Source organism: Flavobacterium salilacus subsp. salilacus (assembly GCF_004634195.1).
Taxonomy (GTDB): Bacteria; Bacteroidota; Bacteroidia; order Flavobacteriales; family Flavobacteriaceae; genus Flavobacterium; species Flavobacterium salilacus.
The window spans coordinates 1-57671 of the sequence record NZ_SKBP01000012.1 but is presented as its reverse complement, the minus strand read 5'-3'; the positions used below and the strand labels follow the sequence as shown (position 1 = coordinate 57671).

Here is a 57671-nt window from a genome sequence, read left to right as displayed (position 1 = left end):
TTGTTTGTGGTTACGGTAAAGTTTCCGGCTTCGCCTGCTACTTTCATTACCTTTTCTTTATCAATTTGGGTTACGTGCGGGTATGCCTGCGTTAAGTGCTCCAGGCTCTCCTCCATCAGCTCTTTTCCTAATTTTCCCTGTGGTATGCCATAGGCATTATTAAAAACAGCATCTTGCAAAGCCGATGCTTTCTGGTGGGTAAATATTCCTGTCTTTTTGCCTTCGGCATAAGGTTTGGCGTGTGCAGATCCGAGTACAAGGGCACAAGATACCCCCGAGACACCACCGCCTATAATAAGTACATCAAACATAAATAAATGTTATTGTTTTGTTTTATCTTCAATACTCTTAGCCATCTTAAAGATGATAAGTATGCATACAGCACACAGAGAAGCTATAATCCCGATAAGGGCTATCAGGCTGTTGCCTTGCAGGGGGTTGCTAAAATCGATGAGCGTAATATTGAAAATAATGAGCCCCAATGCTATGGCAATAAGGGTGTAAATAAAAATTTTCATTGTGGTTTTAAATTAAATTATAGAATATCTATAAAATATGTAAATATCTACCTGGTATTTAGTACAAAAGTACTAAAAAGAGTTATTATATGAATAATTGTTTAACATTAGCAGCAAATAATTTAACAGCTATTGCAAGGAGTATAACCCCAAATACCTTTCGTATCACACCCAGCCCGTTTACTCCCAGTGCTTTCTCTATTTTTGCTGACGACTTCAGTACAATAAAAACCACTATTACATTGATAATGATAGCAGTTATGATGTTTATTTTGGCATACTCTGCCCGTAACGATAATATCGTGGTCATGGTACCTGCCCCCGCAATAAGCGGAAATGCAATGGGTACTATAGATGCCGTGCTGGGGTTATCATCTTTATAGAGGCGTATGCCCAGTATCATCTCTAAGGCTAAGAAAAATAATACAAACGAACCGGCTACGGCAAACGAACTCGCATCAATACCAATAAGCTTTAAAATCTCCTCACCCACAAACAAAAAGGCAATCATAATAACCATAGCTACTATTGATGCTTTTTCTGATTGTATGTGTCCCAGTCGGTTACGTAAATCTACTATTATAGGTATGCTTCCCACAATATCTATAACAGCAAACAGTACCATACTTACCGTAAAAACTTCTTTCCAGTCGAATGCCATAGTCCAAGTATTATTTCTTTAAAGCTGCAAAATTACCTCATATATCAATCAATACAACCAAAAGGGCTTTAAATTTTTAAGAGAAGGGATATAGTATATTTTATATGTTCCGTTTCGCTATCTTTGCGCGATGTTTCAATTGGGTAAAACAATAGTGTCTGAAGACATACTGGAAAAAGATTTTGTATGCAACCTTTCGGCTTGCAAAGGTGCTTGTTGTGTAGATGGCGATGCGGGCGCACCGCTTAGCGAAGAAGAAACCAAGATACTGGAAGAAATATATCCAAAAGTAAAACCATTTTTGCGAAAAGAGGGTATTGCAACCATAGAAGCCAAAGGAGTTTGGGTAAAAGGCACTGACGGTGACCTTGAAACCCCGCTTATTGATAATAAAGATTGTGCCTACGTAATTTTTGATGGCAAAACCGCCCTGTGCGGTATAGAACAAGCATACAATCAGGGCCTGATAGATTGGAAAAAACCCGTTTCCTGCCATTTATATCCCGTTCGGGTAAAAGATTTCACAGAATTTGCAGCCGTTAATTATGACCGTTGGGATATATGCAACGATGCCTGCGCACTGGGTAAAGAACTCGAAGTGCCGATATATAAATTTGTGAAAGAAGCCCTTATCCGCCGCTTTGGGCTGGACTGGTATGCCGAACTCGAAAAAGTGGCTGCCGAGCTTAAAGAACAACCCGTAAAAAAGCGACGTTAACCCCTGTAAAATATACTGTTTACGCCGGGTTTTTATTTTATTTTTTTGTAAATTTATACTTTGCAACAATCTATTATTCAGATTGTTGTAACTTTCTTTTAATGTTAGGTTAATATTAAGCGGTTGTTAAAAACTATTACCGATTGTGAATAAGTTTGCCTTTCATTTTCTAATACAAATGCCAATCTTTGTATCTCCCTATTAGCACAAAAATTCATTTTCATAATACGATAAAAGTCAAAATAATATGTCTGCAACAGAGCCAATCTTACAGGAAAACAAAAACAGGTTTGTAATATTCCCCATAAAACACCACGATATTTGGGACTGGTATAAAAAAATGGAAGCCAGTTTTTGGACGGCTGAGGAAATAGACCTGCACCAGGACCTGAACGACTGGAACAACAAGCTGAGTGATGAGGAAAAATATTTTATAAAACACATCCTTGCCTTTTTTGCAGCTTCTGACGGTATTGTGAACGAAAACCTTGCAGAGAACTTTGTAAATGAGGTACAGTATGCCGAAGCAAAATTCTTTTACGGTTTCCAAATTATGATGGAAAACATCCATAGCGAAACCTACTCGCTGCTTATAGATACCTATGTAAAAGATGAGGCAGAGAAAGACGATTTGTTTAATGCCATAGAAGTGTTTCCTGCCATTATGAAAAAAGCGGACTGGGCATTAAAATGGATAGAGAGCGACTCTTTTGCCGAAAGGCTTATTGCCTTTGCTGCGGTAGAGGGTATATTCTTCTCAGGTGCATTCTGTTCTATATTTTGGTTAAAGAAACGCGGGCTTATGCCGGGACTTACTTTCTCTAACGAATTAATTTCGAGAGATGAAGGCGTACATTGCGATTTTGCAGTACACCTGCACAACCACCACTTAGTAAACAAAGTGCCGAAAGAAAGGATACGAGAGATATTGATAGATGCGCTGAATATTGAGAGAGAATTTATAACCGAGTCGCTTCCTGTAAGCCTTATCGGTATGAATGCTACCTTAATGACGCAGTATCTTGAGTTTGTAACCGACAGGCTTTTGGTAGAATTGGGTTGCGAGCGTGAGTTTAACTCAGGAAATCCATTCGATTTTATGGATATGATATCCTTACAAGGAAAAACAAACTTCTTTGAAAAAAGAGTTTCAGAATATCAAAAAGCGGGCGTTATTAATAAGGATACCGATTCGCAAAAAATCAGTTTTGACGCTGATTTTTAATACAACCAGTTTTTTGCAAATGCTGAGGCATTTGCTATTATTAACCTAAAAATATTGCCCTATGTATGTAGTAAAAAGAGACGGACGCAGAGAGCCGGTAATGTTCGATAAAATAACCGACAGAGTAAGAATACTGTGCTATGAGCTTAGCGACCTTGTAGATCCGGTAAAAGTAGCCATGCGTGTTATAGAAGGGTTGTATGATGGTGTTACCACTTATGAGCTGGATAACCTTGCGGCAGAAATTGCTGCGGCAATGACAGTTACTCACCCTGATTATGCACAACTTGCAGCCCGTATATCAGTATCCAACCTGCATAAAAATACCAAGAAATCATTTTCGGAAACCATGTCCGATATGTACCATTATGTAAACCCCAGAACAGGGCAAAAATCGCCTTTGCTTTCCGATGAGGTTTACGAAGCCATTATGGCAAATGCCGAAGTTTTAGATTCGAGCATTATATACAACAGGGACTTTAATTACGATTACTTTGGTTTTAAAACACTGGAGCGTTCCTATTTGCTGAAAATAAACGGTAAAATTGTAGAGCGCCCGCAGCATATGCTAATGCGTGTATCAGTAGGAATACACCTCAATGATATAGATGCCGTTTTGGAAACGTATGAGTTAATGTCTAAAAAATTCTTTACGCATGCCACGCCTACGCTCTTCAACTCAGGCACGCCAAAACCGCAAATGTCGTCATGCTTCCTGCTTACCATGAAAGATGACAGTATAGACGGAATATATGACACGCTGAAAAACACCGCAAAAATATCACAATCAGCCGGAGGTATCGGTTTATCTATACACAACGTCAGGGCTACAGGTTCATACATTCGGGGTACAAACGGTACATCGAACGGTATTGTACCCATGCTGCGCGTGTTTAACGATACCGCCCGTTATGTTGACCAAGGCGGAGGTAAGCGTAAAGGCAGCTTTGCTATATATATAGAGCCATGGCATGCCGATATTTTCGAGTTCCTGGAGTTAAGAAAAAATCACGGTAAAGAAGAAATGCGTGCGCGCGATTTGTTCCTTGCCATGTGGATGCCCGATATGTTTATGAAGCGTGTACAGGAAGATGGCGAGTGGACGCTGATGTGCCCTAACGAATGCCCCGGACTGTGCGATGTGCATAGCGAAGAGTTTGACGCATTGTACCTGAAATATGAAGCAGAGAAAAAAGGCAGAAAAACCATAAAGGCACGCGAGCTTTGGGAAAAAATACTGGAGTCGCAAATAGAAACAGGATTGCCGTATATGCTGTATAAAGATGCAGCCAACAGAAAATCGAACCAAAAGAACTTAGGCACCATACGCTCGTCTAACCTTTGTACGGAGATTATAGAATATACAGCACCGGATGAGGTGGCGGTATGTAACCTTGCCTCTATATCATTACCCATGTTTGTAGAAGAAGGTGAGTTTAACCACCAGTATCTGCACGATGTTACTAAGCGTATAACGCGTAACCTTAACAGGGTTATCGACAGGAATTATTATCCGATAGAGGAAGCCCGTAATTCTAACATGCGTCACCGTCCCGTAGGGCTTGGTGTGCAGGGGCTTGCCGACGCGCTTATATTAATGCGACTTCCGTTTACCGGCGATGAAGCCAAGAAAGTAAATCAGGAAATATTCGAAACCATATACTTTGCAGCCGTTACCGCCTCTATGGAACTTGCCAAAGAAGAAGGACCTTACTCAACGTTTGAAGGCTCGCCCATATCACAGGGCGAATTCCAGTACAACCTTTGGGGCTTAAAAGATGAAGATCTTAGCGGACGCTGGGACTGGGCATCACTTCGTAAAGAGGTTATGGAGCACGGTGTGAGGAACTCGCTGCTTATGGCACCAATGCCAACAGCATCTACCTCGCAAATATTAGGGAACAACGAAGCATTCGAGCCTTATACGTCTAACATCTATACAAGAAGGGTGCTTTCGGGTGAGTTTATTGTGGTAAACAAACACCTGCTTCACGACTTGGTACGACTTGGTATATGGAACGACAAACTGAAACAGGAAATAATGCGTGCCAACGGTTCGGTACAAAGCATAGAAGGTATCCCGCAGGATATAAAAGAGTTGTACAAAACCGTATGGGAAATGAGTATGAAAGACATCATCGATATGTCGCGCCAAAGAGGTTATTTTATAGACCAGTCGCAGTCGCTTAACCTGTTTATGGAAAATGCAACATTCAGCAAATTAACATCGATGCACTTTTATGCGTGGCAAAGCGGATTAAAAACCGGTATGTATTACCTGAGAACCAAAAGCGCGGTAGATGCTATTAAATTTACCCTGAACAACGATAAGAAAGCAGAGGCAGTTCCCGAAGCAGTAGTAGCTGAGGCACAGCCAATAGCAACCTCTGAGTTTAAGGCAATGCTGGAGCGCGCCAAAAACTCCGATCCTGAGGATTGTGAAATGTGCGGTTCTTAAAAATTGAAAAATACAATACTATAGCAGTATATAATAAGGGGCGGTAGTGTATCGCTCCTTATTCAGTTAAACATTATTCATTACAGCTACAATGGAATATCAAGACAATACAGTATATGTAGAAGATGATATGCTTGCTCCGGCAGGCAAACGTTTTGCCAATTATTTAATAGACTTTGCAGCACAATATCTCGTAGGGCTTTTGATAGGCTTGTTTGCCTCGTTAATTTATTTATTATTCGGAATGAATGGTTTTGTAACTTGGATATCAGAAATGAACCCTATTCAGGAACTGTTACTGAGCATAGGGATACAAATATTGTATTACGGCATTTTTGAAACCACCTCTTCCCGCACGCTTGGTAAACTTATAACAGGAACCAAAGTGGTGTGCTATGATGGTACTAAACCTGATGCCGGAACCATAGGGATAAGAACATTATGCCGGTTTATACCCTTTGAAGTATTTTCTTTTTTAGGAACTAATGCGAGAGGATGGCACGACAGCCTTAGTAAAACCTATGTGGTAGATGTAAAGAAATATGAAGCGGCAGTAGAATTAAAAAAATCATTTAACGAAATAGGCAATGAAGAAGTGCTTTAACAGACTTAAATAAACAATATGGCAAAAGAGAAAAAACCCGTTTATACGGGAGTGATAGCACAGGATGAAGAGGGTAACTACTTTTGCGGTGCTTACCTGTTAGATTATCAAAAAGTGGCTTCGGCTTTTAAACCGGGCGACGAGATAACCATAAAATCAGTTATCGAAAACCCGAGTGATAAAAGCTATGAGCAATACCCCATGAAATCGAAAGATTTTGCATTGGCAAACAAGAAAAAGTGGGTTAAGGATGATACTCAAACCTCCGAACCCGAAGAAAATTAGAATATAAAACCATCTACCAAAAATGATGCAATGGGAACAGTTACTGTCGTTAAAAAGGCAGGGCGATACAAGCAAACGTTTACGAAAAGAGCAGGACGATACCCGTTTGGGTTTTGAGGTAGATTATGACCGTATTATATTCTCGTCGGCATTTCGCAGCCTGCAAGATAAAACACAGGTAATACCCCTCTCTAAAACCGATTTTGTGCATACGCGCCTTACCCACAGCCTTGAAGTTTCGGTAGTGGGGCGTTCGCTGGGAAGGCTGGTAGGCAAAAAAATTATCGAAAAGCATCCTTACCTTCAGGATATACATGGTTTCCATATGAACGATTTTGGAGCTATAGTGGCTGCTGCTGCTTTGGCACACGATATTGGCAACCCACCCTTCGGGCATTCGGGAGAGAAAGCCATAGGAGAATATTTTAAAATAGGTAAAGGACAGCAATACAAAGAATTGCTTACCGATAAGGAATGGCAGGATTTGGTAGATTTTGAAGGTAATGCCAACGGCTTTAACCTGCTCACGGCATCGCGCCCCGGTATAGAAGGCGGTTTGCGATTATCGTATGCTACTTTGGGGGCTTTTATGAAATATCCTAAAGAATCGTTGCCTAAAAAGCCAACGGCTAATATTGCCGATAAAAAATATGGTTTTTTTCAGAGTGATAAAGAAGCCTTTACGGATGTGGCAAAAGAGCTGGGGCTTATTCCCAATAAAACAGGTGATGCTATAGGTTTTGAACGCCATCCGCTGGCTTACTTGGTAGAGGCTGCCGATGATATTTGCTATACCATTATCGATTTTGAAGATGGTATTAACCTTGGCGTTATATCCGAAGATTTTGCTCTGGAATATCTTATAAAGCTGGTTAAAGATAATGTATTGGTAGAAAAATATAAAAGCCTTACTACTAAGGAGGACAGGGTGAGCTACCTGCGCGCGTTGGCTATCAGCAGCCTGATAAACGATGCTGTAAAAGTATTTCTTGATAACGAGGAGAAAATACTTGCGGGCAAATACCCGCATGCGTTAACCGATCAAGGTAAATATACCGCCCAAATGCGCGATATTATTAATATCAGTATAAAAAACATCTACCAAAGCCGTGAGGTGGTGGAGAAAGAAGTAATAGGCTACCGTATTATCAACACGTTGCTCGATACGTTTTGTAACGCCTATAACAATAAGTTTGAGGGTAAGGAAAGTAACTACGACAAGCTGATACTGAAAATGTTGCCCGAAAAATTTGTTGCTGATAAAATGAACTTGTATGGCAGGCTGCTGCACATAAGCCATTTTGTATCGACACTAACCGACGGTAAGGCACTACTGCTCTACAATACCATAACAGGAGTAAAATAGATAGTTGGATTAGTTAGATATTCAAACTATCTAACTAATCCAACTATCTAAGTAATCGAATCTTCCAAATTTCCAATAATCTAAAAACTATAGGTTACTCCCACACCCAGCATTTGCTTTAGCTGTAGTTTAGGTCCTACTTTTACAGGCTCGCCATTTACTTCTTCGGTGGCTTTTATATCATCGTCATAAATAATATGTGCGCCAATATTGGCTTTTACATATTCGTTTACCGTCATATCCAACGACCACTGCCAGTCAATATCAATATTGCCAAAGTTATTAATGTAGTCAGTATAAAAACTAATACGATGGTCTAAGTTGATGTTTTTAAATACTTTACGCTTTATACTGTTAGTTACCAATATACCCAGCTCAGTACGCGATTTTTTACCCTCTGTAATCAGGTTCCCTTCCTCATCATATACAGCAGGATCTACCCCAAAAGCACCTTGGTTGGCAAGTGTTTGGTTTAATACCAGTGTTGTTTTATTGGTAAGGGGCGAAAAATAAGCATTTAGCCCTATGTCTTTACGGATGTACTCGCTACCCACCCCAAGAAAAATATAAGCAGGAGCAAAAGGCGCTGAAATTTCATCGGTGGTGTTAGGGTAGGCATAACCGTTGGCAAACTGCGTGTTAAAGTTAAACTTGGCACTATAATACCAATTCGATATAGTATCTTTTCGATAACCGAAAGTAGAAGTAAACTGTACTTGGTCGTCCGTTTTTCTTACCTCCTGTCCTTCCTGGCTGTTAAACCCGTATCGCAACAGCAATTCGTTATCCCAGTTAAGATTACCTTTGTGATAATTACGGGCAAATTCAGCCTTACTTAATATAGTAACCGAATTATTACCCCCCACACTCCAGTTTACAAATGCAATTTCCGATATATCAAGCCCTACTACGTTCTTCCTTTCCCAATACGTAATAGAGTCGGGCAGGGTAGTAACAATAACTTGCGACTGTATATTTTGTATAAATGCAAATAGCAGTAACACTGCAAAGCAGGCTTTAAATTTCATTCAATGTGTGATTTGTAATAGATGCGGTGCAAAAATCGTTAATTTCAGTAAGTTGAAAAAATTTCTTTTAAGCTTTTAACGTCAATGCCACAGTATTGTTGTAGTTGCGATGTAGTGCCGTGCTGTATAAAAACATCAGGAATCCCCAAAATCCTCACACTTCCTTTATATTCAGTACTTAATGCAAAGGCTGCAACAGCACTCCCGAATCCTCCGGTAATACAACCGTTCTCAACAGTAATAACAGTTTCGTGGGTATTGAATATATCTTGCAACGCTTTTTCATCCAAAGGTTTTATAAACCCAAAATGATAGTGCGAAAATTGTCCTGAATCATCTGTTTCGGCAAGTGCTTTGCTCACATTATTGCCTATCGTTCCGGTAGTAAGTACTGCCGCCCGTGAACCTTTTTTCAGTTGAACAGCTTTACCTGTTTCAATTTTTTCAAAAGGCAGTTGCCAGTTAGTACTCTCGCTCCTGCCACGCGGGTAACGAATGGCTATCGGGTGGGGTAGCCCCAGTTGTGCGGTATAGAGTATATTGCGTAGTTCCCGCTCGTTTAGCGGAGCAAAAACAATCATATTAGGAATGCAGTTCAGGTAGGCAATATCAAAAACCCCGTGGTGTGTTGCGCCGTCTTCGCCTACCAGTCCGGCACGGTCAAGGCAAAAAATAACAGGCAGGTTTTGCAAAGCTACATCATGTATAACCTGGTCATAAGCGCGTTGCAAAAACGTAGAATAGATATTACAAAATACCGTCATGCCCTGTGTAGCCATACCCGCAGCAAGGGTAACGGCGTGTTGTTCGGCAATGCCTACATCAAAAGCCCTTTCGGGGAAAGCCTCCATCATAAACTTCATCGAGCTGCCAGATGGCATGGCGGGGGTTATGCCTATGATTTTCTCGTTTTGCTGTGCCAACTCAACCAAAGTAAGCCCGAAAACATCCTGATATTTAGGAGGCAGGTTTTCGTCCGATTTCGGTAATATCTCGCCCGTTGCTTTGTCAAATTTACCCGGTGCATGGTATTTTACCTGGTCTTCTTCCGCCTGTTTCAGTCCTTTGCCCTTTGTGGTAATAATATGCAGGAATTTAGGGCCTTTTATGGCTTTAAGTCGTTCCAGTTCTTTTATAAGTGCATTAATGTCATGCCCGTCAACAGGACCGGTATAGTCAAAATTAAGCGACTTAATCATGTTGTTTTGTCTTGGGTTGCGCCCTTCTTTCACTTCGGTAAGATAGTTCTTAAGCGCACCCACACTCGGGTCTATACCTATGGCATTGTCATTGAGTATAACCAATAAATTTGCATCCGTAACGCCGGCATGGTTCAATCCTTCAAATGCCATACCCGATGCAATACTGGCATCGCCAATCACCGCAATGTGGTTTCTTTCGGTATCACCTTGCAACTTAGAGGCTATTGCCATGCCCAAAGCTGCCGAAATTGAGGTGGAAGAATGCCCTGTGCCAAAAGTGTCAAACACACTTTCGCTGCGCTTCGGGAAACCGCTTATACCGCCCCATTGCCGATTGGTATCAAATTTATCTTTACGACCTGTAAGTATCTTGTGCCCGTATGCCTGATGTCCCACATCCCAAACCAGTAAATCACTTGGAGTGTTAAAAATATAGTGTAAGGCAATGGTAAGTTCTACTACGCCCAGGCTCGCACCCAAATGCCCTTCTTTAACCGAAACAATATCAATAATAAAATCGCGCAGTTCAACAGCCAGTTGCGGTAACTGTTCGGGGCTTAGTTTGCGTAAGTCTTCGGGGGAGTTTATCTGTGCTAAAAGTGTACTTGTCATTGGGTTGTTTTCAAAAAACAAATTTACAATATTAATTAAGGATTATTGTTGTATATTCCGATGGTCTAAAATGTATTCATACTTACTTTAAGTTGATATGAAAAAAATAATAGTATTACTACTCCTTCTTTTTGTAGTTTTTTCCTGTGGTTTTTCCGAAGAGAAAAAAGAAAAGCATCAACAAAATATCATATCGCAAGAGGGTAATGAATATATGCCTTTAATTTCAGATACATTAAAAGTTAGAGAAGAAAAATTGCCTCTGCCGATTGATACAGCTTCTTTAGGAAATTTTTGGAGCAATTTTAAGAAAAACCTGAAAGATAATAATAAAAATGAGGTGATTGAAGTTTTCAATTTTCCTATAAGAGCGATACACCCGGTTATATTTAAGTATGCTCATGATTGCGATACCCTTGCCTACATTCAAAATGAAGAAAAATACATAGACTTTGATATAACTCAGGATAATATCTTGCAATATTATGATTTTGTATTTACCAAAGAGCTGAAACAGGTTGTAGCTCAAACCTCTTTAGATGATTTGCTTACTAAGGGATATGGCAATACAGTAGCTCCGAGTGTAAGTTATACATTCTTCCCAAAAGAATATGATATAAAAGTTAACTGCCCTAATGACCATAACTTACAGTTTTATATTTCATATAAAGAGGATAATTGGAGCATTAGTGTAGGCGGGCTGTAAAATACAATATTTACATTTGAGTTATTTATTGCAGAGGTGTTATAATAGTATCACCCTGAATGTGGCTGTCTTCTTTTTTAGGTGAAAAGTCAAGGGCAACTTTACCCATTGTATTTTGAGGTAACTGTTTTATTTTTTGAGTTTTAATACTATCAGGTTCAAAAACTACTTCACCTGTTAAGGGAGCAGGAGTGCAGGGTTCTACAGCTACTGCTCCTGTAAGGTGTATTTGTGGGCGTGGAGTTAAAACAACTTTTCCCTCAACTCCGACGTCAGATACGCTATCAATATCCTCAACAGTTGATGTCGTTTCTTCTTCCTCAATAACCACATTTTCAATTTTTTGTTTGTTTCCAGCTTCATCAGCACAACTCAACAAGGTAGTACCCATAGTGAAAAGTAATGCCAGCAGGAATATTTTATGGAACTGTGTTTGCGAATATAAAACCTGTGCCGGAATAGTTATGGTAATGCGCTGTAACTGCGAGGTGCGGAAGTGCCCGCAAACACTTTTCCCTTTTTGGACAATGAGGTAACTTTTTATTTCAACATCCGTCATTTCAGAAAAATCAATCACAGTTTTACTGCAATTAGCACAAAACCTGCCTTTATCGTCAGGCGTCATGGTGTTCCAATCCTCATGGCAAGGCTTGGGAACCGAAATTTTATAAGTATTCATAATGTAGCGGATTGGGTTACATTAGTATAACGTTTAATTTATTGATATTCGTATTTTTGTCTCGATGGAAAACATTTTTACCGACGAATATTTTATGAAGAAAGCCTTACAGGAGGCACAAACCGCTTTTGAAAAAGATGAAATTCCTGTAGGCGCTGTTATAGTAATCAATGATAAGGTTATAGCCCGCACGCACAACCTTACAGAACTTTTACATGACGTGACCGCCCATGCCGAAATGCAGGCAATCACTTCGGCAGCAAACTTTTTGGGCGGTAAATACCTCATGGGCTGTACGCTGTATGTAACCCTCGAGCCTTGCCAGATGTGCGCAGGGGCGTTATACTGGAGTCAGATTTCTAAAATTGTTTTTGGCGCTTCGGACGAACATCGCGGGTACAGGGCTATGGGCACAAAACTGCACCCAAAAACCCAAGTAGTACACGGCATACTGGCAGAAGAATGCGGTATGCTGGTAAAAGAGTTTTTCAGCAAAAAGAGGGGGTAATTAAAAATGTATGCTGATTATCTGCATTAAAAAATTAATCATAAATTTAGTACAATATTTTCATGCTGCTTTTGTTATCTTGTTAAGCGTAAAACAATAGTTGCCAACTTATTAAACCTTCCGATTATGAAAAGCCTTAAACTGCTGCTGTGCTTTGCAGTATCACTGCTCGTTATATCCTGTTCTGATAAATCAGGAGAAGACTTTGACTCCGACCCGTCATTATATACTGAATATATTACCAGCTATACTTCGGGGTTAATTTCTACAAAAGCAGATATTCAGGTAGGGCTTACTTTTGCTAACGACGATTGGCACGCAGATAAAGAGTTGGATGACGACTATTTCAGCATTTCCCCAAGTGTTGACGGTAAAGTACTTTTGGTGGGGAGTAACACCATAGCTTTTCGCCCTGACGAAAGGCTGGAAGAGAACACAGAATATCGCATAACACTGCACCTCTCTAAAATAACCGATGTGCCTAAAGAACTGAAAGACTTTAACTTTAGGGTAAAAACACTGGAGCAGGATTTTATGGTTACTACGCTCGACCTGCAATCGTACAGTAAAGACTTCCAGTACCTGAACGGTGTGCTGAAAACCAGTGATTTTATGGATGCCCTAACGGCAAAAAAACTGGTAAGGGCAGAGCAGGAAGGCAGGCAGCTACCCATTAGGTTTGATATGAAAAAGGGCGAGGCAACAGAGTTCTTTTTTGTAATAGACAGTATAGAACGCAAAATAGACGACAGCAAAATAAAAATACACTGGAACGGCGAAGCCATTGGCATAGAAAAAGCAGGCGTAGAAGAGTTTGAAATTCCCGGTAAAAACAACTTTAAGGTAATCAGTATGGATATCGGTCCCGATGATAACCAGTCGTTATTCATTAATTTTTCCGATCCTTTACGCAAAGAGCAAAATTTTGACGGACTTGTAGCGGTCGAGGGAGCCAATAACCTCAAGTATGCCGTAGATGGTAACCTGCTGAAAGTGTTTTTTGAAGAACCGCTTACAGGAACACGTTTGGTTGAAGTATTTCAGGGAATAGAAGGCATTGACGGTTTTAAAACAAAGGCGACACACTCTGCCAAGATACTTTTTGAGCAAATGAAGCCCGAAGTGCAGTTCCTGAAAAGCGGAACAATATTACCAACATCCAGCAACCTGAAAATCAATTTTCAGGCAGTTAACCTAAAAGCAGTCGATGTAAAAGTATATCGCATCTATCAAAATAACGTATTACAATTTTTACAGGATAATGACATAAACGGAGCATACAACCTGCGAAAAGTAGCCCTGCCCATAGCCAAAAAGAAAATTATACTGAACAATGATAAAATGGCCAATTACAGCCGTTGGAATCCGTATGCGCTCGATCTGTCCTCACTAATAACCCCCGAACCGGGAGCCATATACCGGGTAGAACTATCCATAAGGAAATCGTACTCGTTATACCGTTGCGGGTCAGGAAGCGATGAAGATGAAACCGAAGAGGAAGAAGATGAGAATGAAGACTCCGAGTTTTATTCAAACTTTGATAACGAATACTATGATTATTACGACTATGACTACAATTACAACTGGAGCGAACGTGAAGACCCTTGTAGCAAGTCCTATTTTTATAATAAAAAAATAGCCACCAATGTACTGGCGAGCGACTTAGGCGTTATTGCCAAAGGAGGAGAAAACAACAATTACTTCTTTGCGGTAAGCAGCATTACCACCGCGCAGCCTGTGAGTGGAGCAAAAATAGAAGTCTATAACTTTCAGCAACAAAAAATAGCTTCGGCAGATACCGATAGCGAGGGTACGGCGACCCTGTCTTTAGACAAAAGAGCCTTTTTTGCCATTGTTAAAAAAGATAATAATACCACTTACGTGAAAATGGCAGACGGTAACTCGCTCTCGGTAAGTAATTATGATGTAGATGGTACACGCCTGCAAAAAGGGCTCAAAGGCTATGTATATGGCGAGCGGGGTGTATGGCGTCCGGGCGATACGCTTTTTATCGGTTTTATACTGAATGACAAAGCAGCCAAGCTACCGCCTTCGCATCCTATAAAATTAAAACTAAGCGATCCTAACGGTAAGCTGGTACATCAGGCAGTACAAACCTATGATGAAAACAATCACTATAAATTTATAGTCCCCACCGAAGCCAATGCCCCAACGGGTAACTGGGAAGCCGTAGTATCGGTAGGAGGAGCGAAGTTCTATAAGCGTATAAAGATAGAAACCATAAAGCCCAACAGGCTAAAAATAAAAAACGGCTTTGACGGTAAAGTGCTTTCGGCTCACGAATCCAACACCGCAACTCTTCGGGTAAATTGGCTGCACGGCGCAGTGGCAAAAGACCTGAAAGTAGAAATGCAGGCAAAGTTCATGAAAGATGCAACCTCTTTTAAAGGCTACTCTAACTATGTTTTTGACGACCCTGCACAAACATTCAGCACCGAAGAAGTAAACATCTATTCCGGTAAAGTAGATGCCAACGGTAAAGCAACCGTAACGCTGAAACCATCGTTACAATCCAGCGCACCCGGTATGCTAAAGGCAGCTATTATTACCAAAGCCTACGAAAAAGGAGGCGACTTTAGTACCGATGTTATTACGGCATCCTACTCGCCCTATAAAAGCTATGTGGGCGTAAAAATGCCTGAACCGAACAAATATGGTATAATTGAAACAGGAAAAAACAACCGTTTTGATATTGTTGCACTTACCGAAAACGGCAAATCAAAACCCTACCGAAAAGTAGATGTAAGGGTATATAAAGTAACATGGCGCTGGTGGTGGGATGCCACCCATAACGATGTGTCATCATACAATTCGGCACTATCTAATACACCCTATTATTCTAAAACCGTAACTACTGATGCTAAAGGTAAAGCATCGTTTACACTAAATGTACCCGAAAACGACTGGGGGCGTTATTTAGTGCGCGTAACCGATGTAGAAAGCGGGCACTCGGCAGGAGAAACCATATATATGGACTGGTCATACTGGTCAGGACGTACAAAAAGTGGGGGCGGAGAAGAAGCTGCCATGCTGGTATTTGCTACCGATAAAGAAAAATATTCGGTTGGTGAAAAAGCAGTGGTGTCATTCCCATCCGGCGAAGGAGGGCGCGCGTTGGTGTCTGTGGAAAATGGGTCGGAAGTAGTGGCAACCTATTGGGCAAATACCGCCAAAGGAGAAACAAAGGTAGAAGTACCCATAACCGCAAAAATGGCTCCGAATGTGTATGTAAATGTTACGCTGTTACAACCTCACGCCACTACTAAAAACGATGCGCCCATACGCATGTATGGTATTGTACCCATAGAGGTAGTCGATAAAAACACGATTCTCGAACCGCAAATAAACATGCCTTCGGTATTAAAACCGGAGCAGAAAGCCACGATAAAAGTAAGTGAGAAATCAGGTAAGGCAATGACTTATACCGTAGCCATTGTAGATGATGGCTTGCTCGACCTTACCCGATATAAAACCCCCAATGCATGGGATGCATTTTATGCCAAAGAAGCACTCGGTATAAAAACATGGGATATATACGATGATGTAATAGGGGCGTATGGCGGCAAAGTAAACCAAGTATTCAGCATAGGTGGTGACGAAGACCTTGGCGGCGGTAAAGCTAAAAAAGCAAACCGCTTTAAGCCTGTGGTTATCTACCTGGGTCCTTATACCCTTAAAAAAGGCGAAACCCGCAGCCATAGTATAACCCTGCCAAAATACATAGGTTCAGTACGTACTATGGTAGTGGCAGCCAATGAAGATAATAGTGCCTATGGCAGTGCCGAGAAAACAACGCCGGTACGCAGCCCCTTAATGCTGTTGGCATCGCTTCCGCGAAAAATTACGCCGGGCGAAAAAGTGACGCTTCCCGTTACGCTTTTCGCGATGGAAGACAAAATTAAAAACGTAACGCTACAGGTAAAAACTAATAATGGCTTAAAAGTAGTGGGCAGTGCCTTACAAACCATATCATTTGATCGCCCGGATGAGAAGATAGCTTATTTTGACCTCGAAGTAGGTAATGTAACAGGTATTGGCAAAGTAACCGTTACGACACAGTCAGGTAGCGAAAAAGCAAGCTATGAGGTAGAGTTGGATATAACCAACCCGAACCCCGTTACCCAAAACTTTAAAGAAATGGTATTAGAACCCGGAGCTTCCGGCACAATTAGTTGGGAAGCCTTTGGCGTACCGGGCAGTAACAAAGCAAGGCTGGAGGTATCGTCATTCCCCTCTATCGACTTTAACCGCAGGCTGGATTACCTTATACAATATCCCCACGGCTGCCTGGAACAAACCACTTCCAGCGCGTTCCCGCAGTTGTATTTAAACGATATAGCTGATATTGATGATAAAAGGAAAAAAGACATACAGCGCAATGTGTCGGCAGCGATACAAAAACTGGCAAGTTACCAAATAGGGAACGGCGGTTTTGCCTACTGGTCAGGAAATACACATCCTGACGATTGGGGTTCCAGTTATGTGGGGCATTTCTTTATCGAAGCAGAGAAAAAAGGCTATAAACTGCCGTTAAATGCTAAAAAACAATGGCTGGACTATCAGAAGAAAGCAGCACGACACTGGCGTTACGATAGTTATTACCATAACGATTTTGCGCAGGCATACCGCCTTTATACATTGGCACTGGCAGGCTCGCCCGATTTATCTTCAATGAACAGGCTTCGCGAAACACAAGGTATCTCTAACGACTCCAAATTACGACTGGCAGCAGCTTATGCCCTTGCAGGGCAAAAAAGTGCAGGCTTGGCATTGCTCAACCAAAGCAGTCTTGATATAAATACACAAGGGCACCGTTATTACTATTACGGTTCACCCGAACGTAACAGAGCTATGGCTTTGGAAACCCTTATTCTGCTTGGGCAAAAAGAGAGAGCTTTCCGCATTGCCAATCAGCTTGCAGAGAAAATGTCGTCGCGCGAATGGATGAGTACCCAAACAACAGCGTACTGCCTGTATTCAATGTCGAAATTTGCAAAATCAAACGGATCGAAAGGACTCGATGTAGCCTACACAGCCAAAGGTAAAACACAGGTAATAAAAACCGACAAAACGTTTGCCGACAGGGTATTGCAGGTGTCCAATGATAATACCGTTGCCATACGCAATAACAAGCAGGGCACACTGTATATAAAAGTAGTATATAGCGGCATACTGCCTGTGGGGCAGGAGCAGGAAGAAAACCGGGGGCTGAGTACTGCCATCGTTTTTAAAGACAGGGGAGGCAGTGTTATCAACCCGTCACAGTTGGCACAGGGAACGGAGTTTGTTGCTGAGGTAACCGTACTAAACCAAAAAGGCGAATATGTAGAGAATATCGCGCTTACGCAGATAATCCCTTCAGGATGGGAAATTGTAAATACCCGCTTTACCGATTTTGGTGCTTTTGCCGAGAATAATGCCGATTATATCGACATCAGGGACGACAGAGCCAATTTCTACTTCCCATTAAAAGCTAACGAAAGCAAAAAATTCAGAATACTGCTTAATGCCAGTTATATGGGCAGTTATTACCTGCCGGGCGTACAGTGTGAGGCAATGTATGATAATGACTTCCTTTCGCGTACCAAAGGACAGTGGGTAAAAGTGGTTAAGGAGTAAATTACAAGGGCTGTTTCGAAAGTGTCATTCTGAACGCAATGTAATGGAGTGAAGAATCTTTATCATCTGGTAAATAACAGATTCTTCCTTCGTCAGAATGACAAAAGTGTTTATTCAATCAATTTTGAAACAGCTTCTATAAACTTTTAATCTTCAATATGAAGATACTACGCTGGATAAAAAAGAACAAGATAAAATCGGTTATCATACTTGCATTGCTGGTGTGGTATTATTGCTGTCTGCCCAAACAGCTTTTTAATAATCCGTATGCAACGGTTATAGAAAGCCGTGAGGGCGAACTGTTGGGTGCACGTATTGCCAAAGACGGGCAATGGCGTTTTCCTGCGCAGGACAGTGTGCCTTATAAATTCAGGAAGTGTATTGTTTATTTTGAAGACCGGCATTTTTATAAACATCCCGGTTTTAATCCCGTTTCTATTATAAATGCCATACGGCAAAATTATAAAGCAGGTAAGGTAGTGCGGGGCGGTAGTACGCTTACGCAGCAGGTAATACGCCTTTCCCGCGAAGGGAAAAAACGCAGTTACTTCGAAAAACTGATAGAACTGATACTCGCTACCCGTTTGGAATTTCGCGAAACTAAAGATGATATATTAGGGCTGTATGCTGCCCATGCACCCTATGGCGGTAATGTGGTAGGGCTGGAAATGGCTTCGTGGCGGTACTTTGGCGTACAACCCCATCAACTTTCGTGGGCAGAGTCAGCTACACTGGCGGTATTGCCTAATGCTCCTGCATTGATATATCCGGGTAGGAATCAGGATGATTTACGCGATAAGCGCAACAGGCTGCTCAAAAAATTATATACCGAAAAAGTAATTGATAAAACCACTTACGAATTATCATTAGAGGAAGAACTACCCCAAAAACCGTTCGACTTGCCCGAAACTGCACCGCATCTATTACAAAACATTGCAAAATCGCAGGAGGGACATCGTATAACAACTACCGTAAACAGTGTGTTACAACAGCGCGTAAACCAAATAGCAAAACAGTACTATAACGAATACAGGCAAACCGAAATATACAACCTTGCCATACTGGTGGTAGATGTACAAACCCATGATGTTATTGCCTATGTGGGCAATGCACCTACGGATAAATTCCACCAAAAAGATGTAGATATTATACCCGCTCCGCGCAGTACGGGCAGCATACTAAAACCCTTGCTGTTTGCCAGTATGCTTGATGCGGGCGAATTGTTGCCCAATACCCTGATAGCCGATGTGCCTACGCAAATATCGGGCTATACCCCTAAGAATTATAACATGAGCTACGACGGTGCTGTGCCGGCACAAAAGGCGTTATCGCGTTCGCTGAACATACCGTCAGTACTCATGTTACAGGATTTTGGCGTATATCGTTTTTACGAACAGTTACAGCATTTTAAACTACGCGATGTTAACCGGCACCCGAACCATTACGGATTATCGCTCATTTTGGGTGGTGCCGAGTCCAACCTGTGGGATTTATGCCGAACCTATGCAGGACTTACGGGTACGCTGAACCATTTTACTACGCATGATGCAAAATACCGTAAAAATGAATTTGCGGAACTGAACTGGGATAATAAAGTGAAGCGAAACTTTGGTAAGGAAACCTTTAATAAACCCCAGCTTTGCGCAGGGGCTATATGGCTTACTTATAACGCTATGAAAGAAGTAAACCGCCCCGAAGGCGATGAGGCATGGCGTTTTTATGACTCCTCGCTTGAAATTGCATGGAAAACAGGCACGAGCTTTGGCGGTCGCGATGCCTGGGCTATCGGTACAAGTCCGCGCTATGTGGTAGGGGTGTGGGTAGGCAATGCCTCAGGAGAGGGCAGACCGTCGCTTACGGGTGTTGGGAGTGCTGCTCCTGTGCTGTTTGATGTATTTAACCTGCTGCCCCGTCAGCCTTGGTTTAAAGCACCGCTTAACGATTTGGAAGAAGCCGATATTTGTAAGCAAAGCGGCCACCTTGCAGGGGAGCATTGCCCCACAGTAAAGCAATGGATACCCGTTAGCGGGAAAAATACGGAGGTATGTCCCTATCATACAGTGGTTAACCTTGATGCTACGGAGCAGTATCGTGTAAACAGCAGTTGCGAGAGCGTAAACAGTATGGTAACGAAATCGTGGTTTGTACTGCCTCCTGTTATGGAGTGGTATTACAAAAAGCAACATATTGATTATGTCACCTTACCGCCTTTTCGCAGTGATTGTACCGGAACTATGAGTAACACCATGGGCTTTATTTACCCGAAAGACAACGGTAAAATATACTTAACTAAAGATTTTAGCGGTAAGCTGCAACCTTTTGTGCTAAAAGCAGCACATACTAACCCTGATGCAAGAGTGTTTTGGTATTTGAATGACAAGTATTTGGGTATGACACAAACGTTTCATGAAATGCCTGTAGAAGCCAAAACGGGACAATATTATATTACCATTACCGATGAGGGTGGTAACGAACTTAACAGGCACATAGAAATTGTATCGCAGTAGTTTATTCGGTTACAACAGTTTCTTTTTTAGCAAAAGCCCTTTTGTTGAAAGCGATTAATATCCCTACCCCTATGGATATAGCAGCATCGGCTACATTGAATATGGCATTAAAGAATGAAAATTCCTGACCGCCCCAAAAAGGTAGCCAAGAGGGTAATGTACCGCGCCATATCGGGAAATAAAACATATCGACTACTTTGCCGTATAAAAGTTTTCCGTAGGGTTCGTCAGCAAATAATGTAGCTACTTGCCCATGACTGTGATCGAAAATAACCCCATAAAAAACAGAGTCGATAATATTACCGAAAGCCCCTGCCAGTATCAGTGCGATGGGAACAATAAGATAGGCAGAGTATTTTTTCTTTACCGAATCATGCAGCCACCAGCCTATGCCTGCTACGGCAGCTATCCTGAAAAGGGTAAGAAAAAGCTTGCCATACATACCGGGAATTTCCGCGCCCCAAGCCATACCCTCATTTTCTATAAAATGTATCCTGAACCAGTCTTGCTCTAAAACAGTAAAAGACTCGTCAAGTTTCATAGTAGTCTTTACTATTATTTTAGATATCTGGTCTATCAATAATACAATTACAGCAATTAAGTAGGCTTTCTTTAACGACATTATAAAAATTTTACCCGCAAAAATAAGTGAAATTATTAAATAATGTCTCTCTGTTTGTGGCTAATCCGCAATTATTGTATGGGTTGTAATGAAAAAGCCGCTTATAAAGCGGCTTTTTTTATTTATTATCGTTGCATGTTCTTGGCTTCGATGCTCATAGTAGCATGTGGCACAAGTTTCAGCCTGTCTTTATTAATAAGTTTTCCGGTAACCTTGCATACCCCGTAGGTTTTGTTTTCGATACGGATAAGTGCATTTTTAAGGTCGCGGATAAATTTTTCCTGACGGATGGCAAGTTGTGAATTTGCTTCTTTACTCATCGTTTCGCTGCCTTCTTCAAAAGCCTTAAATGTTGGCGATGTATCATCAGTACCATTATTAAGGTCGTTCATATATGCGCTGCGGATAAGATCCAAATCAGCTTTAGCTTTTTCTATTTTTTTTGTAATCAATTCTTTGAACTCTGCTAAGTCAGCATCAGAGTATCGTATTTGCTCATCTACCATATTCCAATTTATTTTGAAATTAATACTAAGGTTTTTATATCATCAAATTCTATTTCTGTTCCGTTTGCAATTTCATTTTTAAATATAAGCTCTTCCGTAAGCGTTTCCGATTTTATGTAGTCCTCATTTGCAGTTACCGCACTTTCCAGTGTTTCGTCTGACTGAAGGAATACTTTTATTTTATCGGTTACTTCAAACCCTGAATCTTTTCTCAGGTTCTGTATCCTGTTTACCAGCTCGCGGGCTATACCTTCCTTCCTCAATTCTTCGGTTATGGTAATATCCAGTGCTACCGTTATTCCGTTGGCATTGGCTACCAGTAAACCTTCTATATCCTGCGAAGAAATCTCTACATCTTCAGATGTTAAAGTAATACTTTTTCCTGAAATTTCAATGGTTACGCTTCCCGTTTTGTCTATCATGGCAATCTGTTCCTGCGAGAAATTTTGTATCTCTTTGGAAACCAACCCCATATCTTTCCCGAAACGGGGTCCTAATGCTTTAAAATTAGGCTTAATCTGTTTTACCAAAACGCCCGAAGCGTCATCCAGCAATTCTATTTCTTTTACGTTTACCTCTGCTTTTATCAGTTCTGAAACGGCTTCAATTTCGGCTTTCTGCTTTGCGTCAAGTACCGGAATCATTACCTTTTGCAGTGGTTGGCGCACTTTTATCATTTCCTTTTTGCGCAGTGACAATACTAATGATGATATAGTTTGTGCTTTCTCCATTCTGCTTTCCAGCGATTTATCAACAAAGTTATCATCATGCTGCGGAAATTCCGCCAAATGTACGCTCTCAAAACTTTCTGACTGTGAAGCCTGTGTTAAATCTTTATAAAGCCTGTCCATAAAAAACGGGGCTATGGGGGCTCCCAGTTTTGCCACCGCTACAAGGCAGGTATATAGTGTTTGGTAGGCTGCAATTTTATCTTCGGCATATTCGCCTTTCCAAAAACGACGACGGCATAGCCTTACATACCAGTTGCTCAGGTTTTCCTGTACAAAGTCGGATATTGCCCTTGCTGCTTTGGTTGGCTCATAGTCGGCATAATAGCTATCTACATTTTTTATAAGCGTGTTCAGCTCGCTCAATATCCATCGGTCTATCTCCGGCCTGTCAGTAAGCGGAATTTCCGGTTCACTGTAAGTAAATTCGTCAATATTAGCATATAACGCAAAGAATGAGTAGGTATTATACAGCGTTCCGAAGAATTTTCTTCTCACTTCGGCTACACCTTCTATGTCAAACTTCAGGTTATCCCATGGGTTGGCATTGGCTATCATGTACCAGCGGGTAGCATCGGGGCCGTATTCGGCAAGCGTGGTAAACGGATCTACGGCGTTGCCCAGCCTTTTACTCATCTTTTGTCCGTTCTTGTCCAGTACAAGCCCGTTACTCACTACGTTTTTATAGGCTACTTCGCCAAATACCAATGTGCCTATGGCGTGCAGTGTGTAGAACCAACCACGGGTTTGGTCAACCCCTTCGGCGATAAAGTCCGCAGGGAAAGCGGTATGGTTGTCTATCAGTTCCTTATTTTCAAAAGGGTAGTGCCATTGTGCGTATGGCATTGCGCCACTGTCAAACCACACGTCTATCAGGTCGGCTTCGCGCTTCATGGGTTTACCGTTTGGCGATACCAAAGTAATAGCATCTACTACATTTTTGTGCAGGTCAACAAGGTTGTAATTTTCCTCGCTCATATTGCCTGCTTCAAATCCTTTAAACGGATTTTCGGTCATTATACCTGCAGCTATGGCTTTTTCTATCTCGTTGCATAGCTCTTCTACCGAGCCTATCATCATTTCTTCGGTTTTGTCTTCCGTACGCCATATGGGTAACGGAATACCCCAGTAGCGCGAGCGCGATAAGTTCCAGTCGTTGGCATTTTTCAGCCAGTTGCCAAAACGTCCTTCTCCTGTTGCTTTTGGCTTCCAGTTGATAGTTTCGTTAAGGTCGAACATTTTATCTTTAACATCGGTTATTTTAATAAACCAACTGTCAAGCGGATAATATAATAGCGGTTCATCCGTACGCCACGAGTGTGGGTAACTGTGCACGTATTTTTCTACTTTAAAGGCTTTGTTTTCCTCTTTCAGTCGGATGGCTATCTCAACATCCACCGATTTTTCAGGAGCTTCGTCTTTATCGTAATATTCGTTCTTTACATATTTACCGCTAAGGTCGCCCATTCCTTCAATGAAACGTCCTTGCATATCTACCAACGGAACAGGTGTTCCGTTAGCATCCAGTACCAGCATTGGCGGTACTTCGGGTTGTGCTTCTTTGGCTACTTTGGCATCATCCGCACCAAAGGTAGGCGCGGTATGTACTATACCGGTACCATCTTCGGTAGTAACAAAGTCGCCTGATATTATGCGGAAAGCATTTTCTGGATTTTGATACGGTAGTTTATAGGGTAATAACTGCTCATAGCGGATGCCTACTAAATCGGCTCCCTTAGCTTCGGCTAATATTTTAAACGGGATATTTTTATTTGTATGATTAACTTTTTTCTCAATTAGTAAATCAAGTTCTTTTTCATAAAGAAAGTTTAATTGGTTATTTAAAACCTCTTTCAAATTACCTACCCTTTTGTTTGCGCCAACGATGTTAATAATTAAATCATATTGATCATGGTCTATGTTTTTACCAAGTATCAATTCGATTCTTCTTTTTCTACCTTCATAATTGAGTATATCCTCATTGTCAAAATTACTATTACAATTTTCAGTGTAATAATGATCTATATCATCAGAAGTAATTTTATCTGCAACTTTAAAATATCCTTTTCCAAATTGTTTACCAACAAGGTTTTTAGCCAATACTACATTGATAGGTTCAAAAGTATATTGGTTAAAGGTTTTTACTAATACATAATCTATTTTTGGTCCTACGGTAAGGGCAGTATTACTTGGCAGCGTCCAAGGGGTGGTTGTCCATGCCATAAGAGCCCCTTCCAACTCCCCCGAAGGGGGAGAGTAGTTGAATGCTTTTGACAGCGTATTCTCTCCTGTGTTCAGGGCTCTAAACTGAGCTACTATGGTAGTGTCGGTTACATCGCGGTAAGCGCCGGGCTGGTTTACCTCGTGTGAGCTTAACCCTGTACCCGCTTTTGGCGAATAGGGTTGTATGGTGTAGCCTTTATAAATAAGTCCTTTGTCGTATATCTGTTTTAGCAACCACCATACCGTTTCCATGTATTTGGGTTTGTAGGTAATATACGGGTCTTCCATATCTACCCAATAGCCCATTTTTTCGGTAAGGTCGTTCCACACGTCAGTATAGCGCATTACAGTGCGTTTACACGCTTCGTTATATTCTTCTACTGATATTTTTGTACCGATGTCCTCCTTGGTAATGCCGAGTTCTTTTTCCGTACCCAGTTCTACAGGCAGTCCGTGGGTATCCCATCCTGCTTTACGCTTTACCTGAAAGCCTTTTTGGGTTTGGTAACGGCAAAAAATATCTTTAATGGCACGTGCCATAACGTGGTGTATTCCCGGTAGTCCGTTGGCACTTGGCGGTCCTTCGTAAAATACATATTGTGGTTTACCCTCGCGAGTAGTTACACTTTTTTCAAAAACGTTTTCTTTCTTCCAGAATTCCAGTACTTCGCCTGCTACGTTTGGCAGGTCAAGTCCTTTATATTCAGTAAACTTCTTACTCATTTTAGTCCTTATAATAATCAATTTGCGAAAGTAAGGATTTTTTTTATGTAATGGTAGTTATTGCTGTATATAGGGCAGATTTAAGGATTTGGTAAGAATAGAGGCAAATTTTTTCAAATGCAAAGCCCATCTAAAAAACTAAACAGGCTTTTTACTATAAGTATAAAAAGTGTTATTATAGCGTTTGGTCGTCTATAGCGGCATCAGGAGCATTTTTCTTTACCGACTCTATCCCATTATCACGTGCTGCAACACTTGCATACATTTGGCTGGTACCAATTATAAGACCATTGGCTGCTCTTAGGTTAAAGAAAGGTTTTCCGTTTGAAGATTCATTACGGTCGAAATTAGAGTCGTCTTGAGAGTTAGTCCTTACCGATTCAATCCCGTTTTGGCAACCTGCTTTAGAGGCATACCCTTGGCTGGTAAGAATTATTTCTCCGTTAGCTGCTTTAAGGTTAAACTGATAGTCATCATTTACTCTTCTCAAAATTTCAAATTTGCCCATAATAGGATGTTTTGTGATTAATAAATGCTAATATAATAATTTATGAGGTATGAGTAGTGTTTTTAATTCTTATTTAATCCTCTTTTCTCTGCTTCTTCTTCAAAGAGTATTCTGCTTTTTCTGGTGGCTCTTCTTCCTTTATTATAACGCGAATTTTCTTCATCAACTATAAGATTATCAATTACAAACTTAATCTCGGCGTCAGTTAATTCTGTAGGGTTTCGAAAAAATAAATCATCATTAAACTGTTTCTCTATAATTATTTCATTTTCCAATTGATTAATGCGTTGTTTGGGTATATCAATAATTATATTATCTATTATTTCATGTAAAGTACTGCTTAAGATTTCTCTATTGAGAATTTTTAGGTAATCTTCTACAATTCTTTTCTCTACAAATATTTTACCTCCTCCTGCCCAATGACGGTCAGTCATATCTTTCTTTACGCCTGATATCCAATATTCTTCACCTGTTTCAATATCAAAATAATTAGCATAAATACCGGTTCCGGCTAACGACTGAAAAGCTTTCCCGTTAAAGTATATTGTTCTGCCCGATTTTGAAAAAGAAACTAAACCTATCCATGCTGAACCATTATCATTAAAACCGGTTTTTAGTTCTATATATTTAATTTGTGGTTTCATTACAACTCCCTTTTTGATATCATGTAAACATAACAATATTAATAATTTTATTAAAACAAAAAAACCGCCCCAACATCAGTCAGGGCGGTTTTTGTTATTCTGTCGCGATAGCATTTCCTTTGCTATCATAAAAGCGGTATTCTAAATACGTGTAAGCGTCACGAGGTATTACTTTTACCCATTTTTTATGTTCAAAAAACCATTTTGAACGTATGGACGGGAAGCCCTTAGTAAGGTATGCGGCAACAAAAGGGTGTGCATTCAGCACTATCTTTTTGTTACTCTTTATAATTCTTTCAAGGTCGGCCGTTATTCTGTCAATCACAAGTATAGGAGCTTCAATTTCCCCATTTTCATTATTGGGGTCTTCCTCTCGTGTTTTGATGTTTACTTCAGGCCGTACGCGCTGTCGGGTAATTTGAACAAGTCCAAATTTACTCGGAGGCAGGATCTTGTGTTTTGCCTTATCGTCGCTCATTTCTTCTCTTAAAAAGTCGTAGAGCTTCTTCCTGTTGTCGGGGTTAGACATATCTATAAAATCAATTACGATAATGCCACCCATATCCCTTAGTCGTAGCTGCCTTGCAATCTCTGCGGCGGCTATAAGGTTTACTTCCAGAGCGGTGCCTTCTTGGTTTAGAGCTTTGTTTGACCGATTACCACTGTTCACGTCAACAACGTGCAGGGCTTCGGTGTGCTCTATAATAAGATAAGCCCCTTTGCTCATAGAAACGGTTTTGCCAAATGAGGTTTTTATTTGCCTTTCAATGTTATATTTTTCAAAAAGAGGCAACTCTCTGCTTTGGTAGAGTTTTACGATATTGGCTTTTTGGGGAGCTATCTCCTGCAGATAGTCCTTAGTTTGGTAAAACAGGTCCTCATCATCTACATATATACCGGTAAAGGTATCGTTAAAAACATCACGCAGTATGGAGGAAGCTTTGTTAACTTCGCCCAGTACTTTGCTGGGATGATGCGCACCGGGAATACGTTTGCACAAAGCAGTCCATTTGTCCAGCAGGTTTTGCAGGTCTTTGTCCAGTTCGGCTACTTTTTTATCCTCGGCTACTGTTCTTACAATAACGCCAAAGCCTTTGGGTTTGATTGATTGCACCAAACGCTTCAGGCGGTCTTTCTCATCTTTAGAATCTATTTTCTGTGAAATCGAAATCCTGTCAGAAAACGGTACGAGTACTACATATCTGCCGGCCAGCGAAAGCTCAGAGCTTATGCGGGGTCCTTTTGTAGATATAGGCTCTTTTACCACCTGAACAAGAATTGACTGATTGGCGTTGAGTACATCGGTAATCACACCATCTTTATCAATCTCTTTTTCGAAAGGAAAATTTTTAAGTGAGAAATCTTTTATTTTACCTGCGCTTACAAGTTTTATGAATTTCATTAGGGAGGGTAGGTTAGGACCTAAATCATGATAATGTAAAAAGGCATCTTTCTCGAAGCCTACGTTTACAAAAGCAGCATTAAGCCCTGCTACAGGTTTTCTGATTTTGGCAATAAAAATATCGCCTACAGAGAACTTGTTTTTATCTTCCTTTTCCTTATGTAATTCTATTAGTTTTCCATCTTTTAATAAGGCAAAATCTACGGCTTCAGAACCAGATTGAATAATTAGTTCTTTGTTCACACTGTACATTTTTATCCGCTATAGGGTTTATTGGTTTCGTGTTTTGAGTTTTGCATTTGCGCAACCCGCAACCCGCAACCCTTAACCGGTATGCAGATGGATTAAACAATTATTTACAGGTAGTTAATACCCGGCGGATGTTTTTTTAAGACTTTTAGAGGAGAGATAAAAGATGACAGAATCGTTATATTACCTAAATTCTATTATCTCATATCTATTATCTTGTTGTCTTTACATCCATTTTCAATGAACTTTGTTTTAAAAAAGAAAAAGTAGTTTAAACTACTTTTTCTTTTTGTGACGGTTAGCTCTCGCTCTTTTTTTTCTTTTGTGAGTAGCTACCTTATGTCTTTTTCTTTTTTTCCCACTTGGCATAGTGTCTAAGGGTTTAGGTTAATAAATGAGTTCTGTTACTTTACTTCAGTATTCGTTTTTACACCGTCAACAAATATTTTTGCAGGTTTAAATGCAGGTATGTTGTGTGCAGGTATTTTAATTGTAGTGTTCTTGGAGATATTTCTTCCTGTTTTTTCAGCACGGGTTTTGATTATAAAACTGCCAAAACCTCTCAAATAAACATTATCACCGGTTTCCAAAGAGTTTTTAACTTCTTCCATAAAAGACTCTACTGTTGCTTGCACATCTCCCTTTTCAAGTCCAAGTTTTTCAGAGATTTTTGCTACGATGTCTGCTTTCGTCATTTTCTTTATTAAATTTATATTTGTATGTATTTTTTTCGAGTGTGCAAATATAGGAATTAAATAAACAATATTTCAACGTTAACGCATTAAAATTTAATAACATAAACTTTTAAATTTGCTAACTCATTCACAACAATGGAATTTTCTAAGCTCTTAATACAATGGTATTTACAAAATAAGCGCGATTTGCCATGGCGCAAAAATGCCCGTCCGTACCCCGTGTGGCTCTCCGAAATAATGCTCCAGCAGACGCGTGTGGCACAGGGAATGCCTTACTTTTTCAAGTTCATGGAAGCCTTTCCTACCATAGTGCATCTTGCCAATGCACCCGAGGAGCAAGTGTTGAAGTTGTGGCAGGGGCTGGGCTATTACTCGCGGGCGCGCAACCTGCACGCTACGGCCAAGTATATTGCTTATGAGCTTGACGGTAAATTTCCTGACAGCTATAAAGAGTTGGTAAAATTAAAAGGTGTGGGCGAATATACTGCTGCGGCAATAGCCTCTATATGTTACGGCGAACCTGTACCTGTGGTAGATGGCAATGTATATAGAGTGCTCTCGCGCTACTTTGGTATCGAAACCGATATATCGTCCTCATCAGCTAAAGCTGAATTCAGGGCGATAGCAGCACAACATTTGCCAAAAGATAAAGCGTCAGAGTTTAATCAGGCAATGATGGAGTTTGGCGCACTGCAATGTGTACCCAAAAGCCCTGATTGTGCCTGCTGCGTGTTTGCTTCCGGCTGTGTTGCCTACAACACGGGTAAAGTAACCTACTTGCCCGTAAAACTAAAGAAAACCAAAGTAACCAACCGTTACTTTAATTACATAGTGGTAAACGATTTGCAGGGTGGTAGTATTATTAACAAACGTTTAGGTAAAGGCATCTGGCATAACCTGTATGAGTTTCCTTTAATAGAAACAGAGACAGCAGTACCCGAAGAAGAAATGAGCATGATAATTAATGATTATAAAGGTTTGGGCTTTGCCCCCCAAAACATAACCCTTTTGCAAGATACCGTTATACACAAGCTGTCGCACCAGCACCTGCACATCCGCTTTTGGGAAGCGACAACAAATACCATTGTAGAAAAGGCAATAGAACGTGACAGTATAAAGCAATATCCGTTCCCTATTGTTGTTCATAATTTTATAGAGAAGCATTGGGATTGATGCTAAATTTTACTATTTTTGAGTAAATACTTAAACTGAAGTTATGAACGGAACGTTGAACAAAGTGATGCTTATAGGGCATTTGGGCGATGATGTAAAGATGCATTATTTTGACGGAGGAAACTGCATAGGGCGTTTTCCGTTGGCTACCAACGAGGTTTATGTGAATAAGCAAACTAACGAAAGGGTAACCTCTACCGAGTGGCATAATATAGTGGTGCGCAATAAAGCTGCCGAAATATGCGAAAAATACCTGAGTAAAGGCGATAAGATATATGTAGAAGGACGCATAAAGTCAAGACAATGGCAGGGCGAAGACGGTGTGGCGCGATATACTACCGAAATACAGGCCACTGAATTTACCTTTCTTACTACCAAAAAAGAATTTGATACCAACAAGCAACAACAAGCAGCCGCGCCACAGGCAAGCCAACCCGCTAAGCCCGCAGATACTGATTATAATGTAAATGTGCCGGAACCGGATGACGATTTGCCATTTTAATTGTTTAACTAAAACCTAAACCCTTGGACCCCGACCCCTCCAGTATAGTATTATATGATTATAACCTTATTATAGGTTGCGCCGGGATTATATTCCTTTTATTTTGTTCTGCATTTATATCCGGTACAGAGGTAGCTGTTTTTTTACTCTCGCCGGAGGATATCAATATGATAAGCAACAAAAACCCTAAAAAAGGGAAAATGTTGGTATCGCTGCTGGAAAAGCCTAAAAAACTGCTTGCCACAATTGTTATAACCAATACCTTTATAAATATTGCCATCATCATACTGTTCTTTCAGTTTGCCGAGAGCCTTTTTTATGGGATACCCTCGCCATACCTTAAGTTTGGAGTAGAAGTTGCGGTTATAACATTTTCAATACTCCTTTTTGGCGAAGTAGTACCTAAAGTATATGCTACCCGAAACAACCGTACTTTTTCATCGCGGGTTGCCTACTTGTTATACATACTCAACAAGTTGTTATCGCCCATAAGCATACCTATGAGGGAGGTTACACTGGCGCTGCATAAAAAATTTAATGTGCAGTCATCAGGTCTGTCCGTAGGTCAACTTTCGCAGGCTTTAGAGCTTACCGATTATGGTGATGCTACTGCCGAAGAACAAAAAATACTGGAGGGTATAGTAACCTTTGGTAATACGGATGTACGGCAGGTAATGAGCCCCCGTATCGATATTTTTGCGTTGGATGTCGAGGAAACTTTTGCAGAGATATTTCCTAAAATAGTGGAAAGCGGTTTTTCGCGCATACCCATTTATCAGGAAAATATCGACAATATAAAAGGAGTTTTGTTTATTAAAGACCTTATACCTTATATTGATACAGAAGATTTTGAATGGCAATCACTCGTGAGGCAAGCCTTTTTTGTGCCTGAAAATAAAAAACTGGATAACCTGCTCAAAGAATTTCAGGGTATGAAAAACCACCTTGCCATAGTGGTAGATGAATATGGCGGTACATCGGGGCTTATATCATTAGAAGATATACTCGAAGAGATAGTAGGAGATATAAGTGATGAGTTTGACGACGAGGATATTATCTATTCGCAAATTGATGAAAAAAATTATCTGTTTGACGGTAAAATAAGCCTTAAAGATTTTTATCGTATTACGGATGTGGAGGAAGATGTTTTTGAAGAGTCGAAAGGCGAAGCCGAAACCCTTGCAGGCTTTATTCTCGAAATATCGGGCAACTTTCCTAAAAAAGCACAAAAAATTACCTTTAATGGCAATATATTTACCATCGAATCGGTTGATAAGAGAAGAATAAAGCAAATAAAGGTTACACTACAATAAATGAGGAGTATAAAAATACTAACGGCAATAGCTATTGCAACAACTTTTTGCATATTGCTTACATCGTGCAATGATGAAGCAGTGCCTAAACCTAAAGCCTACCTGAGGCTGGACTACCCTATAGAGGATTATGTGGTATATGAAGGCAAATGCCCTTTCAGTTTTGCCTTTAACTCGCAATCGATACTTGAAAGTAAGGGGAATTGTAACTTTACGTTGCAGTATCCTAAAATGAAGGCTACCATATACCTAACCTATAAACCTGTTTCGGGTAACATAGAAGCATTGTTGCGCGATGCACAAAAACTTACTTATGAACACGTTATCAGAGCCGATGCCATACAGGAACAACCCTTTGCCAATGCCATGAATAATGTTTATGGTATGTTTTATCAAGTGGGGGGCAATGCTGCTACCAACGCTCAGTTTTATGTTACTGACAGTACCGATCATTTTTTAACAGGTTCGATGTATTTTTATACCCGCCCCAACTATGATTCGCTAATGCCGGCTACTGCCTATATTAAAGAAGATATGCGGAATATTATGGAAACTGTTAAGTGGAAGTAGAACTTCTATGTTGATATAAATCAAAAGGTGCTGTCTCAAAAGTGTCATTCTGAACGCAATGTAATGGAGTGAAGAATCTCAATTATTTGATAAATAAGCGATTCTTCCTTCGTCAGAATGACAAAAATGCTTGTTTAAACACTTTTGAGACAACCCCTGTATTACTTAAATTTAAGGTTTACACTCACAATATCAGAACTTAATCCGTTTGACCTTGAGTAATGCCCGTATCTTATTTCTATCATATTAAAGTATTTCATACCCAAAACACCGTTAACAGGGGTGAAGTGCAACCCAACCCCCATAAAGTTGCTATCAAAGTCTGACAGGTCGTAATTACTGGTATAAAACTCGTTGGCTGCCGTGTGTTGCTCAAAGGCTTTAAAATATTTAATTGCGGTTTGCTGATAATACCTGTAAAAAGGGCTTATAGAAAAGAAAGGTGATATTTTAACAGGCACTTCTATATTAGCCGTATGCGAGTTTAAATCCCAATCATCAGTATAATAACGGTAGTAGGCACGTATAATAATATTATCGCCTAAAAAGTAATTTGCGCGTACTGCCATAGGGAATTTCAGGCGACTGTCGGGCAGTTCTTCCTGATGTACCGTGCCATCGTTAAAATAGACCCTGTGAAAGGGCAAGGACAAATAACCTTGTTGCGAAACAATATCTGCCTGTACCAGTACCTGAAAGTTTTGGTTTATTACCTGCGAATAGCTTAATGAGCCTACATAAGTATTACGCCCTTCTGTTCCTGATTCTTTAGTGCCGGGCACGCCCCTCAATTCAACAGGAGCTATCATTTTTACTTGGTCAATATAAGCCTGAAAGCGAGCTGTAAACTCTCCGTTACGGTCTTTTGTTTGCTTCGAATAACTTATGTTTCCCCCAAAAGACTGATAATCATATTCTGTTGAAGATGAAACGCCTATTCCCAAAGCATTGCCCTTAGCTTCGTTTTCTCTTACATAGTTAAGTGATGGGTAAACACGTATATCGGCAGATGATGCTGAGGAATTTGCCTGAAGGTCAACCCTGTCAGATGATGCCGAACTATAATAGTCAACACCTACCTCTACATCAAAATTATGCTTAATGTTATTCTCTCCGTACTTAACGAGTTTTACATCAATAGTGTTGGAGATATCCGTAAGCTCCTGCGAGCCTATACCCCCGGTTACGGATGCGTTATTGCCATCCTGACCGTAATAGCTGGAAACTAAGTTTATTTCTTCAATGTTTAATTTCTTGGCTTTATAGGTTGTAGAATCGGTTTCTGTGCGGTTTTGCGCACAAAGCCGCATTATGCCCAGCAGGGCAAATCCTGTAATAAATATACGCCTCATGTGTTTACTGTATTAGTATTTAATTGCATCCGCATCCGCCACCGCTTTTACCGGCATTCGCCCCTGATGCTCCCTCTCTGTAAGACTGGAAGCTCAATTCTGTCTTTTCAGTTTTTCGGTTAGACAGTGCCATTTCAGAGTCGTTAATTTTGTTTTTCTGGTATTCTTTTATGGGAGAGCATGAAATGAAAAACACACTCGCCATGACACCTAATAATAAGTACTTCATCTTCTTTAATTTAAATTTATCTGTTTGGAGGTAAACAGATTGTTATTATCATCTATAATAATACAGTGTAGGTGGGGTATCTGGTTTACTAAATACAATCCTGCTTTTATACCCATAACGGCAATAGGGGTAGCCATAGCGTCGGCAAACTCTGCATTTTCACTTATTACTGTTACACTTTTTATACCCGCAATCGGTAAACCCGTTTTAGGGTCAATAGTATGCGAATACTTTTTTCCGTCTATCATAACATACTTTTCATAATTCCCTGAGGTAGCCACAGCTTTACCGGATATATCTAAATAAGAAAATATGCGTTCCGGGTTTTCCGGGTTTGATATTCCTATTCGCCAAGGTTTTCCTGTAGGCTGCATTCCCCATGCGGTAAGGTCGCCACTCGCATTTATTATGCCGCTGGTTACATTGTTTTGGGTAAGCAGTCTTTTAGCCATTTCTGCAGCGTAGCCTTTACCAATCCCCCCGAAGCCTATCCGCATTCCCTTTTCTTTCAGGAAAACAGTACACTTTTCAGGATTCAGGATTATGTTATTGTAGTTTATTAAATGTACACTCTTTAAAGCCTGCTCTTTGGTGGGCAATGTTTTCATTGACTTATCAAAATTCCAGAGCCTTTTATCAATACCGCCATAACTGATATCAAATGCGCCCTGTGTTATTTTTGATATGTTTATGCTTCGCGCTATTAAGTCATACACTTCTTTATTTACAGTAACAGGCTGTATGCCTGCATTGTCATTTATCAGGCTGGTTTGGCTGTCTTCGCTGTAAGTAGTCAGCAGTTTTTCAATCCTCTTTATTTCATTTACAGCAGTATCAATATAGTTCATGCCCTTTGTTTCACTCTCTGCAACAATAGTAATGGTAAAATTATTACCCATTAGTTTTAATGATTTTGAGTAATCCTGCATGTGCTTTTGTGTCCGGTTTTTATGATAAGGGTTATTTGTATTGTCGGCAAATGCCTTCAACTTCTTTCACCCATCCATCAACTGATGCTGTGGGTTTTCCCTGCCATTCTTTTAGTACTTTTCCATTGGCATCTATTAGCACGGTAAAAGGGAAATAGCCTTTTTTGTTATACATTTCTGCTACGGCTTCATTCTTTTTAACTTGTTCGGGTGCAAGCTGGTTTTTCTTTTTTCTCGGAAAGTCAGCATTTACCAGTACTAAATTCTTTTCAGCCATTTTTTTAAAGGCATCATTTTCAAAATATTCTCTTTTGGTTACTATGCACGGAGCGCACCAGTCAGAACCCGAAAAGTTTAATAGTATAAGCTTGTGTTCATTCTTTGCAGTTTTTTTTGCTGCATCAAAATCAGTACCCCATTGCAAAGGGAGCAATGCGATAAAAAGGATTGCTAAAAATTTCATATTATTCTGTGTGTATTTATTTTGTTTAAGCTTAGTAACGTATAAAGTTACTCATAAAGTATTATGGAAAGTATGCTTGCAGTTAATATTAATTTAGACTGATTCAGCACTCAAAAAAGGGGGTAAACAAAAAGCAGCCATTTGGCTGCTTTTTGTTCTGTATTACTGTAAAATAAAATACTAAAGGTTTCCGCTTTTAGCTTTTTCGTCATGGCATGATTTTTTGCCTTCGCCGGAGCAACATCCTTTTTTATCGCCACTTTTATCTTCAGAGCAAGATTTTGCTTTTTTAGCTTTCTTAGCTTTTTTGGCATCTTTTGCCTCTTTCTTTTTTTCAGGCTCTTGGTCAGTTATATAAAGTTGCGCTTTGTCGCCTGAATTTTTTACATCAGATACTTTATATGCACCATCGGCAATATGCTCTACAGTTTCAACAAGCTTTTCAGGAGTTTGCTTTGCCGCGTCAAATGATATGGTTGCTGTCTCGCTGTCAAAATCTACTTTGGCTTCCTGTACACCGTCAAGCCCTGCAAGTTTATTTTCAATCACTTGGGCACATCCCTGCGGGCAGGTCATACCACTTACTTTAAAAGTTGTGGTTTCAAGGTTGGCAGCGGTTTCTTCGCCTGCTGTATTTTCAATGGGAGGAGTGTCGCTTTCGCCTTCGGCAGGAGCTTCGTTAGCAGTGTTCTTACAGCTTACAAAAAGTAGTGCCGCAATGGCAAACAGGGAAATATTCTTGACTAAATTCATTGTATTATTGTATTAAGTTTTGTTATAAATTACGCTTATGTGCGTGGATTACAAATTTATGAAAAAACGTTTGTTATCCCGTTTTATTATCAGAATTTTGAAGCAAAAATAATTTATGAAGTCAGTACACCTAAAATGGTATCTTCTTATCCTATTGTCGCTTACTTGGGGGAGCTCTTTTATCCTTATAAAACGCGGACTTGTGGGGCTTACGCCTTTTCAGTTAGGTTCGCTCCGTATTATATTCAGTGCGCTGTTTTTGCTGATAATAGGTTTTAAGAGCTTAAAAAAAATACCGAAGCCTAAATGGAAGTATTTAATGCTTACGGCATTGTTCGGAACGTTTTTGCCTGTGTATCTTTTTTCTGTAGCGCAAACAGAGATACACAGCTCCATAAGTGCGATATTAAACTCCCTTACACCACTGGGTACTTTAATTATTGGGGCTGCCTTATTTGGGGTACAGTTTCAAAAACGCCAGCTTTTTGGGGTGCTCATAGGGCTTGTGGGGTGCACACTGCTCATTTTTAAGGGTGCTCTTGATAATCCGAATCAAAATTATTATTATACCTTGTTTGTTGTAGTGGCTGCCACATGCTACGCTACTAACGTAAACCTTATTAAAAAGCACCTGTCAGATGTTAGTCCGCTTAGCATTACTGTGGGTAACTTTGCGGTAATGCTGTTGCCTGCTTTGGTAATATTGTTCTTTTCAGGCTTTGCTGATGTAGCTGCCGAGCCCGAAACGCTGCACGCTATGTTTTTTGTGGCTATACTGGGTTTAATAGGTACGGCATTAGCCAATATTGTTTTCTTTAAACTGATACATATATCATCGCCCATATTTGCTTCTTCGGTTACTTATATGATTCCTGTTGTGGCATTTGGATGGGGCTTGTTTGATAACGAGTCGTTATCATTACTGCAAGTGCTGGGTGCAGCTATAATTTTGCTGGGTGTGTACTTTTCTTCTAAGAAATAATTTTTTACAATAATAATCGTTATGTTTGTTATAGTGTACAAATTAAAAAGTCCGAAGTTTTTATTGGTACATTATAATCATTTAATAATTAATATAATATTCCAACTATGAAAAATTTTTTATTGTGCTTATCTTTAAGCGTGTTCTTTATGTCATGTTCTGAAGAATCGAATTCTTTAGAAAGTAATAACAATAATTTGAATGATGAACTTAAGGCAAAATCTGCTACAGCAATAGTTGACTTGACGCCTTTGTATATAAACATGATTGAATCTTCCGAGTATAAAGTTTTAACAGCAAAAAATAAAGTATTTATTGAAAAACTAAATTTTGATAATAGTATAGAGTTAAAAGAAGAAGAGGATTTGATAAACTGGGCAGAAACTAACATACTTAGAACTGATTTTTCAGACTTGAATGAGTTTACAAATAGTTGGGATGAAATTAAATCGCTACATGCTGTTGTATATGCGAATCATAAATCGTTTTACTCTGAGCTATTCTCTGCTTATCCAAATATAAATATCGATTTGCCAATAGATGATAATGACCCAAATGCAAATTGTCCTTGTTGGTCACAATTGACTTTATGTGAACATAGTGCCAGTCAAATGAATACATTAGCAATATTTGGATCATATATTATTAGTGGTACTACGGGTAGTAGTCTTGATACTTTACTTGCTCTTAATGAAACAGTATATCAATCAAATCAAAATGCTTGTAATGATACTTACGTTAATTGTATGAATAATTGTGAGTAATTTTTTCTACTTAGTGAAGATTATAAAGGCTGCCCATTTGGGCAGCCTTTACTTTATATTATAATCTAAGTTGTAATTTCTTATTGGAAATCAGCATCGGTAACACCTTCGTTAATTTTTGCTTCATTAACAGTAAGCTCTACTTCAATTCCTATATTTAAAGCTGTTTTGAATGGTATTTTTATGCCTTTAACATCGCGATAATCGCTGTATGGAGTAACTAACACCATTTGTCCATTAGGACCTTCGACAGATTCTGATTTGGCTACCTTAAGGCTAGTTTTTACGTCATAATACATAGTCCTTTCACCATCAGTAATTGCATAAGCTTCACTACCGTTAATGGTCTCGATACCTGATATTTTAAGGTTTGCATCATCTTTTAACTTAAGTTCAGGGATTGGATAAGCGTATTTTTTAAGTTCAGCTATTTCATCAGCTTCAAGATCCATTTTCTGACCTTGACCTGTCTGGTATCCTGTAGTACCATTAAACACCCTTTTTCCTCCTTGCCCCATAACGCTCATAGACTCTACCAGTTTGTTGTCAATAGAAACTTTCTTAGAAACTTCGAGTCTCATACCTTGCACAGACCCTGAAGCCGATAGTGATAATGACTTAACTGCACTTACGGCTTTTTCTCCACCAATAGCTTTTATGTAATCTGCCATTACCGTTTTGGAGGTAACTCCGGCAGGAACAGGTTTGTTAACTACAGGCTTGTCTGTTTTTTGTCCCCATTTGTCAAAATAGAATATTGGCAGTTTAGTGCTTTCTAATCCGGCTAATACGTCTGCAGCTTTACCTACAACTACAATTCTTGCTTTATCGGCAAGGAAGAATTTTTTGGCAGCGTTTCTTACATCCTCAGGAGTTACGGCATTAATATTCTTAATGTAGTTTTCGTAGAAATCCTCAGGAAGGTTTTGCGTTTGTGTTCTTAGTGCATAATTTGCTACTGTAGATGGTTTTTCCATCTGCATTACAAAGTTGCCTATGTACTTTGCTTTTGCGTTTTTAAGGTCTTCTGCAGAAACAAGGTCGTTTCTCATTTTCTTAACTTCGTTAAGAATTTCTGTAATAGCACTATCAGTAACAGCATTTCTTACCGATGTAGATGCGCTGAACGATGTTACATATTTACCTGAACCTATAGATGAATAGGCACCGTATGTCCATGCGTGAGCTTCACGTAGGTTAAGGAAAAGTCTTCCTTCGCCGCCACCGCCAAGTATCTGGTTGGCAAGTAATGCTGCAAAGTACTCTTTGTCAGTCATTTTAAGGTTAACCACATTTACAACAGATATTTCACTTTGTACTGCATTTGGCATATCTACAAAGTTTATCTGTGTGTATTGTACATCTTTAGGGTCGCTGTAGCTAATATTTGGTGCAGTGTTTGGCGTCCAGTCTTCAAAAAGCTTTTTAACTTGTTTTTTAACGTCTTTCACTTTTACATCACCTACTATTACTAGGTATGCTTTTTCAGGAACAAAATATGTGTTATAGTTTGCTTTTACATCGGCAAGAGTAACATTGTTTAATGTTTCTTCGCTAAGGTATTCTCCTTTAGGATGGCTTTTGCCATATACAAGTACATCGGTTACTCTTGAAGCTACAGCAGGAACGCTTTTTTCGTCAGATTTAAGTGCTTCTATAATTTGCGCTTTTTGCTTGTCAAACTCTTCTTGGGTAAATTTAGGGTTTAGTGCACCGTCTGCCATAAGCTCCATTATCCTTTTTGAATATTTAGATAATCCGTTTGCAGATGCTCCTTCTGCCCAGAAGTTAATGTTTGCTCCTAAAAAGTCAACCTCTTCATTAAATGCATCTTTAGACATTGTGGTAGTACCGCTGCCCATAAGTGCGCTTACCATATCGGCTACTCCTTTTTTACTGCCTTCGGCATAAGGAGCGTTGTCCATAGTAAGGGTATAGGATACTCTTGGCAGTTTGTGGTTTTCTACCACAAGTACTTTAAGTCCGTTTTTAAGTGTAAAAGTTTCAGGTTTGCCAACATTTACCGTAGGAGCGGGTCCCGGTTTTGGCATTTGTCTGTCTTGTGCCTGCATAGTAATGGTTAAGAACAAGCCGGCTAATATATATATAACTTTCTTCATGATATTTTGTTACTTAGTTTTGTGCTTTGTCTTTAGCTGGTACATAGTCAAGTATTAACCTTTGGTTAGGGTTAAGGTATTTTTTGGCTACGTCTCTTATTTCTTCTCTTGTAATAGAACGGTAAATGTCTATTTCAGTATTAATAAGGTTAACATCACCATACAGCATGTAATATGTAGCAAGGTTACTTGCAATACCTTCTACGCTTGAGTTACTGTTTACATAGTTACTTTCGTAAATGTTTTTCAGCTTTTCGAATTCTTTTTCAGAAATAAGCTCTTTCTGCAGCTTTACAATTTCTTCATCAGCTTCTTTAATTAAATCTTCCGATGTAAATCCTTGCATTGGTATGCCATATACTATATACAAGCCATAATCTTCCTGACTGTAGTTGAAAGCTCCCATTTGTAGAGCCATCTTTTTGTCATCAACTATCTTTTTGTACATTCTTGAGCTTTTACCATCACTAAGTATAGTAGAAATCATATCTAAAACTCTTGCTTCTCTTGTTTTCATAGAGGGAGTTCTGTATGAAGCAACAACCATTGGAAGTTGTATGTTAGGATCCTCATATGTAGCACGAAGCGTTTGTGTAATAGGCTTTTCATCAAATGTTTTGCGGTTAACCGGTGCTCCTTTTGGTATTGGTGCAAAATATTGGTTTACCCATTTTTTTGTCTGGTCAATATCAAGGTCGCCTGCTATAACAAGTACAGCATTGTTAGGTACATAATATTTTTTGTTAAAAGCCCTAAACTCTTCAAGTGTTGCAGCATCCAGGTGATCCATAGACCCGATGGTTGCCCAACGGTATGGGTGGTTTACAAACATGTTTCTTTTCACCTCTGCAATTAGGTTACCGTAAGGCTGGTTATCTACACGAAGCCTTTTTTCTTCTTTTACTACCTCATTTTGTGTATCTACACCAATTTGGTTAATAACAGGGTGCATAAGCCTTTCTGATTCCATCCAGATGGCAAGCTCCAAATTGTTGGAAGGGAATACTTCGTAGTAGTACGTTCTGTCGTCAGAAGTGTTGGCATTGTTATTACCGCCATTGGCAGTAACTATTTTAAACCACTCACCACGTTCGATGTTTTCAGTACCCTCAAACAACAAGTGCTCGAAAAAGTGTGCAAAACCTGTTCTTTCAGGATTTTCGTCTTTAGAACCAACGTGATACATTACTGAAGTAATAATAACAGGAGCGGTTTTGTCCTGGTGCAGGATAACATGCATCCCGTTGTCTAAATCATATTCCTCAAATGCTACTTGTTGGGCCGATGCTACTCCGCCAAGCATGAGAAGTGAGCCCAAAGCCATTAAAGATTTTCTCATAAAAATTAATAATTATTTTGATTTTGATAATTGGTACGCAATTTCGGCATTTTGTTACAATAAATCTAAGAAATTTTTCATGAATTGATTGTCAGTGGGTTATAATTTTTATTTTTACTGTAAAATTTACTATAAAGTATTGACCGATTAATAAATAGTTGTATATTTGCAACCTTAAAAATTTATAATAAACCATATTGTTATGTACGCAATCGTAGAGATAGCAGGGCAACAATTTAAAGTTAGCAAAGACCAAAAGGTTTACGTTCACCGTTTAGAAGGTAATGAGGGAGATGCAATTACATTTGCAAAAGTTCTTTTACTTGATGATAACGGTACTGTAACCATAGGCGCCCCGGCTATAGAAGGTGCTTCGGTAGAAGCCAAAGTGTTACAACACTTAAAAGGAGATAAAGTAATCGTTTTCAAAAAGAAAAGGAGAAAAGGTTACAAAGTTAAAAACGGACACCGTCAGTCTTTAACTCAAATTGCTATTTCGGGCATTACTATGCCGGGAGCAAAAAAGAAAGCGACTAAGAAAGCAGCAACGGAAGAAACTGAAACTGCTGAATAATATTAACAATTAAAACTAAAACATCATGGCTCACAAGAAAGGTGTCGGTAGTTCTAAGAATGGTAGAGAATCAGAATCGAAACGTTTAGGTGTTAAGATTTATGGTGGTCAGGCTGCCATTGCCGGTAACATTATAGTTAGGCAAAGAGGTTCTAAGCACAATCCGGGTGAAAACGTTTACATGGGTAAAGATCATACCTTACATGCAAAAGTTGACGGTGTTGTGAAATTTCAGAAAAAAGGAGATAATAAATCTTTTGTATCTGTAGTTCCATTCGAAGCTTAAGACATAAAAAAAGAAAAATCCATATAAAAACCCCGTTCTCATAAAAGAGCGGGGTTTTTTTATAATATTTCAGCTCCTTACAAAAGCTCTAATAATACAGAAATAAGCATAACCATAACAAAGTGCAGCAAAAACAATTTGCGCTCCTGATCTTTAAAGAACGTATAGATCATAAAAACAATATTAATAACCGCTAAAGCATAGGCAACAGTGCTTAGCCCGGGAAAATGCTTGTTGTTTACCGCAATTAATGAGGTTCCTATAATAGCGGCTATAATAAGCGACGACATTATGTTTACTCCTGTTTGTTTTGTTTCTATACTTATCACAGTAGCTATTATTTTTACAGGAGTAAAATAAAGCCCTATTATACCTCCAACTATCATATAGGTATTTACCCCAAGTGCCTCTTTCCTGAACAGGAAAAATGCCAGTGTAACAATTATGAGCAGAAATACCTCATAATATCTTTTAATTGTATTCATGTGCTTAATAATTTTTAAGGGTTATTATTTTTAAAAATGCCTCCCGATTTATTTCTCTTGCGCCCAAGCTTTCTAAATGGGCATTATGCACCTGGCAGTCCAGCAACCTGTAGTTTTCCTCTTTTAGTTTTTGCGCCAGTGCTATAAATGCTGCTTTACTGGCGTTAGATACTCTCGAAAACATACTTTCGCCACAAAAAACAGTGCCTAAATCTATTCCGTACAATCCGCCTACTAAAACGTCCTCCTGCCATACCTCTACTGATTTTGCATAGCCCATTTCGTGCAGTTTTACATAAGCGGCTATCATATCCTCTGTTATCCACGTGCCGTCCTGCCCATTCCTTTGTATAGTGCGACAGTTGGCTATTACCTCCCTAAAAGCGGTGTTATAAGTAATCCTGAAAACACCGCGATTAATTATATTGCGCATACTTTTAGAAATTTTCAGCTCTTCAAAAAAAAGCACCATACGCTTTGGCGGACTCCACCATAATATTGGCTCATCATCTTCAAACCAAGGGAATATCCCGTTTCTGTATGCCAGTAATAACCTTTCGGGCGACAGGTCTCCGCCAACGGCTACAATACCCTCCGGAGAGGCGGTAGTAACAGACGGAAAATAAAGTTCGCGCGAAAGAAAATACATAGTTAATTAAATTTTAAATAATTATCAAATTTATAAAATTGTTGAATTGTAACGGTCGTTTATTTTAATTAACAATGAAAATTAATAAGGCATATTTCTTACATTAAAAAATACATAAAAAAGAAACAGTATAATAAAAATGATTATACCTTTCAGAGGTTAAATCATAACAATATTTTCGATGAAATATTTTATTGTTGTGCTGTTTCTATTGCTAAATAAAACAGCTTTCTCGCAGGTATTTAATATGGAAAAAGATACTATACAGATGGAGGAAGTATTTTTAAAAAAAGAGCTTACCAAGTATCGGCTGAAAACAATAAAACTGAAAGGGCAATGCTATTATGCCGAAGATATGTGGGATACTTATGAGATAGTAACACTGCTGGAAGATTTGCCCGAAGGCTATTTTGAATCCATATCTTTTACTTTTAACGGATTATACACCTCCTATAAAGAACAATTGGAAAAGTTTAAAGCAACCGAGCTTGAACTGGTGGTATATGAAGTTAATGATAACAACACCGCAGGCGATAGGATAGTGCATGAAACCAAATTGATACATATAGGTAAGGAATATATAGGCAAGGTGGATGTAGATGTTTCGGGATTGAACATCAGGACTCAAAACCGACTTTTTGTGGGGGTAAGGCGAGTATCAGGCAATGGGGTTAAAAATGAGTTTTCTATCAGTTGCCTTTGCAACGGTCAGGATAAATACATTACACTAACACGTATTAATGAAACTTCTGCCTGGAAACGCCGCTGGGAGTGCGCTGCGCTGCAAGTAGCTGTTAGCATACAAGTGGCTCATTAGTGTGAATAAATCTTTTTAAAACGATTATTAGTTGTGATGTTTTTTTATATTTGAAAAAGGATATCCAATTTAAATTATTTACTAATCAATTAATTATCAAAATGAAAACATTTAAATTTTATGGTTTTATTTCGTTAGTGGCTTTTGGGCTATTAATATTTTCATGTAGTGCTAATGAAGAGGCTACGGACAAAAGTTCTGAATATATGAGTATTAATACTAATACTGATAAGGTTGTTTATAGCCAAAAGAGCGCCAGTTTTGAGAAAATTGTAGGGACGTATGATATTGATGGCAATATCACTATTACGGCGGACACGCTGGAATTAAAGACCATTTTTCAAAATGATTTGAAGAGCAATGGTATCAACACAACATTAGATAAAATTGAAATACGGAAAGGCATTGTTGGAGGTACTACTGATGAATATTTTTCTTTAATAGCCCATAATAATGACAGTACTGTATATATTGCAACGCAGGTATTTCCTTCACCTTCATTAGTAAGGACGCTGATAGTAATGATGAGGTCTAATGGTTTTTTTGACACAACATGTACCTGTAATGGGTGTAGAAGAGGCTGTACTCCAAATGTTTTTGAAAATGATCAGCATAGGTTTGAATGGGAATGTACTGCATGTCAGGTTGGTGATGCTAACGATTGCAGAAAAACAGTTACTGAAAAGGCTTAAATTTTTAAAATAGCAGAAAAAGAAAACCCCGAAATATTGTTTCGGGGTTTTTAATATAACCTTATATGTTTTTCTTATATTTTTTTAGAAAGGTAAATCGTCGTGATCTTCCTCTTTAAAGTTTGTTGCCGGCTCAAAAGAGTCTTGCGGACTTGGCATGGGCGGTGCAGCCTGGTAGCCGCCACCTGCCGGTGCTTCAGGTTGTAGTTTCTCTATTCTCCAACCCTGTATCGAGTTAAAGTATTTGGTTTCGCCCTGAGGGTTTACCCACTCCCTGCCACGCAGGTTAATCGATATTTTTACAGGTTCGCCCACATTATAGCTATTCAGCAGGTCGCACTTATCTTGTGTAAACTCTACCATAATATGTTGCGGATATTGCTCGTCAGTAGTAACTACTACCTCTCTTTTTCTGAATCCGTTGCTACCAAATGTTTTGGTTTCATCAATCATCTTAATTCTTCCTGAAACTTCCATAATTTTCCTTGTTATTTTCTGCCGGAGGCAGCTATCATTAATATATTAAAAATCTTTTTCTGCCAAAAGCACTTTCCATGCTTTCAGCACTTCGTTATTATCAAGGTATTGTTTTGCTTTTTTATATTTTTTATCGGCATCATCAGCACTAAGCAGCGCTTTTATTTCAAAATCTTCTTTTATAAAAAGTTCAATTTCATTGTCATCAGGCAATAACTCTACATTGCCCAGCTTGCCCAAATCGTTACCGTTAAAAACACCGCACTCTTTTACAAAATCAGGAATATTATCTACTCCTATGCCCAGCGTGGTAAGCGGTTTTTCTACCTCAAATAGTCCTTGATTGGCACGGCTGTACCAGTTGCCACCCATGCGCGACACCAAGTCAATTTTGTTTTGGTCTATAGCACCATTATCGTCCAAAATGGCTTCATCCACATGTATTTTTACTACTTCGCAGATGATTAGATTACCGGCACCGCCCTGATCGCCTAATGCAATAATATCGTTTACCTTACACTCAAATTGTACAGGCGATTCTTTAACCCTAAAAGGTTTTACCCTATCGCTTGGTATCATGGTAAGCCCTGCTTTTTCAAATTCGTTAACGCCCTCGCTATATTCAGTACTCGATAACGATGCCTGCTGTACAATAGCATAGTTTACAACATTAATAACTACCTCGCGGTTCAGTTCGGCATTTATAAGTGTATGCTTAATAGTATTGTCCCGAACCCTGCGTGCCGGCGAAAACACCAGTATAGGCGGGTTAGCGCTAAACACATTGAAAAAACTGAATGGCGATAGATTAGGCACGTTATTCCTGTCCAGCGTGCTGGCAAAAGCTATGGGTCGCGGACCTATTGCGCCTTGCAGATAGCCTTGCAGTTTGGCGGTAGGTATTTCTTTAGGATCAATACTAAGCATTACAGTTAATGTTTTGTACAAATATACTTTTTCTGCCAGTACTAAAAAACGGCTGTTCGAAATTTAACCCTGTATGTTAATAACTAATACTAAAATGATTTGCCCTGCGTTACTACCGTTGCTGCTTACTTGGCATAGCTAACTTTTACTATCTTTAAGCCTCAAAATATATTGTATGCAATTTTCAGATAAAAGGAGCATTATCCGTTCAGTAATTATAGTTAGCTCATTTCTTATTGTTATTCTCATTATCTGGAACACCTATTATATGTTCCAGATTTTTAAAGATGAAGAGCGCATGAAGATGGAGCTTTGGGCTAATGCTACAGAGGCTTTGTTTAGCCCTACCGACGATAAAGCACTTGAAACACTTAATGATATTACTAACAAGAATACAACGATACCCATAATATTAACCGATGCTAATGGAGTAATATTAAATTCAAAAAATATAGATTCAACTATTTTAGATGATAATATTATTAAAGATTCCGTTAGAGCTTATGGACTGTTAGAACAATTTAAATCTGCCGATAATCGTTTAACGGTGGAGTACTTGCCGGGAGAAGTTCAATATGTTTATTACGGCAACTCAACAGTATTGAATGTCCTTAAATACTATCCTATAGCTTTAGTACTCATTATAGTGCTTTTTGGGGCGGTAGTATATAACTTTTATCGTGCTACAAAAGCCGGTGCCCAAAACAGGCTTTGGGCAGGTATGGCTAAGGAAACAGCCCACCAGATAGGTACACCGCTATCATCATTACTGGGGTGGATAGAGATAATGAAAGCCGATAATGTAGATGAAACTACTGTGACCGAAATACAGAAGGATGTGGATAGGTTGCAAACTATTGCCGAGCGTTTCTCTAAAATAGGCTCAGAGCCTGCACTTGAAACCTGCGATATTGTACAGGAAACCGAAAAATCTTTCGAATACCTGAAAACAAGAGCTTCTAAACAGGTTGAGTTTAATTTTTCGGCACCCGATTATCCTATTACAGTAATGCTTAATCCTGAACTGCATAGCTGGACAGTAGAAAACCTGGTAAAAAACGCCATAGATGCCATGAGGGGTAAGGGTAAGCTGGATGTAATAGTAGAGGATCGTGAAAAATATGTAAAGATTAAAGTTTGCGACTCCGGTAAGGGTATGGTAAAGGGACAGTTTAAAAAGGTTTTTGAACCCGGTTTTACCACCAAAAAAAGAGGGTGGGGGCTTGGGTTGTCATTAACCAAACGTATTGTGGAGGAATACCATAAGGGCAAAATAAAAGTATTATCGTCCGAAGTAGGCAAGGGTACTATTATGCAGGTTAGTTTTCCTAAGCAATAAAAAAAGCGGGATATTAATCCCGCTTTTTTATTATATGTTATCAGTTTATACTTATGGATTTTTAGCATAGACTTCACGAACATTATCTTCTTCTCCGTCGCCGTCAAAATCATATTGGCTTTCTATATCAAGCTTATCTTCGGTAAGTTCTTTAATTGTAAAAGTTTCAGTAACATCTCCCAATGTTACAGTAATCTGCCTCCCGTTTAATGTATAGTTGCCTTCTGTTGTAACAAATGTACAATTAACGCTTTGTACTGTTCTATATATATCCTGCGCTTCACCGGTGATAAACTCAATATAGTCATATTTGATAACATTGTTACACGTTTCGTTTTCATGTCCTATTGTCTCACCATTAACGATATAATAGGAGTTATACCATTTTTGAGTCAGGTTTTCGGTATCCACAACCACTTCAACATCATCATCAGAACATGATGCAAAAAGCATAGCTACTATAGCAAATGCAAATAATTTAATTTTCATAATAAATAAATATAAATTTTTTGCAATGTTAATCATTTTCTAACAAATGAATGTTAAGACATTGAAAAATATAAAAGCGGGATTAATATCCCGCTTTTTACATATATCAGTTGGCAATTACCTCATTATCTGTACGACAGATAATGTTTTTACAGATTTTTTTTAATACTGCTTGCCAAGGTCTCAAACTCTTCTTTTTCCAGCTTCACTTTGTTGATGAAACGCATTTCGTCCATTTCGTTAAGCGGAATAAGGTGTACATGCACATGCGGCACTTCCAGCCCTACAACAGCCATGCCCACACGTTTGCAGGGTACTGTTTTCTCTATAGCATTTGCCACTTTATAGCTAAACTGCATCAAACCGAGATACAGTGCTTCATCCATATCAAAAATTTTGTTTATCTCCTTTTTAGGAATACAAAGCGTGTGTCCCTTAGCATTAGGATTAACATCCAAAAAAGCCAGGAAGTTATCATCTTCGGCTATTTTATAAGCAGGGATTTCACCATTTATAATTTTTGTGAATATAGAACTCATACTGTGGTTTGGTTTTAGTGTTCGTCTCTCCTTATTTCAAGCACTTCAAAATTAAGTGTGCCGTTGGGCACTTTAATCTCGGCAACTTCGCCAACAGATTTGCCCAAAAGTCCTTTGCCTATAGGCGATGTAACAGATATTTTACCCGCTTTAAGGTTCGCCTCGCTTTCGGCAACAAGGGTATAGGTCATTTCCATGCCATTGGCTTGGTTCTTAATTTTTACGGTAGAGAGCACTAAAGCTTTCGTAAGGTCAAGCTGCGACTCATCTATAAGCCTTGCGTTGGCAAGCAGTTCTTCCATTTTAGAGATTTTAAGCTCCAGCAATCCCTGTGCCTCCTTGGCAGCGTCATATTCTGCATTTTCAGATAAATCTCCCTTATCCCTTGCCTCCGCTATAGCCTGAGATGCCTTGGGTCTTTCTATACTCTTTAGCTGATCCAGCTCATCTCTTAATTTTTTTAATCCTTCTGCTGTGTAGTAAGATACTGTACTCATAACTTCATTATTTATATAAACAGAAAAAATCCCATTCAAGACGGGATTTCTTTCTGCAAAGATAATATTTTTTTAATATGTCTGTTTATTATTGTGTGCAATAGCACTTGTCAAAGTTAATTAATTTAAATTTGTTTCATAATTATTAAGTAGAAATTTATGAGTATAACTAAATATATTTTAGTGATTTTACTATTTCCGATATTTTTCGGTTGCAGCAATGATACTGTTAATAACAACAACAGGTATTTGCCCAATTATAATTTTTCCATTGATATTAATATGGATTTACCGCTCTATACCAATTTGCAGTTTACAGGAAACCCTGTTTATATAGACCAGGCGGGTATAGGTATTACCGGAGTTTTTGTAATGAATACCGGAAGCGGTTATGTAGCTTATGAAGCTACCTGCCCCAATCAGGAAATAGCATCATGTTCTGCCATGACGCTAAATGGTATTAATGCCGTGTGCCCGTGTGATGATGCGGAATACAGCCTTTTTAACGGGCAGAGTGAAGGAAAGGAGTTTCCCCTAAAACCGTATAGCATACAGATAATCAGCCCTACTGTAATAAGGGTGTATAATTAAAAATCCTGCCGCTTTACAGCGGCAGGATACTTTTGTGAAGTATTTTACCGTCTTAAAATTTAAGGGTGGCACCTACTAAAAAGTTGATGCCTGCCTGCGGGTAGTAGTAAGGGTCGCCATACATATATCCGTTAGATACATACTCTTCATCAAAAATATTATTTATCAATCCGCTAAATACAATACCTTTAAATATCGATTTTGTTTTAAGCTCATAGGTAATATTCAGGTCGCTTACAAAGTAGCTGTCCAGTTTAGCATTGCTTGACTCGTAGTTGTCCATAAACTGCTCTCCTACAAATTTTGAAAGTAAGGCTACCTGAAAGTTTTTAGCAGGAATATAAATTAACTGGTTGCCCGCTATAATGCTTGGTGAAAAAGCAATTTCAGTATTCCCTATGTTTTCAGGACCATTGTCACCTTCGTTATAAAAATCTACATTTTTGTTGTCGCTTAGTGCCACGTTAGGTCGCAACACCCATTTATCCGTAAGGAATAGGGTTGCATCTGCTTCCAGTCCCAGCCTGTAGCTGTCGCCGCTATTAGCATATATGGGCGAGCCTACATCATTAAGTGCGCCTGTTAGTACCAACTGGTCTTTATAGCGCATGTAATATCCGTTTATATTCACATAATTCCTGCCTGACTTGTATCGCCAGCCCAACTCAAAATCGTTAAGTTGTTCCGGTTTTGTGCTGCCACTTTCATAATCGGTACGGCGCGGCTCTTTATTAGCGCGGGCGTAAGAGAAATAGATACTGTTATTATTGTTTGCTATATACGTAAGACCTGCTTTTGGATTAAAAAAGTTAAAGGTATCATCTACAGGTATGGGTGCAGCGGCTTCTTCCAGTACATTGCTGGCTTTGTAGTTTACAGTACGGTACTGCATATCGGCAAACAGGCTAAATTTGTCAGTCAGGCTGTAATTTGCTTTTGCAAAAACATTAAAGTCCGTTTTGTCGGCATCATTATCATAATACCTGTCATAAGGCTGTACACCCGCCGAGTTTCTTGCCCAAATAATATTGCCAAAATGCTCGCCTTCATACTTGTTCCATGCACCGCCAAACACAACATCCAAACCATTGTTTTTATAGTTAGCAGAGAACGTAGTGCCGTAAAAATCGTTATCCAGCCACTTGCGCGTAATAAGGTCAGAGCCCGGAGCAAGCTCGCCATAATAGTCCACAATCTCTGTAGCTCCAATACCCGGATATCCTGCTACCGGTACATTATCGCGATAGTTTTCATAATATCCTTTGCCTATGGTATAATGCAAGGCAATGTTGGTATTCCAGTTATTACTTAGCTTTTCATTCCAGTGTAGCTGGTAATGATCTTGCTGATAGTTGTCAACTTCATCATCATAATAGCGTATGTTGCCATTAATATCCGTATAAATTCCTGATGAGTTAAAACGTCTGTCGCTCTCCAGCGTAGCGGCATCAATACCGTTCCATGCCTGGTAGGTGCGCTCCTGACCGCCAAATACTAAGGCTTTTATTAAGGTAGAGCCATGTACGTAGGTTCCTTGCAGGAAATACGACTTCAGGTCAGATTCCGCCCTGTCAATATATCCGTCAGAAGCAATGTTAGATACACGTCCTGCTATTTCAAAACGGTCATTCATCAGTCCTGTGCTGAATTTTACAGTATGCTTACGCGAATTGAAACTACCGAAAGAGTTAGAAATTTCACCACTGGCTTCGTTGCTGTACCCATCGGTAAGCAGATTAAGGCTTGCGCCAAATGCACCTGCACCGTTGGTAGATGTGCCCACACCGCGTTGTAGCTGTATGTTCTCTACCGATGAGGCAAAATCGGGCATATTAACCCAAAATGTACCGTGCGATTCGGCATCGTTATACGGTATTCCGTTCAGGGTAACGTTTACCCGGCTGGCATCGGCACCACGCACGCGTATGCCGGTATAGCCTATACCATTACCGGCATCGGTAGTGGTAACTACTGACGGCAGATAGTTAAGCAGCATAGGGATATCCTGTCCTAAGTTACGCGGGGCAAGCTCCTCTTTGCTAATGTTGCTAAACGTTACGGGTGTTTGTGCCGTTACACGTACCGCCTGTACCAATACTTCTTCCAGTTTGTACTGCGCTACTTTTACAGAGTCCTGCTCGGGTGTTGTTTGTGCAACAGTTCCTATTGCAGAAAGGCTTAGTGCTAACAGGTAACTATTTTTTTTCCTGTTGCATTGTTTGAATAAAAGTTTCATCCGTAAATAATTTTTACGAATAAAAGGGGCAATTATTCCTGTGGTTAATAATTAATAAAATGATATTTGGCTTTAAAAACAGCAGCGTGCACTCTGTTGTCTTTTGCCTTTTTCCCTTGGCAGCATTACCCGCCCAGGTTCTTTGGGTATGATCTCAGCCCGTTTATTTAGGGCACCCCTTTGAGACGCTGCAAAAGTAATAAACTTTTTTATTTTTGGAGGCTTAGATTTTCAGAATATTAGATTTTTCAGATTATCGGGATTAATAAAGGTCTTTTATCTCTCATCTTTCATCTCATATCTTAATCAATATTCAGGCGGCTTGCGCAACTGCTTTTTCTCCGAAAGGGTCTTTTTGTTCTTTAATCGTTTCTTGATAACCGATTTTGGTATTCGGGTAGGTTTCCTTTTTTTGGGCACTATAAGAGCATTGTCCATAATTTGAATGAAACGCTTAATAACAATATCCTTATTGCGGAGTTGACTGCGGTCTTCGTCGCAATTTAATATCAAAACGCCATCATTAGTAAGGCGGTAGGCAAGGTTGGTTGTTGCCAGCAGCTTTTCTTCATCCGTTAAGGCTTTAGATTCTTGCAGGTTATAGCTAAGCACTACCTTACTGGCTACTTTATTTACATTTTGCCCGCCTGCGCCACTACTGCGAACGGCTTTAAAATCAAGTTCCTGTATGATGAGTTCTCTGTCCATTTAAACAATTTAGCGTTTAGATTTCAGATTTCAGAAATTGGAATTAATCTAAAATCTTTTATTGTGGCTGGTGTGCCGGCTTTAATAAATCGTTTACTGTTTTTACAGGACTAAAGGTTTCCAGCGGTACTTCTACAAATACCGTTATCCATCCTGCCATAGCACCATTCCATAGTCCGGGCAGTTCAAATGATTTCACATCTTTACCCAAGCGGTTTTTAGTTACTATAAACCCTGTATTGGCATCTATGTACTCATTTAGGTTAAAATATTCGCCTTTATAATTTTTTAATCCGCATACCAAGTCAACAGGGTTAAAGTGAGTGGATTGTGAGAAAATCAGTTTTTGGTTGGCATTTTCCATATCTATCTGCGAACTTTCTACAATTTGCAGCGAAAGCTTCCCTTTTTCTTCTTCTACCCAAAACGGACCTCCGCCCGGCTCGCCTTCGTTTTTTACCATGCCACATACCCGTATAGGGCGGTTAAGGAGCTGGCGCGCATATTCTACTTTGTTTTCGTGCGTAAATTTTGATACATCGGCAGGTATGTGCTGCGAAAGTTGTTCTTTGGCAAAAATAAATATCTCGCTTACCTCTTCTTCTGTAAGGTTGCCTTCATCTATACGTTCAAGGTATATAAATATTTGCTCCTGTAGTTCTATAAGTCCTCCGGCAAGTGCTTTTTTGTATAACGATATGGTTTCGATATTGTTATGGCTCACATTGTCTATGTTTTTTACAAAAACAATATCAGCCTCCAGGTGGTTCAGGTTTTCTATAAGTGCACCGTGTCCTCCCGGTCTGAATAATATAGCCCCGTTATCTTCTCTAAACGGCACATTCTCCATATCTACAGCAATAGTATCGGTTTTTTTATGCTGGTATGAAAAGCTGAAATCAATGCTTGTGCCTGATTCTTGTTCTATAGCCTCCTTTGATGCTGTTATGGCATCCAGAAAACCATCAAGATGTTCTTCGGATATGGTAAAGTGTACATTGGTTTTGTTTTGCGATTCGGCATAGGCAACACTTTCTTTAAGATGCTCGCATACGGGCGTAGCGGTAAAGCCATCGTACTGATGAAAGGGCAATATGCCTTTTGGTTTATTGGCAAAATCGAACCTTTCATCCTGTAACATGGTTTTTATAAAGTTGTATGTACGTGTGCTTTTGCTCCACTCGTTATAATCTGGATTTTCTTTTACAACATTCATTATGGCTTTAAAAAACGGAAACTTATCCAGCCCTACCAAAAAGGTATTCAATGCTGTTTCCTTTTTCCTGTTTATGTAGGCATTTATGGTATCCTCTTCAGGATTAAAGTCCATTATAAATTCGTTCAGGAATTTAAACATTCGTGTTGCCGCCCCCGATGCGGGTACAAATTTGGTAAGTTTAAAGTTGTCTTTTTTACTCTCAAAATAGACAGCATAGTCTTCTGCCGATTTTACAGGCAATTTAAAAATCCCGTCATTTATTACGGCAGGTTTTTTCAGGGCTATTTTCCCGATACCGTTTTTAAAAGTGGTTAGCTGATATTCTATTTTCTCGATGCTTATGCCTCTGTTGCATATATCGGTATAATCTTTTATGGTAAAGCCCAAAGCCAGTGCCTTTTTAAGGTCGTCAATAACATCATTTGCTTCATCGGTAAGCATGTTTTCATAGGCTGTAATAATGATGTAATTAGTGCCTTTTTTGTTTAATATGGCTGTAAGGTTTTTCACCGTTACATCATCGGCATCGGTAACGGTAATTATTATTAGCCTGTCTTGAGCAAATTTGTTTTTTCTGGTTAGCGCGGTTTCAAGGTCAAAACTTTTATAGGTAACCTCAATAGCATTTCTACTATCAGGAATTTCCTGTATTGCAAGGGTTTCTGCAATCCTTTGAGCCGTTTTTGCCGCTTGGGCATAAATAGTAACGGCTATGGTGTTGTAATCGTGTTTTGTAATGTTTTTTTCCATGAAAAATAACCTATAAATGCAACAATAGTTAAAAATATGCTCAGCATACTGGTAAAGGTATATCCTTTTAAAAAGAATAGGGGGATGGCAATAATATCGCCTACAATTAAAAAGATCCAGTTTTCCAGTTTACGTTTGGCTAAAAGCCACATGCCAATAAAAAACAGACCTGTAATAAATGTATCAACATATGCCCACCAGTATGTAAATTTATCAAAATATAAATAAACAGCCGATACAAATATAACCGAACCCATAAATATCTGTATGCACACATTGTTATCTTTACTTGTCATTTTTGATATTTTTAGAGTGTTTTTGTTATTTTTATCTTTCCTGCTCCACAGCATCCACCCGTATATACTCATATAAAAATAATAGGCATTAATTATCATATCGCCATAAAGGCTGCCTTCATATAGCAGATAGACATACAGTGCCGTGCTTACCAAACCTGTAGGATATACCAGTATGCTGTTTCTTGCCGAAAACACTACGCTAAGTGCGCCAAATGTGGTGGCTATAAGCTCCAGTGTTATAAAAAGGGTAGAATAATCTTTGTATTGACTGAAAAGAAAATCGAAAATATCGGTCATTTATTTATGTGCTTTACAAATTAATTGCTTCAAAACTACAGACTAATGTAAAGCCTTCTATTTCTTCAAATAAAAAAGTATAGTTATTGTTCATTTTTTCAAAAGTTACGGTCGCTGTGCCGTTCGTATCTTCAAGTGTAAATGCATCAACATCAATATGCTGCTTAAAGCTGATGCCCGGCAGTGATATCATTTTAAATAGTGCCTCCTTTACACCCCATATCACGGTAAGCATTCTGATGTAGTCGTTTTGCTGTTCCGGATTCAGGTAACTAAATTCAGAACTGCAAAACTTGTGGGCAATCTTTATTATCTTATCACGGCGCATTTCCATATCGATACCCGTGTTACGGCTGCTTATAATAATTGCCGAAAAATCGTGAGAGTGGGTAATAGATATATTTTTTCCATCCCTGAGGTGTGGTTTGCCGTCATTAGCATAATAAAGGTCAAAATCACTATAGCCCGCTTCTTGCAACAGCATCCGCACACTCAAAAAGCCCCTTTGATGCTGTTCGCTTTTCATTCCCTCTACACGCGCCAGGCACACATCTTTCAGGCGTACCTGCTTAAAAAGGGTATCATGGCTTTCGGTAATTTGCCATACTAATAATTGGGTATCGTTGTTTATGGTAACAGATTTGTATAAAGGCATGGGGGTATTTATGGGTGGTAAAAATTCACTTTATTGTTTTTCAAATATTTATCGCTTTCAACAATGTTTAAATTATTCTTAAAGCTGGGTGGTTATACAGGAATTCGTTATTTTTGCATAAATTTTTGCTAATACAAATATACAATATTCATGAGTACTAAGACTGTGCCCTACGTGGCTTACAAAGTAAAAGATATTTCCCTTGCAGAATGGGGCAGAAAAGAGATAGAACTTGCAGAGGCTGAAATGCCGGGACTGATGGCACTTCGTGAGGAGTATAAAGATGAGCAACCCTTAAAGGGTGCACGCATTGCAGGATGCCTGCACATGACGATACAAACGGCTGTGCTTATAGAAACTCTTGTGGCTCTTGGTGCTGAGGTAACGTGGAGCTCTTGCAATATATTCTCTACACAAGACCATGCTGCGGCTGCTATAGCGGCTGCCGGAATATCCGTATATGCTTGGAAAGGACTTAACGAAGAGGAGTTTGACTGGTGTATAGAACAAACGCTTTTCTTTGGCGAAGACCGCCAGCCGCTTAACATGATTCTTGATGACGGGGGCGACCTTACTAATATGGTATTCGACCGTTTTCCTGAGCTTGCAGCAGGAATAAAAGGACTGTCTGAAGAAACTACAACAGGAGTACACCGCCTTTACGAAAGGATGAAAAACGGTACGCTTGTAATGCCCGCTATTAATGTAAACGACTCGGTTACAAAATCAAAATTTGATAACAAATACGGTTGTAAAGAAAGTGCTGTTGATGCTGTGCGTCGTGCTACCGACCTTATGCTTGCCGGTAAAAGGGTAGTAGTATGCGGTTATGGCGATGTGGGTAAAGGTACTGCCGCTTCCTTTAGAGGAGCAGGCTCTATCGTTACCGTTACCGAGATTGACCCGATATGTGCATTACAGGCAGCTATGGACGGTTATGAAGTAAAAAGGCTGGATACCGTTATTGGTAATGCTGATATTGTGATAACCACTACAGGTAATAAAGATATTGTGGTAGGACGCCACTTTGAGATGCTGAAAGATAAAACGGTTGTGTGTAACATAGGTCACTTTGATAATGAAATTGACATGGCTTGGTTAAACAAAAACCACGGAGCGAGCAAAGTGGAGATAAAACCACAGGTAGATAAATATACTATAAACGGTAAAGATGTTATCATTCTTGCCGAAGGTCGCCTTGTAAACCTTGGTTGTGCTACAGGACACCCAAGTTTTGTAATGAGTAACTCGTTTACCAACCAAACATTGGCACAAATAGAACTTTGGAAAAACAGCGACAGCTACGAAAACAAAGTATATATGCTGCCTAAACATCTTGACGAGAAAGTAGCAGCGTTACACCTTGAAAAACTGGGTGTAGAGCTTGAAGTGCTTAGAGAAGACCAGGCTGCTTATATTGGTGTTGAGGTACAAGGACCATTTAAGCCAGAGTATTACAGATATTAATCAGATCGCAGGATTTTTAGATCCTTCGATTGTTAGAAATATAAAAGCCCCGCATTTGCGGGGCTTTTATATTTCGGTTTTTATATATATTAAAGTATATTAAAGTATATTAAAGTATATTAAAGTATATTAAAGTATATTAAAGTATATTAAAGTATATTAAAGTATATTA

Annotated in this window: 55 protein-coding genes (1 of these 55 running past the window's edge); 23 read left to right on the top strand and 32 right to left on the bottom strand. The window is 39.4% G+C overall.

The annotated features are described in order from the left end of the window. The 3 genes from E0W68_RS12725 to E0W68_RS12715 all read right to left on the bottom strand — a co-directional run. Positions 1-311, bottom strand: the 5' portion of a protein-coding gene (locus tag E0W68_RS12725; RefSeq protein ID WP_135219820.1) for an FAD-dependent oxidoreductase. Its footprint begins 301 nt before the window's first position; 311 of the gene's 612 nt are visible here — the first part of the coding sequence; the start codon lies at positions 309-311; the stop codon falls past the left edge of the window. Positions 312-320: 9 nt separating this feature from the next. After that, positions 321-518 (bottom strand): hypothetical protein, encoded by a 198-nt coding sequence (locus E0W68_RS12720; RefSeq protein WP_135219819.1) that lies wholly within the window; start codon positions 516-518, stop codon positions 321-323. An 85-nt stretch (positions 519-603) separates the two neighbouring features. Continuing rightward, positions 604-1179, bottom strand: coding sequence for a MarC family protein (locus E0W68_RS12715; protein ID WP_135219818.1), 576 nt, complete (start codon positions 1177-1179; stop codon positions 604-606). 130 nt (positions 1180-1309) lie between these two features. Between E0W68_RS12715 and E0W68_RS12710 the strand changes: the two genes are divergently transcribed. The 6 genes from E0W68_RS12710 (at position 1310) to E0W68_RS12685 (ending at position 7835) form a co-directional block, all read left to right on the top strand. Beyond that, positions 1310-1897: a DUF3109 family protein gene (locus E0W68_RS12710; protein WP_135219817.1), complete on the top strand. Its 588-nt coding sequence runs from the start codon at positions 1310-1312 to the stop codon at positions 1895-1897. A gap of 247 nt (positions 1898-2144) precedes the next feature. Beyond that, positions 2145-3122, top strand: a complete 978-nt coding sequence (locus E0W68_RS12705) for a ribonucleotide-diphosphate reductase subunit beta (RefSeq protein WP_135219816.1) — start codon at positions 2145-2147, stop codon at positions 3120-3122. Positions 3123-3183: 61 nt separating this feature from the next. After that, on the top strand, positions 3184-5580 hold the full coding sequence (locus tag E0W68_RS12700; protein ID WP_135219815.1) for a ribonucleoside-diphosphate reductase subunit alpha: 2397 nt from the start codon (positions 3184-3186) through the stop codon (positions 5578-5580). 91 nt (positions 5581-5671) lie between these two features. Continuing rightward, the gene (locus E0W68_RS12695) at positions 5672-6184 is read left to right on the top strand and encodes an RDD family protein (protein ID WP_135219814.1); all 513 of its coding nucleotides are present in this window, start codon (positions 5672-5674) and stop codon (positions 6182-6184) included. Between the two features lie 18 nt (positions 6185-6202). After that, positions 6203-6469, top strand: coding sequence for a hypothetical protein (locus tag E0W68_RS12690; RefSeq protein ID WP_135219813.1), 267 nt, complete (start codon positions 6203-6205; stop codon positions 6467-6469). A gap of 25 nt (positions 6470-6494) precedes the next feature. After that, positions 6495-7835 carry a deoxyguanosinetriphosphate triphosphohydrolase gene (locus tag E0W68_RS12685; RefSeq protein WP_135219853.1) on the top strand — a complete coding sequence of 447 codons (1341 nt, stop codon included), beginning with the start codon at positions 6495-6497 and terminating at the stop codon, positions 7833-7835. Between the two features lie 80 nt (positions 7836-7915). Here the strand turns inward: E0W68_RS12685 and E0W68_RS12680 are convergent, their stop codons facing one another. Then, complete coding sequence (locus E0W68_RS12680; RefSeq protein ID WP_135219812.1) at positions 7916-8863, bottom strand: DUF3078 domain-containing protein; 948 nt, start codon at positions 8861-8863, stop codon at positions 7916-7918. Between the two features lie 44 nt (positions 8864-8907). Then, a complete protein-coding gene (locus tag E0W68_RS12675) occupies positions 8908-10677 on the bottom strand; it encodes a 1-deoxy-D-xylulose-5-phosphate synthase (RefSeq protein ID WP_135219811.1) in 1770 nt (589 codons plus the stop codon). 97 nt (positions 10678-10774) lie between these two features. On the opposite strand from E0W68_RS12675, the gene E0W68_RS12670 reads away from it, so the two are divergent. Continuing rightward, positions 10775-11383 (top strand): hypothetical protein, encoded by a 609-nt coding sequence (locus E0W68_RS12670; RefSeq protein WP_135219810.1) that lies wholly within the window; start codon positions 10775-10777, stop codon positions 11381-11383. Between the two features lie 25 nt (positions 11384-11408). On the opposite strand, the gene E0W68_RS12665 is transcribed toward E0W68_RS12670, so the two are convergent. Continuing rightward, entirely contained in the window at positions 11409-12062 is a 654-nt protein-coding gene (locus E0W68_RS12665) for a hypothetical protein (RefSeq protein ID WP_135219809.1), read from the bottom strand. A 64-nt stretch (positions 12063-12126) separates the two neighbouring features. Here E0W68_RS12665 and E0W68_RS12660 point away from each other — a divergent pair, with 64 nt between their 5' ends. The 3 genes from E0W68_RS12660 (at position 12127) to pbpC (ending at position 20717) form a co-directional block, all read left to right on the top strand. After that, positions 12127-12570 (top strand): nucleoside deaminase, encoded by a 444-nt coding sequence (locus tag E0W68_RS12660; RefSeq protein ID WP_135219808.1) that lies wholly within the window; start codon positions 12127-12129, stop codon positions 12568-12570. Between the two features lie 126 nt (positions 12571-12696). After that, entirely contained in the window at positions 12697-18210 is a 5514-nt protein-coding gene (locus E0W68_RS12655; protein ID WP_135219807.1) for an alpha-2-macroglobulin family protein, read from the top strand. Between the two features lie 158 nt (positions 18211-18368). Continuing rightward, a complete protein-coding gene (pbpC, locus tag E0W68_RS12650; protein ID WP_135219806.1) occupies positions 18369-20717 on the top strand; it encodes a penicillin-binding protein 1C in 2349 nt (782 codons plus the stop codon). A 1-nt stretch (position 20718) separates the two neighbouring features. Here the strand turns inward: pbpC and E0W68_RS12645 are convergent, their stop codons facing one another. The 7 genes from E0W68_RS12645 to E0W68_RS12615 form a co-directional block, all read right to left on the bottom strand. Continuing rightward, entirely contained in the window at positions 20719-21339 is a 621-nt protein-coding gene (locus E0W68_RS12645) for a lipoprotein signal peptidase (RefSeq protein WP_135219805.1), read from the bottom strand. A gap of 125 nt (positions 21340-21464) precedes the next feature. Then, complete coding sequence (locus E0W68_RS12640) at positions 21465-21845, bottom strand: TraR/DksA family transcriptional regulator (protein WP_135219804.1); 381 nt, start codon at positions 21843-21845, stop codon at positions 21465-21467. Positions 21846-21853: 8 nt separating this feature from the next. After that, complete coding sequence (gene ileS / locus E0W68_RS12635; protein ID WP_135219803.1) at positions 21854-25519, bottom strand: isoleucine--tRNA ligase; 3666 nt, start codon at positions 25517-25519, stop codon at positions 21854-21856. Between the two features lie 175 nt (positions 25520-25694). Continuing rightward, a complete protein-coding gene (locus E0W68_RS12630) occupies positions 25695-26027 on the bottom strand; it encodes a YegP family protein (RefSeq protein WP_135219802.1) in 333 nt (110 codons plus the stop codon). A 62-nt stretch (positions 26028-26089) separates the two neighbouring features. Beyond that, entirely contained in the window at positions 26090-26671 is a 582-nt protein-coding gene (locus E0W68_RS12625; protein ID WP_205435338.1) for a hypothetical protein, read from the bottom strand. Positions 26672-26765: 94 nt separating this feature from the next. After that, entirely contained in the window at positions 26766-28325 is a 1560-nt protein-coding gene (locus E0W68_RS12620) for an Rne/Rng family ribonuclease (RefSeq protein WP_202922694.1), read from the bottom strand. Between the two features lie 401 nt (positions 28326-28726). Next, positions 28727-29047: an HU family DNA-binding protein gene (locus tag E0W68_RS12615; RefSeq protein ID WP_262510436.1), complete on the bottom strand. Its 321-nt coding sequence runs from the start codon at positions 29045-29047 to the stop codon at positions 28727-28729. A 105-nt stretch (positions 29048-29152) separates the two neighbouring features. Between E0W68_RS12615 and mutY the strand changes: the two genes are divergently transcribed. From mutY to gldD, 4 genes are read left to right on the top strand one after another with little or no spacing between them, the layout of a single operon-like run. Then, positions 29153-30190: an A/G-specific adenine glycosylase gene (gene mutY, locus E0W68_RS12610; RefSeq protein ID WP_135219800.1), complete on the top strand. Its 1038-nt coding sequence runs from the start codon at positions 29153-29155 to the stop codon at positions 30188-30190. Between the two features lie 43 nt (positions 30191-30233). After that, positions 30234-30692 (top strand): single-stranded DNA-binding protein, encoded by a 459-nt coding sequence (locus tag E0W68_RS12605; RefSeq protein WP_135219799.1) that lies wholly within the window; start codon positions 30234-30236, stop codon positions 30690-30692. A gap of 23 nt (positions 30693-30715) precedes the next feature. Then, complete coding sequence (locus E0W68_RS12600) at positions 30716-32005, top strand: gliding motility-associated protein GldE (RefSeq protein WP_135219798.1); 1290 nt, start codon at positions 30716-30718, stop codon at positions 32003-32005. Further along, positions 32006-32575, top strand: a complete 570-nt coding sequence (gldD, locus tag E0W68_RS12595) for a gliding motility lipoprotein GldD (RefSeq protein WP_135219797.1) — start codon at positions 32006-32008, stop codon at positions 32573-32575. It abuts the gene before it with no gap. 161 nt (positions 32576-32736) lie between these two features. On the opposite strand, the gene E0W68_RS12590 is transcribed toward gldD, so the two are convergent. The 5 genes from E0W68_RS12590 to E0W68_RS12570 form a co-directional block, all read right to left on the bottom strand. Further along, positions 32737-33927, bottom strand: coding sequence for a DUF3570 domain-containing protein (locus E0W68_RS12590; protein WP_135219796.1), 1191 nt, complete (start codon positions 33925-33927; stop codon positions 32737-32739). Positions 33928-33946: 19 nt separating this feature from the next. Continuing rightward, the gene (locus E0W68_RS12585) at positions 33947-34156 is read right to left on the bottom strand and encodes a DUF4266 domain-containing protein (RefSeq protein WP_135219795.1); all 210 of its coding nucleotides are present in this window, start codon (positions 34154-34156) and stop codon (positions 33947-33949) included. A gap of 5 nt (positions 34157-34161) precedes the next feature. Continuing rightward, positions 34162-35085, bottom strand: a complete 924-nt coding sequence (locus tag E0W68_RS12580) for an FAD:protein FMN transferase (RefSeq protein ID WP_135219794.1) — start codon at positions 35083-35085, stop codon at positions 34162-34164. A gap of 31 nt (positions 35086-35116) precedes the next feature. Beyond that, on the bottom strand, positions 35117-35548 hold the full coding sequence (locus E0W68_RS12575) for a thioredoxin family protein (protein ID WP_135219793.1): 432 nt from the start codon (positions 35546-35548) through the stop codon (positions 35117-35119). A 180-nt stretch (positions 35549-35728) separates the two neighbouring features. Then, entirely contained in the window at positions 35729-36301 is a 573-nt protein-coding gene (locus E0W68_RS12570) for a heavy-metal-associated domain-containing protein (RefSeq protein ID WP_135219792.1), read from the bottom strand. A gap of 115 nt (positions 36302-36416) precedes the next feature. Between E0W68_RS12570 and E0W68_RS12565 the strand changes: the two genes are divergently transcribed. Next, on the top strand, positions 36417-37283 hold the full coding sequence (locus E0W68_RS12565; protein WP_135219791.1) for a DMT family transporter: 867 nt from the start codon (positions 36417-36419) through the stop codon (positions 37281-37283). 107 nt (positions 37284-37390) lie between these two features. After that, on the top strand, positions 37391-38047 hold the full coding sequence (locus E0W68_RS12560) for a hypothetical protein (protein WP_135219790.1): 657 nt from the start codon (positions 37391-37393) through the stop codon (positions 38045-38047). Between the two features lie 80 nt (positions 38048-38127). Here the strand turns inward: E0W68_RS12560 and E0W68_RS12555 are convergent, their stop codons facing one another. Together E0W68_RS12555 and E0W68_RS12550 are read right to left on the bottom strand one after the other, a co-directional pair. Next, positions 38128-40167: a M16 family metallopeptidase gene (locus E0W68_RS12555; RefSeq protein WP_192824560.1), complete on the bottom strand. Its 2040-nt coding sequence runs from the start codon at positions 40165-40167 to the stop codon at positions 38128-38130. Between the two features lie 13 nt (positions 40168-40180). Further along, a complete protein-coding gene (locus E0W68_RS12550; RefSeq protein WP_135219789.1) occupies positions 40181-41506 on the bottom strand; it encodes a M16 family metallopeptidase in 1326 nt (441 codons plus the stop codon). A 202-nt stretch (positions 41507-41708) separates the two neighbouring features. Between E0W68_RS12550 and rplU the strand changes: the two genes are divergently transcribed. Together rplU and rpmA are read left to right on the top strand one after the other, a co-directional pair. After that, complete coding sequence (rplU, locus tag E0W68_RS12545) at positions 41709-42080, top strand: 50S ribosomal protein L21 (protein ID WP_135219788.1); 372 nt, start codon at positions 41709-41711, stop codon at positions 42078-42080. A 25-nt stretch (positions 42081-42105) separates the two neighbouring features. Beyond that, positions 42106-42366 carry a 50S ribosomal protein L27 gene (gene rpmA / locus E0W68_RS12540; RefSeq protein ID WP_023573269.1) on the top strand — a complete coding sequence of 87 codons (261 nt, stop codon included), beginning with the start codon at positions 42106-42108 and terminating at the stop codon, positions 42364-42366. Positions 42367-42443: 77 nt separating this feature from the next. Here rpmA and E0W68_RS12535 read toward each other — a convergent pair whose 3' ends face one another. Next, positions 42444-42851, bottom strand: coding sequence for a hypothetical protein (locus E0W68_RS12535; protein ID WP_135219787.1), 408 nt, complete (start codon positions 42849-42851; stop codon positions 42444-42446). A 4-nt stretch (positions 42852-42855) separates the two neighbouring features. Beyond that, on the bottom strand, positions 42856-43500 hold the full coding sequence (gene aat, locus E0W68_RS12530) for a leucyl/phenylalanyl-tRNA--protein transferase (protein WP_135219786.1): 645 nt from the start codon (positions 43498-43500) through the stop codon (positions 42856-42858). 181 nt (positions 43501-43681) lie between these two features. Between aat and E0W68_RS12525 the strand changes: the two genes are divergently transcribed. Continuing rightward, positions 43682-44317, top strand: a complete 636-nt coding sequence (locus tag E0W68_RS12525; RefSeq protein WP_135219785.1) for a hypothetical protein — start codon at positions 43682-43684, stop codon at positions 44315-44317. Between the two features lie 101 nt (positions 44318-44418). Then, entirely contained in the window at positions 44419-45009 is a 591-nt protein-coding gene (locus E0W68_RS12520; protein ID WP_135219784.1) for a hypothetical protein, read from the top strand. An 84-nt stretch (positions 45010-45093) separates the two neighbouring features. On the opposite strand, the gene E0W68_RS12515 is transcribed toward E0W68_RS12520, so the two are convergent. Next, on the bottom strand, positions 45094-45486 hold the full coding sequence (locus E0W68_RS12515) for a DUF3127 domain-containing protein (protein ID WP_135219783.1): 393 nt from the start codon (positions 45484-45486) through the stop codon (positions 45094-45096). A gap of 45 nt (positions 45487-45531) precedes the next feature. After that, positions 45532-46413, bottom strand: a complete 882-nt coding sequence (locus tag E0W68_RS12510; RefSeq protein WP_135219782.1) for a flavin reductase family protein — start codon at positions 46411-46413, stop codon at positions 45532-45534. A 175-nt stretch (positions 46414-46588) separates the two neighbouring features. Between E0W68_RS12510 and E0W68_RS12505 the strand changes: the two genes are divergently transcribed. After that, complete coding sequence (locus E0W68_RS12505) at positions 46589-47752, top strand: sensor histidine kinase (RefSeq protein ID WP_135219781.1); 1164 nt, start codon at positions 46589-46591, stop codon at positions 47750-47752. A gap of 51 nt (positions 47753-47803) precedes the next feature. Here E0W68_RS12505 and E0W68_RS12500 read toward each other — a convergent pair whose 3' ends face one another. The 3 genes from E0W68_RS12500 to greA all read right to left on the bottom strand — a co-directional run bounded on the left by E0W68_RS12500 (position 47804) and on the right by greA (position 49277). Further along, positions 47804-48241, bottom strand: coding sequence for a lipocalin family protein (locus E0W68_RS12500; RefSeq protein WP_162845840.1), 438 nt, complete (start codon positions 48239-48241; stop codon positions 47804-47806). 149 nt (positions 48242-48390) lie between these two features. Continuing rightward, entirely contained in the window at positions 48391-48780 is a 390-nt protein-coding gene (locus tag E0W68_RS12495; protein WP_135219779.1) for an HIT family protein, read from the bottom strand. Positions 48781-48794: 14 nt separating this feature from the next. Further along, positions 48795-49277, bottom strand: a complete 483-nt coding sequence (gene greA, locus E0W68_RS12490) for a transcription elongation factor GreA (RefSeq protein ID WP_135219778.1) — start codon at positions 49275-49277, stop codon at positions 48795-48797. A gap of 183 nt (positions 49278-49460) precedes the next feature. Between greA and E0W68_RS12485 the strand changes: the two genes are divergently transcribed. After that, entirely contained in the window at positions 49461-49868 is a 408-nt protein-coding gene (locus E0W68_RS12485; RefSeq protein WP_235831835.1) for a Rieske (2Fe-2S) protein, read from the top strand. Positions 49869-49920: 52 nt separating this feature from the next. On the opposite strand, the gene E0W68_RS12480 is transcribed toward E0W68_RS12485, so the two are convergent. The 5 genes from E0W68_RS12480 to E0W68_RS12460 form a co-directional block, all read right to left on the bottom strand. Next, positions 49921-52104, bottom strand: a complete 2184-nt coding sequence (locus tag E0W68_RS12480) for a TonB-dependent receptor (RefSeq protein WP_135219777.1) — start codon at positions 52102-52104, stop codon at positions 49921-49923. A 306-nt stretch (positions 52105-52410) separates the two neighbouring features. Continuing rightward, positions 52411-52812 carry an alternative ribosome rescue aminoacyl-tRNA hydrolase ArfB gene (gene arfB, locus E0W68_RS12475; protein ID WP_135219776.1) on the bottom strand — a complete coding sequence of 134 codons (402 nt, stop codon included), beginning with the start codon at positions 52810-52812 and terminating at the stop codon, positions 52411-52413. Between the two features lie 58 nt (positions 52813-52870). Continuing rightward, positions 52871-54781, bottom strand: a complete 1911-nt coding sequence (locus E0W68_RS12470) for a DUF4301 family protein (RefSeq protein ID WP_135219775.1) — start codon at positions 54779-54781, stop codon at positions 52871-52873. Next, positions 54742-55377: a nicotinamide riboside transporter PnuC gene (gene pnuC, locus E0W68_RS12465; protein WP_135219774.1), complete on the bottom strand. Its 636-nt coding sequence runs from the start codon at positions 55375-55377 to the stop codon at positions 54742-54744. Before pnuC ends, E0W68_RS12470 begins: the two co-directional genes overlap by 40 nt. 13 nt (positions 55378-55390) lie before the next feature. Beyond that, entirely contained in the window at positions 55391-56032 is a 642-nt protein-coding gene (locus E0W68_RS12460; protein ID WP_135219773.1) for a 4'-phosphopantetheinyl transferase family protein, read from the bottom strand. Between the two features lie 150 nt (positions 56033-56182). Here E0W68_RS12460 and ahcY point away from each other — a divergent pair, with 150 nt between their 5' ends. After that, positions 56183-57499, top strand: a complete 1317-nt coding sequence (ahcY, locus tag E0W68_RS12455) for an adenosylhomocysteinase (RefSeq protein WP_135219772.1) — start codon at positions 56183-56185, stop codon at positions 57497-57499. Positions 57500-57671: the final 172 nt, after the last annotated feature.

Excerpts from the sequence above, each read along its gene's own strand:
- E0W68_RS12720 (WP_135219819.1), bottom strand. The coding sequence starts at position 518 with ATGAAAATTTTTATTTACACCCTTATTGCCATAGCATTGGGGCTCATT.
- E0W68_RS12715 (WP_135219818.1), bottom strand. The coding sequence starts at position 1,179 with ATGGCATTCGACTGGAAAGAAGTTTTTACGGTAAGTATGGTACTGTTT.
- E0W68_RS12710 (WP_135219817.1), top strand. The coding sequence starts at position 1,310 with ATGTTTCAATTGGGTAAAACAATAGTGTCTGAAGACATACTGGAAAAA.
- E0W68_RS12705 (WP_135219816.1), top strand. The coding sequence starts at position 2,145 with ATGTCTGCAACAGAGCCAATCTTACAGGAAAACAAAAACAGGTTTGTA.
- E0W68_RS12700 (WP_135219815.1), top strand. The coding sequence starts at position 3,184 with ATGTATGTAGTAAAAAGAGACGGACGCAGAGAGCCGGTAATGTTCGAT.
- E0W68_RS12695 (WP_135219814.1), top strand. The coding sequence starts at position 5,672 with ATGGAATATCAAGACAATACAGTATATGTAGAAGATGATATGCTTGCT.
- E0W68_RS12690 (WP_135219813.1), top strand. The coding sequence starts at position 6,203 with ATGGCAAAAGAGAAAAAACCCGTTTATACGGGAGTGATAGCACAGGAT.
- E0W68_RS12685 (WP_135219853.1), top strand. The coding sequence starts at position 6,495 with ATGCAATGGGAACAGTTACTGTCGTTAAAAAGGCAGGGCGATACAAGC.
- E0W68_RS12680 (WP_135219812.1), bottom strand. The coding sequence starts at position 8,863 with ATGAAATTTAAAGCCTGCTTTGCAGTGTTACTGCTATTTGCATTTATA.
- E0W68_RS12675 (WP_135219811.1), bottom strand. The coding sequence starts at position 10,677 with ATGACAAGTACACTTTTAGCACAGATAAACTCCCCCGAAGACTTACGC.
- E0W68_RS12670 (WP_135219810.1), top strand. The coding sequence starts at position 10,775 with ATGAAAAAAATAATAGTATTACTACTCCTTCTTTTTGTAGTTTTTTCC.
- E0W68_RS12665 (WP_135219809.1), bottom strand. The coding sequence starts at position 12,062 with ATGAATACTTATAAAATTTCGGTTCCCAAGCCTTGCCATGAGGATTGG.
- E0W68_RS12660 (WP_135219808.1), top strand. The coding sequence starts at position 12,127 with ATGGAAAACATTTTTACCGACGAATATTTTATGAAGAAAGCCTTACAG.
- E0W68_RS12655 (WP_135219807.1), top strand. The coding sequence starts at position 12,697 with ATGAAAAGCCTTAAACTGCTGCTGTGCTTTGCAGTATCACTGCTCGTT.
- pbpC (WP_135219806.1), top strand. The coding sequence starts at position 18,369 with ATGAAGATACTACGCTGGATAAAAAAGAACAAGATAAAATCGGTTATC.
- E0W68_RS12645 (WP_135219805.1), bottom strand. The coding sequence starts at position 21,339 with ATGTCGTTAAAGAAAGCCTACTTAATTGCTGTAATTGTATTATTGATA.
- E0W68_RS12640 (WP_135219804.1), bottom strand. The coding sequence starts at position 21,845 with ATGGTAGATGAGCAAATACGATACTCTGATGCTGACTTAGCAGAGTTC.
- ileS (WP_135219803.1), bottom strand. The coding sequence starts at position 25,519 with ATGAGTAAGAAGTTTACTGAATATAAAGGACTTGACCTGCCAAACGTA.
- E0W68_RS12630 (WP_135219802.1), bottom strand. The coding sequence starts at position 26,027 with ATGGGCAAATTTGAAATTTTGAGAAGAGTAAATGATGACTATCAGTTT.
- E0W68_RS12625 (WP_205435338.1), bottom strand. The coding sequence starts at position 26,671 with ATGAAACCACAAATTAAATATATAGAACTAAAAACCGGTTTTAATGAT.
- E0W68_RS12620 (WP_202922694.1), bottom strand. The coding sequence starts at position 28,325 with ATGTACAGTGTGAACAAAGAACTAATTATTCAATCTGGTTCTGAAGCC.
- mutY (WP_135219800.1), top strand. The coding sequence starts at position 29,153 with ATGGAATTTTCTAAGCTCTTAATACAATGGTATTTACAAAATAAGCGC.
- E0W68_RS12605 (WP_135219799.1), top strand. The coding sequence starts at position 30,234 with ATGAACGGAACGTTGAACAAAGTGATGCTTATAGGGCATTTGGGCGAT.
- gldD (WP_135219797.1), top strand. The coding sequence starts at position 32,006 with ATGAGGAGTATAAAAATACTAACGGCAATAGCTATTGCAACAACTTTT.
- E0W68_RS12590 (WP_135219796.1), bottom strand. The coding sequence starts at position 33,927 with ATGAGGCGTATATTTATTACAGGATTTGCCCTGCTGGGCATAATGCGG.
- E0W68_RS12585 (WP_135219795.1), bottom strand. The coding sequence starts at position 34,156 with ATGAAGTACTTATTATTAGGTGTCATGGCGAGTGTGTTTTTCATTTCA.
- E0W68_RS12580 (WP_135219794.1), bottom strand. The coding sequence starts at position 35,085 with ATGCAGGATTACTCAAAATCATTAAAACTAATGGGTAATAATTTTACC.
- E0W68_RS12575 (WP_135219793.1), bottom strand. The coding sequence starts at position 35,548 with ATGAAATTTTTAGCAATCCTTTTTATCGCATTGCTCCCTTTGCAATGG.
- E0W68_RS12570 (WP_135219792.1), bottom strand. The coding sequence starts at position 36,301 with ATGAATTTAGTCAAGAATATTTCCCTGTTTGCCATTGCGGCACTACTT.
- E0W68_RS12565 (WP_135219791.1), top strand. The coding sequence starts at position 36,417 with ATGAAGTCAGTACACCTAAAATGGTATCTTCTTATCCTATTGTCGCTT.
- E0W68_RS12560 (WP_135219790.1), top strand. The coding sequence starts at position 37,391 with ATGAAAAATTTTTTATTGTGCTTATCTTTAAGCGTGTTCTTTATGTCA.
- E0W68_RS12555 (WP_192824560.1), bottom strand. The coding sequence starts at position 40,167 with ATGAAGAAAGTTATATATATATTAGCCGGCTTGTTCTTAACCATTACT.
- E0W68_RS12550 (WP_135219789.1), bottom strand. The coding sequence starts at position 41,506 with ATGAGAAAATCTTTAATGGCTTTGGGCTCACTTCTCATGCTTGGCGGA.
- rplU (WP_135219788.1), top strand. The coding sequence starts at position 41,709 with ATGTACGCAATCGTAGAGATAGCAGGGCAACAATTTAAAGTTAGCAAA.
- rpmA (WP_023573269.1), top strand. The coding sequence starts at position 42,106 with ATGGCTCACAAGAAAGGTGTCGGTAGTTCTAAGAATGGTAGAGAATCA.
- E0W68_RS12535 (WP_135219787.1), bottom strand. The coding sequence starts at position 42,851 with ATGAATACAATTAAAAGATATTATGAGGTATTTCTGCTCATAATTGTT.
- aat (WP_135219786.1), bottom strand. The coding sequence starts at position 43,500 with ATGTATTTTCTTTCGCGCGAACTTTATTTTCCGTCTGTTACTACCGCC.
- E0W68_RS12525 (WP_135219785.1), top strand. The coding sequence starts at position 43,682 with ATGAAATATTTTATTGTTGTGCTGTTTCTATTGCTAAATAAAACAGCT.
- E0W68_RS12520 (WP_135219784.1), top strand. The coding sequence starts at position 44,419 with ATGAAAACATTTAAATTTTATGGTTTTATTTCGTTAGTGGCTTTTGGG.
- E0W68_RS12515 (WP_135219783.1), bottom strand. The coding sequence starts at position 45,486 with ATGGAAGTTTCAGGAAGAATTAAGATGATTGATGAAACCAAAACATTT.
- E0W68_RS12510 (WP_135219782.1), bottom strand. The coding sequence starts at position 46,413 with ATGCTTAGTATTGATCCTAAAGAAATACCTACCGCCAAACTGCAAGGC.
- E0W68_RS12505 (WP_135219781.1), top strand. The coding sequence starts at position 46,589 with ATGCAATTTTCAGATAAAAGGAGCATTATCCGTTCAGTAATTATAGTT.
- E0W68_RS12500 (WP_162845840.1), bottom strand. The coding sequence starts at position 48,241 with ATGAAAATTAAATTATTTGCATTTGCTATAGTAGCTATGCTTTTTGCA.
- E0W68_RS12495 (WP_135219779.1), bottom strand. The coding sequence starts at position 48,780 with ATGAGTTCTATATTCACAAAAATTATAAATGGTGAAATCCCTGCTTAT.
- greA (WP_135219778.1), bottom strand. The coding sequence starts at position 49,277 with ATGAGTACAGTATCTTACTACACAGCAGAAGGATTAAAAAAATTAAGA.
- E0W68_RS12480 (WP_135219777.1), bottom strand. The coding sequence starts at position 52,104 with ATGAAACTTTTATTCAAACAATGCAACAGGAAAAAAAATAGTTACCTG.
- arfB (WP_135219776.1), bottom strand. The coding sequence starts at position 52,812 with ATGGACAGAGAACTCATCATACAGGAACTTGATTTTAAAGCCGTTCGC.
- E0W68_RS12470 (WP_135219775.1), bottom strand. The coding sequence starts at position 54,781 with ATGGAAAAAAACATTACAAAACACGATTACAACACCATAGCCGTTACT.
- pnuC (WP_135219774.1), bottom strand. The coding sequence starts at position 55,377 with ATGACCGATATTTTCGATTTTCTTTTCAGTCAATACAAAGATTATTCT.
- E0W68_RS12460 (WP_135219773.1), bottom strand. The coding sequence starts at position 56,032 with ATGCCTTTATACAAATCTGTTACCATAAACAACGATACCCAATTATTA.
- ahcY (WP_135219772.1), top strand. The coding sequence starts at position 56,183 with ATGAGTACTAAGACTGTGCCCTACGTGGCTTACAAAGTAAAAGATATT.